Source organism: Edwardsiella tarda ATCC 15947 = NBRC 105688 (genome assembly GCF_003113495.2).
Taxonomy (GTDB): Bacteria; Pseudomonadota; Gammaproteobacteria; order Enterobacterales; family Enterobacteriaceae; genus Edwardsiella; species Edwardsiella tarda.
This window is the reverse complement of sequence record NZ_CP084506.1, coordinates 54876-111534: the sequence shown is the minus strand read 5'-3', so window position 1 is coordinate 111534 and position 56659 is coordinate 54876. Positions and strand designations below refer to the sequence as shown.

Below are 56659 nucleotides of genomic sequence, written 5' to 3'. Positions count from 1 at the left end.
TACTCCGAAGAATTATTTTTTTGGCTCATAGTGATATCAGTGAATTATTGAGGCAGCGAGAAACATCCCAATCTAATCGTATGCCAAAAAGGCTCACTAACCAACACGATAAAGATCGCTAGCCGATCACCCCCTCCCAAGGCGACAGAGGTCGCTATGGACACCAAGTGGCTGCGCCCGTGACACCCACGCAGCCATCGAGAAAACGCCTCAAGTCATCAAGAAATAGCGACGATCTCAGCGAATCACTAACACATTCGTCTTGGCATGACGAACGATAGCCGCCGCGTTAGACCCCAGTAGATAAGTCTTCACACTCGGACGATGGGAGCCAATCACGATCAAATCAGCCCCCATCTCCTCGGCCTGTAGCAAGGCCTCATCACGTGGAGTACCGAAACGGATAGTGTAAGACATCCGCTCTCGCGGCAGATCGATATGATCGATCAACGTCAGCAACTTCTCTTCTGCGTTTGCCACGGCTTTATTTTCAAACTCTTTGATACCAAAGGAGTATGCAGTGACGAATGCCTGTGCATCAGGCAGAACATACAGGAAATGCACCTCGGCATTCGTCAGTTTAGCCATGTAAATCACATGCTCCAGCGCATTTTGCGTCAGGAGATCTTCCTCAATATCGACAGGCACCAAAATATTCTTGTACATCGTAACCCCCTCCTCCTGGCTCACCGTAAAACAGCGCGATTCCTGCGTGGATCAGCACACCAAGCACCAGCCACCCAATGCCCTCCGGTGTTCTGGTTCTGGCATAGCCCAAGCATCGGTCTAGCATACTGCCTGATAAGAATAGACAACATTACGTTGCTGCGCTTTTGTGAGATACCACAGAGTATGACGTACGCCCCCTCTCGATACGGCTCTCCTTCCCGCCTATCGCCCCACGCGCTATGGGGGAAACATCGCCTATCGTACAATACGTAATGTCGCTCCTTTCATTTCATGTCAGATAATAACCAATCACTCATCCTATCGATAAAATAAACAATCAAACGAAAACACTATTATTTTTGTATTCTCCATTATTTCTTCATTTTTTATCGTGCTGCACAACAATGTGCAGAAATTATAAAATAGCCAAAAATACAGAACGCCTTTTTATTTTTGCAGCACCCTTTTTGCATATTATTTCATGCTTAGCGAAAGCACTTTAGGTTAAATGTGAGGCAGACAGCATAAAAATCTCACGCTATAATCGTCGGTAAATAACACAGGGAATTTAAATGCTCACGATGAGTAGGGCATTGCATATACCTAATTCTTAACAGAAGAATCCTTACCCGGAGTCCATTATGAGATACATCGTCTTATTGCTCGCTGCCCTGGTATTAAGTGGCTGTGCCCATACCCCACCAGTCCACAATAATAATTTCGGCAACCTCGCTGACTGCGGTATGTGTACCTATAACGATACCTTCTACACCAGTTTCGACGAGTAATCACCCATAGCGAAGACGCTGTCCCGCTATCCGCGGCTCGCCGCATAAGCACCATGACGCGAGCCGCATGATAGCGTCCTTATCATCGCACAGTCCCACGAGTATTCGCCGGATGCGAAAGTGAATGATGCATCGCTATCCCTATCCATTGGCGGCATGCTCGTCGCATTGTACCCAGCGCACATATCTGCGTTTCATACAGCCCCAAAGCATACTGGTCCTATCGCCTCCCTCACAACGACAAAAAACGAAAGATCTCATCACATTCGTATTAAGGGGCGGAGCCAGGCTCACTGCCTACGCACCACCGAACGTCATCACTCACCCTCACCAACACGGTGAGGTACGATGCTTTTACCTTCGACCACAACCGAACACGTTCAATCGGCCAGATGTGTCGCCGCCAGCGCATTAACAAACTCGCGCTTAATCAGGATATCGGAGATAAAAATCACCGATATCTGCTGCTGACATTGGATATAGGCGGCACGAAAACTACGGGGCTTCAACACTATTTTATACTCAAGAATGGTTTGCCCCTGATGCTTCAAACCCCACGCCGCCTTAATTTTATGAGGACGCTGGCTGATAATCTGCGGTAATTCATGGTAGAGATTAGCCTTGATCGCCGCTTCATCACGTGAAAATTTTTTAAAGAATGCTCGCATCGCCGTATTGTCATCAATCGTCACCACCAATGCCGTGGCAAAGCTCCCCTCACTCATACCATCCTCCTTACGCTGCTAACCCATGGGCACTCCAGTGAATGATAGTAGCGCGCCGCCTCTGCGCATGATATCTCAAGGCCAGCAGACGACCCGCACGGGAGACAGGAACGAAAACCCCCTAACACCAACAACGCGACGCGCCCTTCCCCACTACCGCATCGAGTCCCACACGCCCCACACTCCCATCGGGTATTACAGCAGCCCCTTCTGGCAGAAGGTCAGCCGGGTCGCCTCATTAAGATCCATCCCGGCCAGTGCCTCAGGCATAACCCAGGCCACTTGCTGAAACTCTTCATTAAAGATAATGTCCCGATTGCGGCTAACGCAGTCGAAGATCAGGTAGACCATGTAAATCTCTTCGGTACGGCCATCCGCGTAACGCTTGGTTCGTACGTCATCACGGAATGTCCACGGCGTTATCTCGCTGATCACCAAGGACTCTCCCAACTCCTCGCGGATCTCACGCCGTAGGGCCGCCTCCATGGTTTCCCCGACCTCCATCCCGCCTCCCGGTAGCGCCCATTGTCCAGGGAACACGCCTCGATCATCCGCCATCTTGCACAACAGAAACGCCCCTTCATTCTGAATGATAGGGCATACAATAATCCTCTGACGCATCGCTCCCTTACCTCCGCTGATGTGAATGGGTAGCACTGATATCACATTACTCACGATCTCCAGTCAGGCATCATAACCTGTGATGTCAAGACACGAAGTGAAGCGGTTCATAGAATAGCGGCACCTCTCTTCCCCTCATCACGGATTGGCGTATCAGGCTCACTCGTTAGGTATCATGTGGAAATAAAGGAACCGGATCAGCACCTGCATTTAATGCCGCTAAATGACGTATCGCGATTTCGGCCTCTTTCGGGGGCGTCTTACGTGTTTTCTTCAAAAAGGCGTGCAGCACCACCAGATCGTTAGAACGGCTCAAGGTAAATAGCACCCGCGCAGACTGTGCGCCACAATCCACACGGAGTTTATAGATAGTGCCTTTATATCCCCATATCGTGGGTTTCAGAATTTTTAGACTTGAGGAGGAGTAGATCGTCTCCTGGGTACTGAAAGCGATCAACTTCTTTTTAATCGACTCGGCTAACTTCCCAGACAACTGTCCAAGGAAATGTACCATCGGTGCGGCTCCCCCCTCCGCTGCCGGAAAACAAAGAATTTTCATCATCGACCTACCTAGAATTAATCTTGAAGCGGGGCCCGATTCTCGACAGACCAATCCCGCTCAACGCCCTGGCGTCATAGCGGATAATACCTGGCCACCCAGTACACAGACTATCCCCACCAGGCAGATCCCCACAGCAAATAGAGGAAGATAGGCCATACCCAGAGTGATCGTTAGGTAACTATTGAGCAGGCCGGCTGGTAGGTAGGCAATACAGGAGAAAAATATCACGGAATATGGCACAGATACGCCGCCGCTAGCACCACAAAAGGCCGCGCTCCCCTGCTGTACGCTGGATATCACAAACACAAGCCAGCAACAGTGGACACTTAGCATCACCATGATCGACGAAATCAAACTCACAGCACAAAACGAAAATAGCAGGAAAATGAGCAACGAGATGATTGATACCCCCAGCCAAGCCCATCCCGCCCCCCAGCGGGGCCCCAACACGCGCATCCCAGGATAAAAACCCAATACAATCAAATCGGAAACGGCTATCACCATGCCGGATTGCCATGTAGAAAAGTCAAAGAGCGTCTTCATCAGTGTGGGAAACGACATAAACAACATATGGGAGGCCAAACAGATACTCCCCCAACCAATAACCATGAATAAGCGTCTGGTCACCATGAGCTCCATGACCGACCAGTGCCGCGCAATCGGAATATCCGACACGACACGCGCCCCAGGTACCAGATATCCATAGAAAATAGCGGCGGCAAGCCCTCCCAGCCCCCCCAACGAAATTCCCCGCACAGGATCCGGCATCAACGCGGCAAGGGAAATACCGCTCACCTCTCCGATGATCAATGACAGCGGCCAGCGATCAGGCTGCCAACATCGTGAGAAACTCACTTGATGGGGAAATGCCCCGAGCGACAACAGGAGGCATAAGCAGCTATGGATAATCCCCAAGAGAAAGAGTGTACAGGCCAGTAGGACAACAGAGACATACGCAGGAACCAACAACATCAATATGGCATACAGCAAGAGCAACGAGCCGCCCCAACAGGACAGGCTTCGCATGCTACGGAGAGATCGAAATAGCCATAGGCCGATAAATGCGCCAGCCCCCCAACAAGCCATCATCCCGCCCATCACTTCATAACCATAAAGATAGGCATCAGAAATATATTGAGGGAACAACATCAACGTAAATGAAATATTAAACATGGCGAACCCAACCATTGCTCTCAAGTCAGGTTCGTGGCGATTGTTTACACCACGCAGATTTAGCATGGCTACCGAGGGGAGGTACAGACCTCCCCCGCTCCATCAATTAAGCATGATATCGTCACCACCAATCACCGTCCCAATAATACGAATATCCTTCAGCCGCTCACGAACAGCCTCCGTGGCCTCCTCCTCCAGCACGGTAAAATCTGCCCATTTACCCAGCTCAATGCTACCGCGTACATCATCTTGGTGCGCCAGCCATGCATGGTTATACGTAATCACCCGCATGGCCTCATCCACGGTGAGACACTGATCCTCACCATAAACGACCCCAGTCAGGGAGCGGCGATTGACGGCGCACCAGGCAGAAAAGAGCGGAGCGACCTCCGTCACCATATCGTCAGAGTGCACTCCATGCTTCAATCCATAGCGGGTAGCACTGCGGCAGGCATCCATCCGACGGACGCCGTGGGGACCGACCGTGTACTTGCAGTGTACGTCGCCCCAAAAGTAGAGATGATTGGCAAATAAATTCGGTGTGACACCGAGCCTTGCCATGCGGTAAAACTGATTCTCTGTAGCCAGCTGGCAATGCTCTAAAGAATGGCGGAAACCAGGGTTCGGATTATTGGCGCGAACCAGGGCGATAGCCTCCAGCGCCGCCTCGGTAGCACCATTACCATTGGTGTGGATCGAGCACGACATACCATGACTCTCGGCCAGAGCAATATGCTTAGCCATCGCGTCTGCATCCATCAGCAACAAGCCATTCGGTTTACCTGGCGTCACATATGATTGATCTGGCAATAGGTACGCCGTAAAGGCCTGGATAGAACCATCGGCTAATAACTTATAATTTCCCACGCTCAGGCGCGGATGATATTCATTGCGCAAGGCTTCGACCGCCTCCCATCCCGACCATGTCTTGTATCGCCAACGTTCTATCGTGGAAAACCACGGTTCCATAATAACGCGAGTATGTAACCGCTTCTGCGCCGCCCCCTTAATCCAGGCTTCTGCTGCCATATTCCCCGGTATCACAGGAATATTGGTTCCTTTATCCGTAATCGATGTACAACCATGTATACGGGCAATCCGAGTGGCGATTTCTCCAGCATCAAGTAATCCCTCTAGAGAGAAATCCATACGGGCGGCGCCATTAGCAATGGCGGGTTGCATCATCGCCAATTCTGCAATGGTGCCGTTTAAACGACCATCTTCATAACAAAATAGGTTAGGGTCGGCAGGCATGCGCTCATAACCACACAGGGTTAATGCGCGGGAGTTCACATTGATAACATGCCCGGAAGCATGGCTAAGACAAATAGGGTACTCCGTCGAGACCTGATCCAAGACATCACGGCTGACATCCGCATTATTCAACAAGAGAGGGTCGAATCCCCAACAGTTTAGCCACTGTGTAGCCGATGAGGCCAGACGAGCATGATCGTGGCGGAGCAGCTGCCGAAGTCGCTCAATTAATGCGTCAACGGACTGAATGCCCGGAAGGCGCGTCCCATCCACGCCTTTACGGTCGACATAACCGATATAATGAGCATCACGCAAGAATGCACCCATCATATGGGGATGCATATGGTGTTCGGAGAAACCCGGATAAATATAATATTCACGAAACCTATCATCGACCTCAATGGCGCAATGGTGTAGCGCTAATGCTTTCATGACCGTCTCTGTCGGCCCCACCGCCACAATCGTGCCATGTTGGCTGGCGACACATTCGGCACATGGAGCCGCCGGATCCATAGTAATGACTTTCTTAGCGAGAAATAGCGTTACCGGACTCGTCATATCAATCAAACGAAAAGCAATATTATCCATTTTCATACTATTGATTCCTTCACGCATAGAATTATCAGATAACTTAATCGCTACCCACTTTTTCGCTGCTTGCCCTCACCGTCCAGCCTTGAGTGGGGATACCCATAAAACCGGGAATATGGAGTAATACCAACAGTACTAGTGACCAAAACGCCCAACGAGCTGATTCAATACGGGCGATTTTATAGATAGCCAGCGCCTTCTCCGCCTCCTCGGCCGAGGCTCCGGCATTCTGAATGCGTTCCAACATGGCCTGATTGGCCATAAAACCATGAACCGGCGTGTTGGCGACATAAACCTTTACGATCGTGGAGACCTCGCCATTTTCAATCCGGTTTTTAAAGATAGCGGTCGAGCCGAACAACATCACCGCGCCAATGATCGCCACACCTGCCGCCTGCCAAACATTGCGCGTAGAACATTGAATACCACCAGATTGTGCCGCATCACGGGGATTCAGGGCCGCCGCCACAATCATGGCAGACTGAGAGGAATACCCACCCTGTCCGGCACCAAGCAGGGCGAGGCCGGGATACATCAGTATCGGATCGAAGCCATCAGGCAATAATGCACTCAGTATCAATACAGTTCCGGCTACCACCATCGCCGTGGAGGCCAGCACAACCCCACGAGGAGAGAGGTGACTGGCTTTCTTTGGAATAGTAAGAGACAGCACGATCATAGGGATGGCCATGACCATCATGGCCAGACCGGATTCAATCCCGCTCCATCCGGCGACGACCATAACCCAAGAGACAATCACGAAAAAAGCGCCGCCGAAGACCACAAAAATAAGCCCGGTCACATATAGCCCATTGCGCACCTGGCGGGTACGAAGAAAAGAACGAGGGAGTAATGCGGCACCATGTTTTTCTTCAATACGCTTCTCTACCCATACGGTCACCGCCATGATTATGACGCCAAGGAGTGCCAAAGGCAGGGCCGGAGACACCCCCAAGAAGGTGAAAGGAGCAGACATCGGTTCAATCAATCCCCATAGACTGATCTTTGAACAGCCGATGATAAAGGACAGTAAACCGAGCGAGACCAGCAGGGTACCGAGATAGTCAATGCGTATGCGACTCGGCTTAATCTCCGGAATACTCCTCCACGCAACCAGAAAAACCGCGATAAACCACACCGATAGCGTCAGAAACGCCGCACGGTAGCCGAGTAAATCCATAATAAAACCCGCACCGACAGGCATAATCACCACGGCAAAACCGGTCGCAGCCCCCACGCCGCCAAAAGCAATGGCGCGAGCCTTCCCCTCATACAGCGAGACAATCACGCCCAAAACAGATGGGATCATCAGGGCGGCGCCTAAACCGGTAAGTGTCCGCGCGCCCCAAATCAGTAGCGCCATGGTCGGAGCCATCACGGCCAGCGCCTCGCCGACCGCGCATAAGGCTGCTCCCGCCATAAAAACACGCTTGAATCCCTTGGCGATGCCCAACATGCCACCAAAGACCATCAGGGCACCGGCCAACAAGCTGTAGACAATGTTGGCCAGTTGCACCTGATCCATTGAGGCCGCCAACTTATGGATAAACTCATTGGTCGCTATCGAGAGCACGGCGTTATCGCCGGAAGTCCCTATCTGGGCGATACAGACGACAATAAGCGGTAGCCACATCAGTGTACTTTTTACCGGACTGCGTTCCATAATATTAATCCTGATCGAGTCATTAATATAATCAAGGCAACTCAGTGGATAAGCATGAACGATGAGTGACAACGAGGTTGTCATACTGTATTGAATATCAATCGACTGAGTAAGTAACGCGACAAGAGATGAATAGCCATGGTTCATTATGATCGTGTTCACCACATTACTCTGCGCTCTCTAGTGAACGATTCAATCGATAAGGTGTAACTTCGTGCACCTTGCCCACTTTATGGCTACACTTTATGAAATTCAAATAACGACTCCGCCTTATCAGGGTAAAGTCGATGGCAGTAATGATTTATAAAATAAATAATTAGCCTAAGAGTAATAGATATAACATTAGGATTATCGAAAAGAGAGAATTAAATAAACCAGCACCTACTCATCGGCATTCATTAATAATTAATGATGATTTATTGATAAATAAGCATAGAATAATTTTTGTCAATGAGTAGAGGTAGCGATAACAAAAGGAACCCATGAGCACTTGGCAAATCATTGTAATTAACACCAATGAGCCAAAATAGTTACTCTAATTTTCTCACCGTGATAGCGTCAATAAAGTCCTGTGCGGCCCGCAGGGTCAGCCAGAAGACACGTTGAACCACCAGGGTAGTGGTGATAGCGTGGGCAGAATAGCGCTGAGGTCGTCCCCGTGATGCGGGCGTTGCTGACTCATACCAGGCCTGAATCGCCATCGTCATCCAGCCAGAAAGTGATGGAGCCTCGATTGATAAGGGCTTTGCTGTCAGTGCGCAGTTGTGATCCTGAACGTCGACGTTGCCATGGGACTGTCTGCGATCACAGAAGAGGATATTTGGCGGAAGATCACAGGAGTCGAACCTGCCCGGGACCGCTGGCGGCCCCAACTGGATTTGAAGTCCAGCCGCCTCACCGGAGACGACGATCTTCCCTCGCGGGCGCGAGTATACCCTAAAACCATGCAGTGCGCACAAGAGGAAATCCCTACCCAGCACGCCGGGTAGGGAGAGACCTTATAACAGGCGTGACAGATGATTGAGATCGGACTGAATAGCGCCTGCGGTCACGTCCCGCCCGGCACCCGGGCCTCGGATCACTAACGGATTATCACGATACCAGCGACTCTCGATAGCGAAGACGTTATCGCATGGCAGCAATGCCGCCAGCGGGTGATCGGCGCGTACCGCCTCAACACCGACACGCGCCTTGCCATTAGCATCGAAACGAGCCACATAGCGCAATACCAGCCCCATCTCATTAGCGGCCTCCAGGCGCTGTAACATCTGCTCGTCCAAGGCCTCGCTATTCTCGAAGAAATGGTCGATGGAGCCCTGCTCCCCACCGGCGGGGACCAACGACTCCACTCGCACCTGTGAGGGCTCGATGTCATAACCCGCCTCACGCGCCAGGATCACCAGCTTGCGCATCACATCCTGACCGGAGAGATCAACCCGCGGATCCGGCTCCGTCAGCCCTTGCTGCCAAGCCTGATCCACCAAGGCGCTAAATGGCACCGTACCGTCAAATTGCAGGAACAGCCAGGAGAGCGTACCGGAGAAAATACCGCTGATAGAAAGGATCGTATCACCGCTATCACGGAGATCACGCACGGTATAGTTGACCGGCAGGCCGGCGCCGACAGTGGCATTATACAGCCAGTGACGCCCTGTCTTCTCGAAAGCATCACGGATCTGACGGTACTCTTGGCTGGCCGCGGCACCGGCCAGTTTGTTGGCGCTGACCACATGGAAGCCATAACTGGCGAAATCGCGGTACTGCTGCGCCAACGCAGCACTGGCAGTCACATCCAACACCACCAGATCATCATAAGGGTGGGCACGCATCCACAGGAATAGCGTCTCCTCATCCATCGCTTGAGCTTCCTCGTCGAAGAAAGCTAACGCCCGGCTGGCATCTAACCCCTCGTAATTCAATAGGCTACGATTGCTATCGACGACCCCGGCCAGAATAAACTCGAAGCCGCTGCGCGCAGAGAGGTTACCCTGCTCCCGGGTGAACAGCTCCAGCCAACGCGAACCGATGTTGCCCTTGCCGAACAACACCAGACCGACGCGCTTCTCCGCTCGGAAGAGCGAACTATGCAGTCCCTGCACCAAGGCTTCAGTCGGCCCACAGCGCAACACCGCCACCAGGCTGATGCTCTCCTCCGACTGCCAGATAAACTCAACCGGCTGCTCTTTCAGCTGTTGATAAAAACGATGGGCATGCAGTGGATTACGACTCACGCCGGCACCGACCATCGCCACTAACGCTAAGCCATCACGCAATTGCAACAGTCCGGGGATCGCCGACTCCTCCAACAGCTTGAAGGCACTCCCCACCACCTCGGCGGTATAGCACAACTGGATCAGGCGACGGTCGCGGTGAATACCCCGCGCCAGCGGACGCAGCTGCACACGTGTCAGGATGCGCTCCACTTCCTGCTGTACATGGTTAAACTCATGATCTGCCGGAACATGTAACTCGATAAGGCAGACATCATCATGGCTGGTGACAATCTTGGCACCGTTACCGCTGGCCAGTACCCGCTCAATACGCGTTGACCCTTGCTGTGGTTGATAGCTGCAACGCAGTTGTAAGTCGATATCGCTCGCAGAGACGGGCTGTAGCGTGCGGGCATGTAGAACCGGAGCCGCTAAGCGAGCCAGTTCGCTGGCCTCATCTAAGCGCAGCAACGGAAGTAGACAGGCATCTTTGACCTTGCGCGGATCGGCACTGTAGACCCCGGCGACATCGCTCCAGATGGTCACCTTGCGCACACCCGCCAAGGCGCCGATCTGGGTGGCGGAGTAGTCGGAACCATTGCGTCCCAGCAACACACTCTCCCCCGCACAGTTGCGGCTGATAAAGCCGGTCACAACTAAGCGCTTAGCAGGATGCTCGGCCAGCAATTTCTGCAGCAAGGGGTGAGAGCGGGCTTCATCGACCTGCGGTTGTGCGGCACGTTCGGCACAGAGGAAATCACGCGCGTCTAACCAGGCCGCCTCCATTCCCTGCTGCTGCAACACCGCCGCCATCAAACGGGCGGACCAGATCTCGCCATGCCCGACGACCTCGGCATACACCGCATCATCAACCGTACCGTCGAGCAGGGCAGCCAGGCGCTCAAGATCGCGGATGAAACGCGCCAATAGTGGCTCGGCCATCTCCGCAGGCAATAGCCCCGAGATCAGCTCACTCTGGTAACGGCGCAAGGCCTGCTGTACCTGATGGGCAGAGATCCGATCGCTTTGGCTGAGCTTCAGCCAGCTAATCAGCTGGTTAGTGGTACTACCCGCCGCTGAAACGACCATCATGTCACCGGGTTGGCTATACTCCGCCATGATTCCCGCCACACGCAAATAACACTTCACATCCGCCAGGCTGCTGCCGCCAAACTTATGCAGCTGGCGCTCTGCCGCTTGCTGCCCCGTTACCGCTTGTGCACTCATCACTTACCTCGTTGCTGCTGCCTGAAATGCCTGTTCCAGATCAGCGATTAAATCATCACCGTCCTCAATTCCCACGGAAATTCGCAGCAGGCTGTCGCTGATGCCTGCCGCCCTGCGCGCTTCCGGCGCCATGCCGGCGTGAGTCATGGTGGCGGCATGGGAGATCAGGCTCTCCACCCCCCCCAGGGACTCTGCCAGTGTAAACAGTTGCAGCGCTTTTAGGAAACGCCGTAAATAGGCCCCGTCACCCAGCAATTCAAAACTGAGCATGGCGCCAAAACCGCGCTGTTGACGCCGGGCGATGGCATGGCCGGGGTGATGTGGAAGAGAAGGATGAAACAGACGTGCAACCTGAGGCTGCTGTTGCAACCAATCGACAATACGTAAGGCATTGGCCTGCTGTAATGCGATGCGCGGTGCCAACGTGCGTAGGCCACGCAGCAAGAGATAGCTGTCGAAGGCGGCACCCGTCACGCCAATGTTATTCCCCCACCAAGCCAACTCCTGTGCCAGCTCGGCCGATCGCGCAATCACCGCCCCAGCGACGACATCGGAATGGCCATTCAGGTACTTCGTGCAGGAGTGTAGTACCAGATCCGCCCCCAAAGAAAAGGGTTGCTGTAATATCGGACTGAGGAAGGTGTTATCCACTGCCGCTAATGCGCCTACCTGATGGGCAGCCGTGCAGAGTGCGGCGATATCCACCACACGCAGTAGCGGATTACTCGGCGTCTCGATCAGCACCAGTTTCGGCCGTTGTGCCAGCGCCTGAGCTAACGCCTGAGCATCTCCCTGATCGACGAAGATCACGCGGAAGGCACCGCGCCGCGCGAGACTATCGAATAACCGGTAGCTACCACCGTAACAATCATGCGGCGCAACCAACAGATCTCCCGGTGAGAGTAATGCGGTACACATCAGGTGAATCGCCCCCATACCGCTGGCGGTAATCACCGCGCCCGCACCGCCCTCCAACTCCGCGAGCGCCCGTTCGGCGACGTCGCGAGTCGGATTACCGCGCCGGGCATAATCATGGGCGCGGGGTTGATTGAAGTCGGTAAAGTTATACGTGGTGGAAAGATGGATCGGGGGAACCACGCTGCCATACTGCTCATCGTCGTTCAATCCACAGCGCACTGCCTGAGTTGCCGGTTGATAACTCACCTGGTTACCCTCCCTGAGATGGTCGCGAGAATGGATAGAGCGTAACCGCTGCAAAATTGGACGTCAATACGTCCAGACATCTAAAAGTCTTTGCGTATGGATTGTGATGGCGGAGATTAGCCGCTAAAATTGACTCAATCTTATCATGGGTATCCACCGTCAGCGCCGGCGCATGAAACGCGATCTGCCGCGCGGATCCCCCCGCGTATCCCGGTTTGTATTAGGGATACGGGATACAATCGGGCATAATAGCCCGTTGGTCTCGGAATAATTTTTTGTGAAGGTATCTCCTCATGGCAGCAGAATGGAACGGCGAATACATTAGCCCATACGCTGAACACGGCAAAAAAAGTGAGCAGGTTAAAAAGATTACGGTATCCATTCCACTGAAGGTGTTAAAAATCCTCACGGATGAGCGTACCCGCCGCCAGGTGAATAACCTGCGCCACGCCACCAACAGCGAACTCCTGTGTGAAGCCTTCCTGCATGCCTTTACCGGACAACCACTACCGGATGATGACGATCTACGCAAAGATCGTAGCAACGAGATCCCCGAAGCCGCCAAAGAGCTGATGCGCCAGTTGGGGATCGACCCGGAAAGCTGGGAATACTAAGGTACAGGGCCGGATGGTACTGCGCCGCCCTCGGCGCATCACCGACGACTCCGGCCTTCGTCTCTGCCTCCCATACCACACACCGCTCACTGAATCGATGACCCTCTTCCTGTTGCAGCGCTCTCCGGCACCTTGCTGGATTCACTATTGATGTCTCTTTCTCACCTCCCTTTGCTCAACGGCCTATCCCCTGAAATCGACGAGGAGTGATAGCACCAATAATATTTTCACTACTTTTTATTTCCCATTCATCTTTTTTTATATATTTTATATTTTTTCTTTTTAATGAGTATTTTATTAGAAAAGAATTAAGATATTTCTCCTCATGCATTTAGGTTAAGTCTAAATAACCACGATTCAATAAAATAGATAATTTTATCGATATTTATCACTTTTTATTATTTTTATACTATAAATTAGCAATGAATACAGATTTTATATCTAAATATCGCTTTATTTATAGTGAATAGGACCACCTGTTTGTTAAAAAACTAGCATTTGATTTCATACTTTTATCTTTATATAAGAAAAGAGATAACATATACTGCTCTCAGCAATATAAAACCTGATTGTTTATTCAGAATAAGTATAGGCTATCGATGATGACCAAATGCTAACAGCTAGTATGTTGATAATCCATTAACGATTAAAGAGGCTATGTTGTATCTCGTCTCACTGAACTGTTTTGCCACACCATGAGTATATAAATACCAGTATACCTATAGTGCGATAGATATCGTCGGTTGTACTTATAACAAGCTAAGGATGGATAGACCGTCTGAGCCTTATTCAAGAGGATAATATATCAGGATAAGATACATTATTGTCATCTATCGCTACTCCATAACACACTGATATTTTATTTAATCAGTTAAGGAGTATTTTTACTGTCTCTCTACATTATTTCTTACCCTTGTTTTATCGGGGTATTGCACTATACCCACTCATAGCTCAAAGGAGAGAGTAATAGTTGAGTGATTATACTCACACATAACTTTACGGTGTAATACTATGAAAAAAATAGAGTTCACTCACCCTGGTTATGCATTGCAACCAGGGGAAGTAACTGAAGAGCAATTTCGCCTACTGGTTGACATCTCGCCTGTGCGTAGCGCAAAAGTCATCATGGCACTACGCGACTATTTTGTGCTTGGCCACAGCCGGAAATTAGTTTGCGAGCGCAATCAAGTCAATCCTGGCTATCTTTCCATTAAAATAAGGGAAATACAGGCGCTATGTCGACGTATTTTAGAATTGTACCCACATCTCAGCTAATGATGGAATAAAGAATCCATCCTTGTAGGGTACGGGTATAGTCACCACATTGATGCGAGGGCGACTCGCAATCAACCATGCCCATACCGCGCCGTAATAATATGGCGAGGCAGGCTGATATCAAAGCTACTAGCCTAATGGGGTAGATTTTCCGCCCCGCGAGAACGTCGCTCTCGTGCGGAAATAATTCGACGCTCCGAGGGCATGTGTATACTAGACGACGAGCGTGCAAAAAACTGGAGAGCACGCCCACATTGTCTTGCTAAGGCAAAGACCCCGCGCGATAGATCCCATAAAAAAAGGCACCCTGTGGGTGCCTTTTTCGCCGGATCCAAATTACTTGGAACCAACCATGTTGAAACGCTTGTTGAAGCGGTCAACGCGGCCGCCGGTAGCGACATCACGCTGCTTACCGGTGTAGAACGGGTGGCACTTGTCACACACGTCCAGGTTCAGATCGTGACCAACGGTAGAGTGGGTCTTGATCACGTTGCCGCAAGAGCAGGTTGCAGTGATAGCAACGTAGTTCGGGTGGATACCTTCTTTCATGGGAAAACCTCTATTAAGGCCGCGTCGCTATCCGGCCCTCTTCCGCCAGACACCACGCGTGGTTGATAAAATTGGGTTTGATACAAAACGATATCAAAGGCGGCGAATCATACAGAAAATAGCCGCCTAACGCAATCACCCACATCGATCCCAGCACCATCCGGTGTACACTGTAACGCCGTTCACCTGCAGGAAAACGCGATGTCCGTAGCCCATGTAGCGCTGCCCGTACCTTTGGCCCGCACCTTTGACTACCTATTACCAGCCGACATGCTCGCTCAACCGGGTTGTCGCGTCCGCGTTCCCTTTGGGCATCGCACCATGATTGGCCTCATCGTCGCGACCAGTGAACACAGCGAGCTGGCACCGGAAAACCTGAAAAGTGTCGAGCAATGCCTCGATAGCGAACCGCTGTTCAGTCCCACGCAATGGCGTCTACTGCGCTGGGCCGCCGACTACTACCACCATCCCATCGGGGAGGTACTATTTCATGCGCTGCCGATGCTATTACGCCAGGGTAAAGCAGCCTGTCATCCCCCACGTTGGCGTTGGCATCTGACCCCACAGGGTGAGCGTGTCGACCCCGCCACCTTGACGCGCGCGCCGAAGCAACAACAAGTGTTAGCTATCCTGGCACGTCAGACGCTTTATCGCCACCAGGTCGAAGAGTTCGATCTCAGCGACAGCGCGTTTACGGCATTAAAAAACAAAGGACTCATCGCCTTAGAAAGCGAGTCGGCAGCGCCTAAAGAGTGGCGTTCCACCTTTATCCCTCACACCGATCGCCTGACACTCAATGCTGAACAGGCAACCGCCGTCGGCGCCATCCGCGCCGACGACGAACAATTCAGCCCTTGGTTATTAGCCGGGGTAACGGGCTCCGGCAAGACCGAGGTCTACCTGAGTGTCATAGAGAACCTGTTGGCCCGCGGTAAACAGGCACTGGTACTGGTGCCGGAGATCGGCCTGACCCCTCAGACCATCGCCCGCTTCCGACAGCGTTTTAATGTGCCGGTAGACGTACTGCACTCCGGGCTCAACGACAGCGAACGACTGGCGACCTGGCTACGTGCCCGCGATGGTGAAAGTGCCATCGTCATCGGCACGCGCTCAGCGCTGTTCACCCCCTTCGCCCGCCTGGGTGGCATCATCATTGATGAGGAGCATGACGGCTCCTACAAGCAACAGGAGGGGTGGCGCTATCATGCCCGCGATCTGGCCGTGCTGCGCGCCCATCTGGAGGGGATCCCGATCCTGCTCGGCTCCGCTACCCCGGCACTGGAAACGCTACACAACGTCGAGGTCGGGAAATACCGCCGCCTGTGCCTCACTCAGCGAGCCGGTAACGCCAAGCCCGCCACGCAGCATCTGATCGACCTCAAGGGGTTGCCCCTAAAAGCGGGCCTGGCTCCGCCGCTGATCGAACGCATCCGCCAGCATACCGATGCCGGTAACCAGGTGATCCTGTTTCTCAATCGGCGTGGCTATGCCCCGGCGCTGCTGTGCCATGAATGTGGCTGGATCGCCGAATGCCCACGCTGTGATCACTTCTACACGCTGCATCAGGGTCAACACCTGCTACGCTGCCACCACTGTGACAGTCAGCGACCCGTTCCCCGCCAGTGTCCACAGTGTGGCTCGACCCATCTGGTGCCTGTTGGTCTCGGTACCGAGCAGTTGGAGCACGAGCTGGCCGAGATGTTTCCACAGGTGCCATTGACCCGCATCGATCGCGATACCACCAGCCGCAAGGGCGCCTTAGAACAGCAGCTAGCCGAGGTACATCAGGGTGGGGCGCGTATTCTGATCGGTACACAGATGCTGGCGAAGGGCCACCATTTCCCCAACGTCACGCTCGTGGCACTCCTGGATGTCGACGGCGCACTCTTCTCCGCTGACTTTCATGCCGCGGAACGTTTTGCCCAGCTGTACACCCAGGTGGCCGGACGTGCCGGACGCGCCGGCAAACGCGGCGAAGTCCTACTCCAGACCCATCATCCCGACCACCCCTTGCTGCAAACACTACTGCATCAAGGATACGATGCCTTCGCCTGCCAGGCGCTGCAAGAGCGCCAAAGCGTGTTCTTGCCACCCTTCACTCATCATGTGATGGTGCGAGCCGATGACCACGATAACCAACAGGCCAACGCCTTCTTGCAACAACTACGCACCCTACTGGAGACACATCCGCTGCGTGACGAAGGACTCTGGTTACTCGGGCCGGTTCCGGCGCTCCAGGCCAAACGCGGTGGACGCTATCGCTGGCAGCTGTTGTTGCAGCACCCCTCACGCGCCCGCTTACAGCAATTACTCCAGGCGACGTTACCCCTGCTCCCAACCTTGCCGGCCTACAAGCGGGTAAAATGGTCGCTCGATGTCGACCCGATCGACAGTTAAGCGCTTCCTCGGCGCGAATGAAGTGCGATCAGGATCGAAAAAATCTATTTACATCACACTTTTCCTGCAAATTAAGTAACGGTCCTTCCCGCTGTTCCGTTTAATATGTGATCGTATACCCATCGGCTGCCCGCTCAGGGCAGCCATTCCCGGTAATGGAGCAACATGCCGCCGGGTATGGCAGTGCTATCGCTGGCGCAATCGTTACCTTCGCCGCGGGATAATGATCGGGAAGTCATATCATCGCGCCAGTATGGACTGACGCAAGGAGAAACGCGTTGGAAGAGAAAGCAATGAACGCCACCATGAAAGATGTGGCGGAATATGCCGGCGTATCGACCGCAACGGTATCGCGGGCCTTAATGAATCCAGAGAAAGTCTCCGCCGCGACACGGCAAAAAGTGGAGCAGGCCGTCTTAGCCGTCGGCTACGCCCCACACACCCTAGCCCGCAGCAACAAGCGAGGGGAGTCACGCACCATCCTGGTGATCGTCCCGGACATCTGCGATCCCTTCTTCGCCGAGGTGATCCAAGGGATCGAGCGCACCGCCGCCGAGCATGGCTACCTGGTGTTGCTCGGCGACTGTGCCCAGCAGATGCAACAAGAGAAAACCTTCGTTAACTTGATTATCACCAAGCAGATCGACGGCATGCTGTTGCTCGGCTCCAACATCCCTTTCGATGCCAGCAAGGAGGAGCAGCGCAATCTACCACCGATGGTGATGGCAAACGAATTCGCCCCCGAACTGGAGCTGCCAACCGTACACATCGACAATCTGACCGCGGCCTTCAAAGCGGTGCTCTACCTACACGATCTGGGCCACCAGCGTATCGGCAGCCTTGCCGGTCCAGAGCACATGCCGCTGAGTCAATATCGTCTACAGGGCTACATCCAGGCGTTGCGCCGCTGTGGACTCAACGAGGCGGGTTATGTGGTACACGGCGACTTCACCTTCGAGGCCGGAGCCAAGGCGTTAGCTAAGCTGATGGCATTGCCGCAACCACCCACCGCCCTCTTCTGTCATAGCGATGTGATGGCGATCGGGGCACTCTCCCAAGCGAGGAAGATGGGGATCCGCGTGCCCGATGATCTCTCGATCATCGGCTTCGATGATATTCGCCTCGCGCAGTATGTCGATCCACCGCTGACTACCGTGGCCCAACCCCGCTACCAGATTGGACGCGAGGCCATGCTCTTACTGCTGGAGCAGCTGCATCATCACCGGACTGTCAGCGGTTCACGCTTGTTGGAAAGCGAGCTAATTATCCGTGGCAGCACAGCGGTGGCGAAACGCTAGTGAATTACACCTGAGTTCAGTAACATGGCGTCTTGATATTGACTATTGAGTTGTAGCGAAACGACAGTGGCACAAAGAGACTATGTGAGTCGTGGGCGCGCTTCGGGCGCCAAACGCAAAAGCAATGGCCGGGGAAAGAAACGGCGCTCGGGTTCTGGGGTATCTCGGGCCATGATGGTGCTCGCCCTGGCCGTGCTGGCAACCTTTGCCGGTGGCCTCTATTTTCTGACCCAGCATAAACCGGGCGGCGATACGCTGCTACCGGAGGCGTCGCCGCATCCGAAGAATGGCTTACCACCGAAGCCAGAAGAGCGCTGGCGCTATATCAAGGAGCTGGAAAACCGCCAAGTCGGCGTCACGATGCCGACCGAACCGAGCGGGGGGATGCCCCCGCAGGGACAGCCGCAGTTGACCGAAGAACAACGCCAACTGTTGGAACAAATGCAGGCCGACATGCGCCAGGCACCGACACAGCTATCCGAGGTACCCTATAACGATCAGTCTCCTGTGGCCGTCACCCCGCATAATAGCCGGATGCCGGAGCAGCGTTATAGCCAGCCCACCCCGCCTCCCCAGCCAGCGTATCAGGAGCCGGTGCGCCAGACTCAACCGGCACCGGTGGCGCGTAATCCATTCTCTCAAGCGCCCAGCAATGCCGCCCCGTCGCGCCCAAGCCAGGCGCAGACGCCCGCTCCCGTGAATCGAGAGCGGGAGAAAGAGCGCGTCGTAACGCCGCCCCCGGCGCCGCAACCGGCCCGAGAGAAACCGGCCGAGAAAGCGGAAGAGAAGGCGAGCAGCCAGAAGTGGCTGATCCAATGTGGCTCGTTCCGTAATACCGATCAAGCCGAGTCCGTTCGCGCCCAGCTAGCCTTCGGCGGTATCGAAAGCCGCATCACCAGCGGTGGTGGCTGGCATCGCGTACTGCTCGGTCCCTATGCCAATCGGGCGGCGGCAGACAAGATGATCAGCCGCCTAAAAGGAAATGGCATGGCCGGCTGTATCACGCTGGCAAGCGGGGGTTGAAATTCCCAAAATCTCCCCCATCTGATCAGGTAATGCCTCCCGTCCTATGCGACGGGAGGATCACTTTTCAGCCACGGGGGTCTGTTCATGACAACAATAGTTAGCGTTCGCCGTAACGGCAAAGTAGTGATCGGTGGGGATGGTCAGGCCACGCTGGGCAATACCGTAATGAAGGGTAACGTCCGCAAGGTACGCCGCCTGTACAACGATCGCGTCATCGCCGGGTTCGCCGGTGGTACCGCCGACGCCTTTACCCTGTTTGAACTGTTCGAACGCAAACTGGAGCTGCACCAAGGTCATCTGGTGAAGGCAGCGGTCGAGTTAGCCAAAGATTGGCGTACCGATCGTATGCTACGCAAGCTGGAAGCCTTGCTGGCCGTCGCCGATGAAAACGCCTCGCTGATCATCACCGGTAATGGCGATGTGGTCCAACCGGAAAACGATCTGATCGCCATCGGCTCCGGCGGCCCCTATGCTCAAGCCGCCGCTCGCGCACTGCTGGAAAACACCGAGCTGGGCGCCCGCGACATCGTAGAAAAGGCGCTGGGGATCGCAGGTGATATCTGCATCTACACCAACCAGTTCCACACCATTGAAGAATTAGATTCTAAAGCGTAAGGACTGCACATCATGTCTGAGATGACCCCACGCGAAATTGTCAGTGAACTCGACAGTTACATCATCGGCCAACACTCCGCCAAACGCGCCGTCGCCATCGCGCTGCGTAACCGCTGGCGTCGCATGCAACTCGGCGAGGCGCTGCGTCACGAAGTCACACCGAAAAACATCCTGATGATCGGTCCAACCGGTGTCGGGAAAACCGAAATCGCACGCCGTCTGGCCAAGTTGGCCAATGCTCCGTTCATCAAGGTTGAAGCCACCAAATTTACCGAAGTCGGCTACGTTGGTAAGGAAGTCGATTCCATCATCCGCGATCTGACCGATTCAGCGATGAAGATGATCCGAGCGCAATCCATCGAAAAGAACCGCTACCGCGCCGAAGAGATGGCGGAAGAGCGCATCCTGGATGTATTGATCCCGCCGGCCAAGAACAACTGGGGACAGGCCGAACAAAGCAACGAGAACTCACCGGCACGCCAGAGTTTCCGCAAGAAGCTGCGCGAGGGCGAGCTGGACGACAAAGAGATCGAGATCGAACTGGCGGCCGCACCGATGGGTGTCGAAATCATGGCGCCTCCAGGCATGGAAGAGATGACCAGCCAACTGCAATCCATGTTCCAGAACTTGGGCGGGCAAAAGACCAAGCCGCGCAAGATTAAGATCAAGGATGCCTTCAAGCAGCTGATCGAAGAAGAAGCGGCCAAGCTGGTCAATCCTGAAGAGCTGAAACATCAGGCCATCGAGGCCGTCGAGCAGAATGGCATCGTCTTTATCGACGAGATCGACAAGATCTGTAAGCGGGGCGAAAGCTCAGGGCCGGATGTCTCGCGCGAAGGGGTACAACGTGACCTGTTGCCACTGATCGAAGGCTGTACCGTCAATACCAAGCACGGCATGGTCAAAACCGATCACATCCTGTTTATCGCCTCCGGTGCCTTCCAGGTTTCTAGCCCTGCCGATCTGATCCCTGAACTGCAGGGCCGCCTACCGATCCGTGTCGAGCTCCAGGCGCTGACCACCGAAGACTTCGAGCGCATCCTGACTGAGCCTAGCGCTTCACTGACCGAACAGTACCAGGCACTGATGGCAACCGAAGGGGTTAACATCACCTTTACCGCCGACGGTATCCGCCGTATCGCCGAAGCCGCCTGGCAGGTCAACGAGAGTGCCGAAAACATCGGTGCCCGCCGTTTGCATACCGTGATGGAGCGTCTGATGGAGGAGATCTCCTTCGATGCCAGCGAAATGAACGGTACCGCCATCACCATCGATGCCGATTATGTCCGTAATCACCTCGATGAGTTGGTAGCAGATGAAGATCTGAGCCGGTTTATTCTATAATCGATCCAGAAACCGTCCTTTTCGATCGTTGTCAGGGGAAGGCGTCCGCCTTCCCCTTTCTTATTTCGATAACGCTGGATCCACGGATGGGTGGCGGTTTGTTAATATAGATAAATGCGATAACCCGGCGATCCCCTCAGCGTAGCTGAGGGTCATTTGCCCCAGTAACTGAAACCATAACATGACCTCATTGACCCCGATCAGCCGGCCACGTGCCTGGCTGGAAAGTCTGCGCCTGCGCACGCTGCCGTTGGCTCTGGCCTCGATTGTCACCGGCTCGGCCATCGCCGCCTGGCAACATACCTTTAGCCTCGCTATCGCCCTGCTGGCGCTGCTGACCGCCGCGTTGTTGCAGATCCTCTCCAATCTGGCCAACGACTATGGCGACGCCATCAAAGGCAGCGACACCCCAGAGCGTATCGGGCCATTGCGTGGCATGCAGAAAGGCGTGATCACCCAGGCACAGATGAAACGCGCCCTGATCATTACCGTTCTGTTGACCATTGTCTCCGGCGTCGCGTTAATCGCTGTCGCCTGCCAGAAGCCGCAGGATATTCTCGGCTTCTTACTCCTTGGGCTGATGGCGATCATCGCCGCTATCACCTACACCGTTGGCACTCGCCCTTACGGTTACATGGGATTGGGCGACATTTCGGTATTGATCTTCTTCGGTTGGTTAAGCGTCGCGGGGACCTACTATCTCCAGGCCGGAACCTTCGATCAGGTGGTCATGCTGCCAGCAACAGCCTGTGGGTTGTTGGCCGCGGCTGTACTGAACATCAATAACCTACGCGATATTGAGAACGATGCTCGTAATGGCAAGAACACCCTGGCGGTACGCCTCGGGCCGCGTAACGCTCGTTATTACCATGTGGCGCTACTCGGTGGTGCGGTGCTCTGCCTGGCGCTGTTCGCACTGTTGGATCTACGCAGCCTGGTTGGCTGGCTGTTCGTCTTGGCGATCCCGATGCTCTATCGCCACGCCAGCTATGTGTTTCATCAGCGTTCCCCAGAGGCGATGCGCCCGATGCTAGAAAATATGGTCAAAGGCGCGTTGCTGACCAATCTGTTGTTTGCCGTCGGTACCGTATTGAGCTGATGGCCAGGCGCCGCTGAGCGTAGGCGGCGCCATATAATCGCCGCTTTTGCCAACAACCGCATTAAGGAGATATACTGATCATTCCTGCGGCAACCGGACGTGGACCCATGAAATACGATACTTCCGAACTATGTGACATTTACCATGAAGAGGTGAATGTTGTAGAACCGTTGTTCTCCAACTTCGGTGGGCGTTCTTCCTTTGGCGGCCAGATCATTACGGTCAAATGCTTTGAAGATAACGGACTGCTCTACGATCTATTGGAAGAGAACGGTCGGGGCCGGGTTCTCGTCGTCGATGGCGGTGGCTCGGTGCGGCGTGCGTTGATTAACGCCGAACTGGCACGGCTGGCAGTACAAAATGAGTGGGAAGGCATCGTGGTATACGGTGCGGTGCGTCAAGTCGATGACCTAGAGGAGCTCGACATCGGCATCCAGGCGATGGCGGCTATTCCCGCCGGCGCTGACAGCGCGGGGATCGGCGAGAGCGACATTCGCGTCAACTTTGGCGGCGTCACCTTCTTCTCCGGCGACCATCTGTATGCCGACAATACCGGCATCATCCTGGCGGAAGAGCCACTGGATCTCGAATAATCGCCGCATGATGGCAGCAAAAAGGCGCTCACCGAGCGCCTTTTTCATTACCAGAGTAAACGATCAGTTCACTTCGTCCATCTTACCCAGTAGTGCACGCAGGCGCTCCTGCCAATCACCCTGTTCATGCTTCAGCTGTTCATTCTCACGCAGCAATGCTTCACGATTGCTCGCTGCCTGCTGAACCTCCTGATTAAGCTGATTATTCTTATCCTTCAGCTCTTCGATTTCCATCTGTAGCAGGGTAATGGTGTCGATCGCCTGCTGAACTTTCGCTTCCAGTTTCTCAAATACTTCAAATGACATGATCTGTCCCCTCAATAGTAGCCAGGCGTACGTCTTACCGTTACGCACGCCGCCGCAACGACGGCGAACGTATCCTTAATGGGCGCCCACACCGCGCAGGCCGTCAGGCCAACGCACAAACCTCATTGACCCGATTGTATGTAGCCCACTGCTTACTGTCTAGGCCGGGTCCCAGTCTGTAACAAATTCAGCTATGGCGCCCGCACTTTTACACCGTCATAAACGATTTAAAAAAAGTTACCAACAAACATAAAAGAAACAAATGCCCCTCGCCGTGATCTCCGTCAGTGGTCAGATCACAAAACGTTGCGCGGCTAAGTCACACAATATAAGCGAAAACGACCATTTTTTTGACAAAACACACACATTTAAATTTCGCTATTTCTCGTTTTCGCGCGTTAACGATAAATTCACATCGCAACGTAACGTGTTCCATTTTCACACCGGGTAATTATCTTCCACCTCTTCGTCGCAGGATTCCTTGTTATGAGCCAGACAGCGAGTACGACATTAAAAGGACAGTGTATCGCCGAATTTCTGGGCACCGCCCTGCTGATCTTCTTTGGCTGTGGCTGTGTCGCCGCCATGAAGCTGGCTGGTGCCAGCCTGAGCCTCTGGGAGATCAGCGTTATCTGGGGTCTGGGCGTGGCGCTAGCCATCTATCTGACGGCTGCCATCTCCGGTGCTCACCTCAACCCGGCGGTCACCATCGCCCTTTGGCTGTTCGCCTGTTTCGAACGCCGCAAAGTGATCCCCTATATCATCGCTCAGGTCGCCGGCGCATTCTGTGCCGCCGCGTTAGTCTATGCTCTGTATCACAACCTGTTTATCGACTATGAACAGACCCATAATATGGTACGCGGCAGCGAGGAAAGCCTGACGCTGGCTGGGATCTTCTCGACCTATCCGAACCCACACATCACCGTCTGGCAAGCCCTGTTAGTAGAAACCGTCATCACCGCCATTCTGATGTGCCTGATCTTGGCCCTGACCGACGATGGCAACGGTATCCCGCGCGGCCCACTGGCACCGCTGCTGATCGGTGTGCTGATCGCCGTCATCGGTGCCGCGATGGGGCCCCTGACGGGCTTCGCCCTGAACCCTGCGCGTGACTTCGACCGAAAGCCTTCGCGTGGATGGCGGGCTGGGGTGAGATCGCCTTCACCGGCGGGCGCACCATCCCCTACTTCCTGGTCCCCATCGTTGGCCCGATCGTTGGTGCCTGCCTGGGTGCCTTCGGCTACCGTGCCTTGATCGGCCGCCATCTGCCGTGTGATGTCTGCACCGCCGATGAAGAGAAAAAGCAGAGTGAGCAGTCCAAAGCCTGATAAGGTTTCCGGGGAGGAGACTCCCCGGTTTTTGAGCGCAAACCGTACCCCAAACATCAACCCAGGATAACGACCATGACAACCCAACAAAAATACATTGTCGCGCTTGACCAGGGCACCACCAGTTCTCGTGCCGTGATCCTCGATCATGACGCCAACATCGTCAGCGTATCTCAGCGCGAATTTGAGCAAATTTACCCCAAGGCAGGCTGGGTCGAACACGATCCCATGGAGATTTGGGCGACCCAAAGCTCCACCCTGACCGAGGCGATGGCAAAAGCCGATATCGAATCCGATCAGATCGCCGCCATCGGCATCACTAACCAGCGTGAAACCACCATCGTCTGGGAAAAAGAGACCGGTAAACCGGTCTACAACGCCATCGTCTGGCAATGCCGCCGCACCGCCGACATCTGCGAGCAACTGAAGCGCGACGGACTGGAGGAGTACATCCGCCATCATACCGGCCTGGTGGTCGACCCCTACTTCTCTGGTACCAAGGTAAAGTGGATCCTGACCACGTCGAAGGAGCCCGTGAACGTGCCAAGCGCGGCGAGCTCCTATTCGGTACCGTCGACACCTGGCTGGTTTGGAAGATGACTCAGGGTCGGGTACACGTCACCGACTACACCAACGCCTCCCGTACCATGCTCTTCAACATCCATACCCTGGACTGGGATGAGCGTATGTTAGAGGTCTTGGATATCCCACGCGCCATGCTGCCGCAAGTGCGCGCCTCTTCCGAGATCTACGGCAAGACCAACATCGGCGGCAAAGGAGGCACTCGTATTCCTATCGCCGGTATCGCCGGCGACCAGCAGGCGGCGCTATTCGGCCAGTTGTGTGTTCAGCCGGGGATGGCGAAGAACACCTATGGAACCGGCTGCTTCTTGCTGATGAACACCGGTAAGGAAGCGGTACCGTCACAGCATGGCCTGCTGACCACCATCGCCTGTGGTCCGCGCGGCGAGGTCAACTATGCCCTGGAAGGGGCGGTGTTCATCGGAGGGGCCTCGATCCAATGGCTGCGCGATGAGCTGAAACTGATCAACGATGCCGCCGACTCCGAGTACTTTGCGACCAAAGTCAAAGATAGCAACGGCGTCTATGTGGTACCGGCCTTCACCGGCCTAGGCGCCCCCTACTGGGGCCCCTACGCCCGTGGCGCCATCTTCGGCCTGACGCGTGGTGTGAATAATAATCACATCATCCGGGCGACCCTGGAGTCCATCGCCTATCAGACACGTGATGTGCTGGATGCGATGCAGGCTGACGCCAACACCCGCCTGCAATCGCTGCGCGTCGATGGCGGGGCGGTCGCCAACAACTTCCTGATGCAGTTCCAGTCTGACATCCTCGGTACCCGAGTCGAGCGCCCGGAGGTACTGGAAGTCACCGCCCTTGGCGCCGCCTACTTGGCGGGTCTGGCTGTCGGCTACTGGAACGATCTGGATGAGTTGAGCAGCAAGGCCTGTATCGAGCGCGAATTCCGCCCTGGTATTGAAACCGTAGAGCGTAATTACCGCTACAGCGGTTGGAAGAAGGCGGTCGCTCGTGCCCAAGCCTGGGAAGATCACGACTGATCTCCCCATTCTCATGTCACCCAGGGGCGAGCAATCGCCCCTTTTTTATTTTTGGTCAAGGTTAGCGCGGTTTTCCGACGCAAACGTTTCACCCGCTCTGTGTTAGAATCGCCCCCCGTCATCTTATTGCTTATTTTATTCTCATCATTGCAGGACCCATCATGAAACGTGAATTAGCCATCGAGTTCTCTCGCGTCACCGAAGCGGCGGCACTGGCCGGATATAAGTGGTTGGGGCGCGGCGATAAAAATGCAGCCGACGGCGCCGCTGTCAACGCCATGCGCATCATGCTTAACCAGGTCGATATCGACGGGGAGATCGTCATCGGTGAAGGGGAAATCGACGAGGCGCCGATGCTGTACATCGGTGAGCGCGTCGGCAGCGGCCAAGGCGATCAGGTCGACATCGCCGTCGATCCTATCGAAGGGGCCCGCATGACCGCTATGGGGCAGGCTAATGCGCTGGCCGTGATGGCTGTCGGCGACAAGGGGACATTCCTGCATGCCCCAGATATGTATATGGAAAAACTGGTGGTTGGCCCGCAGGCTAAAGGCTGCGTCGATCTCACTCTGCCGCTTGAGACTAACCTGCGCAACATCGCCGATCGCCTGGGCAAACCACTATCCCAGCTGACGGTGATCACCCTGGCGAAACCACGCCACGACGCGAACATCGCAACAATGCAGGCGTTAGGTGTACGTGTCTTTGCCATCCCCGACGGCGATGTGGCGGCGTCGATCCTCACCTGTATGCCGGAGAGCGAAGTCGATGTGATGTATGGTATCGGCGGCGCCCCGGAAGGCGTCGTTTCCGCCGCCGTGATCCGCGCCCTAGATGGTGATATGCAGGGGCGTCTGCTGGCTCGTCATCAGGTGAAGGGGGATACGCCTGAGAATCGTCGCCTAGGCGAGCAAGAGCTGGCGCGCTGCGCCCAGATGGGTATCTGTGCCGGCGAGGTACTCGCGCTGGGAGACATGGCGCGTAACGATAACGTGATCTTCTCGGCGACCGGTATCACCAAAGGTGATCTGCTGGACGGCATCTACCGTAAGGGTAACGTCGCTACCACCGAGACCCTGTTGATCCGCGGCAAGTCACGCACCATCCGTCGTATCCGCTCTACTCACTATCTGGAGCGGAAAGACGCCCAGATCCGTGACATCATCCTGTAACATCATCGGGATACAAAACGGCGCGCCCATGGCGCGCCGTCTGCTTAGCACGAAGCTCAATGCCATCCCCGCGAGTTACAGGATCTGCCCCTGCTGACGCACCTTATGCGCGATGGGCAACCAACACAGCAGGATCATCACCGCCATGGCACTCATCAACATTCCCAGGCTGAACTGACTATTCTGCGGTAATAACGCGGAAAACCAAGCCATCGCGCCTGAGCCGACGTTTTGTAATCCACCGACGAGCGCACCCGCCGCACCGGCTAACAGTGGGAAAGGCTCCATCGCCCCAGTGGTCGCCAGCGGAAACAGCATACCGGCACCAAAGAAGAACAGGGCTGCCGGCACGATCAACGTCCAAATATTAATGATCCCAAACCAGCTCGGCATCCACATCAGCAACCCAGCTAGCAGGCAGCTAAAGACCGCATGCCACATCAACGTCGCGAAGGATTTTCCCGGACGCCCCGCATACCAGGCACCGAAAAAAGCCGCCGGAATCGGTAAAATAAACAGGATGCTGACCACAATACCACTGAGATGCAGTACCCCGCCTAGCAATACCCCGGAGCAGGCCTCAAACACCGCCACGCCCGCTAATCCCCCCACCAGCATAATCAGGTAGCAGACAAACTGACCGCTCCCCAACAGTTGACGATAGCTGGTAACCAGATTGCTGTTACCCGCCGCCGCCGGGCGTGTCTCCGGCAGCCAGCGGAACATGCTGTAAGCGACACCGGCACACAGCAACAGCAGAAAGGCAAAGCAAGCCCGCCAGCTGATAAAGGCATCCAACAGGCCACCGATCACCGGTGCCAGTAAGGGGCTGACCAAGATCCCCATATTCAACAAGCTATTGGCGTAACGTAATGCCGTACCACTATACAAATCGCGCGGCATGGTACGCGCCATCACGCCCGCGACCCCGGTCCCTAACCCTTGCAGAGCCGCTGCCAATACCAAGATATGCAGACTGGGTGCGAGCAACGCCGCTAACGCCCCCAGCATGAAGATCCCCATCCCGGCCAAAATCACGGGACGACGACCGACACGATCGGACAACGGGCCATAGATCAGTTGCGAGGCACCATAAGTCAGCAAATACGCCGCCATCACGCTTTGCAGTGCGCCGCTACGCACACCCAGATCATGCCCCATATCAGGGATCGAAGGCACATAGATGGTCTGCGCCATCTGACCGACGGCGACCAGCAGGATCAACATGACCAGCAGATGAAAATTTTCTAGCTTTCTCATTATGTTACGCTTACCAACGCATTATTAACCAGAGTGATAAACCACAGAGATAATGTATTTGTGGAATCTATGACCATATTCGGGCGCATAATCTAACAGATAAAGCTAAAATTTGTTCTCTACGTCGCGCTTTGTCCTGATTTTTATTGGCAGCGCGGATCGCCGTCAGCGTAAAGTAAATGTGACAGCCGGGAAGGGATTCTGCGACAGGTTTAAAAATAAAGAATATTTATCATTTAATGGAGTTTTATAAATTATTAAACTCAGTCGATTATCAATGTCTCGCTTACCACAAGGATCTGTGCCATGAAGACACCCGAATTAATCTTGTTGCAGCTAAAGAGTCTGGGTCCGCAGTCGGCCAAAATGTTGGCGGAGCGCATCGCCATCACCACCATGGGGGTACGTCAGCATTTGCAGCAACTCGAACAACGGGAATTGGTTTGTTATGAGGAGTCGCGCACCAAGGTCGGTCGCCCTACCCGCTTCTGGTCGCTGACCAGCAAGGGACATGCCCAATTTCCCGACCGTCACCGCGATCTCTCCCGCACCCTATTGGAGGGGACACAGAAACTGTTCGGCAACCAAGGCGTCGAACAGCTGCTCGAAATCCGTGAAGATGCCCTCTATACCCGTTACGCCAATGAGTTAGCACAGCATCCCGAGGGCGAAGAACGCTTCCGCGCGCTGGCTCGCCTACGTCAAAGCGATGGCTATATGGCCGAGGTTGAGTTCGAAAATAATGCGGTGGTATTGGTCGAGAACCACTGTCCCATTGGCATCGCCGCCAATACCTGCGGTAAGCTGTGCCACTCCGAGCTACGCCTGCTTAACCGCCTGCTAGGCTCCGAGTATCACATTGAACGCGTAGAGCACATCATCAGCGACTCACGTCGCTGCGCCTACCGCATAACCTCCCGGGAGTGATTAACATATGGCCGAATGGGTAACGGGTACCATTACGCAGGTTCAGCACTGGACCGATAAACTGTTTAGCATTCAGCTGCAAGCTCCGATCAAGCCGTTTCAAGCGGGGCAGTTCGGCAAGCTGGGCATGGATATTGGCGATGAGCGTATCCAACGTGCCTATTCGTTCGTTAACCCACCGAGTAGCGATACGCTGGAGTTTTATCTGGTCACCGTCCCGGATGGACTACTCAGCCCACGCTTAGCGGCGCTGCAACCGGGTGACACCCTACTGATCAGCGATGAGGCCAACGGCTTCTTCGTCTTGGATGAGGTGCCGGACAGTAAGATCCTCTGGATGCTGGCCACCGGTACCGCGCTCGGCCCGTACCTCTCGATGCTGGAGGAAGAGCGGGATCTGGATCGTTTCGAGCATCTGGTACTGGTGCATGCGGTGCGCCATGCGGCCGATCTCAGCTACCTTCCTCGCATGCAGCAGCTGGTGCAACGTTATCATGGCAAGCTACGTATCCAGCCCGTCATTAGCCGTGAAGCCGCTGCTGGCACCCTCCAAGGCCGGGTTCCCGCCTTGATCGCCAACGGGGCCTTAGAGGCCGCCGTCGGCCTACCGATTAACGCCGAAGAGAGCCATGTGATGTTGTGCGGTAACCCGCAAATGGTTCGCGACACACAACAGGTACTGAAAGAAACGCGCGCCATGCGTAAGCATCTGCGTCGTAAGCCAGGTCACGTCACCAGCGAGCATTATTGGTAAGCGTACTCAGCGGCGGGCGATCCCTGAATCCCCGCCGTTAGCCGCCAAAACGGCGCCAGTTCACCGCCACTGCCGGTGGGCCATAACGGTTATCCCCCGCCGTACCGGCGAAGACGCCGCAGTCTAATATCAGCATGATATAGATCAGCAACGGCAAGAAGCGTCCCAAGGCCCAAACCCACACCGGCCCCAACATCGTCCAGTTACCGGCGGCCAACATCCAGGCTAACACCGCCAGCAAGGCCCACCAGCCGGACTTGTTGCGATCGTGTAGGCGTTTCACCCATACCGCCGCCGTCGGCCATAATGACAAGACCAATAAAAAGGCGGCCGCCTGGAGTGGAAGCATCCCTGCACCCGCTAGCGAAAATAACACCAGCAAGAGCAGCAACCAGATCCCCATCCAAGCCCAAAACGCTTGTCGCCCCAAGCGGCCACGTAGCGAGAAGCACCACTGTTGTAAGCCCATGCACCATCCTTTTATCATTTGGTTCAGCCAACAGAGCGCCGCAGTGTACCCGATCCCCCGCTCTTCAGCGGAATTTTTACGCGGCTTTTTGACAAACATGGTCATAAAACGCTTTAATCATCCCTCGGATCGTTACCTGCCGTTTACTGGATTATGAGCATGCTGCGAATCGCCCTACTCTCCATCCTCTTGCTGGCCAGCCTGCCCGCCGCCAGCGACGCCGCCTCGTCCGATCCGGCCCCCGAGTCATCGACCGCCGCCTATCTCTTACCCGGTGCACCGACCTTCGATCTTACCCTGGTTAGCTTCCGCACACGCTATAATCAAGACTTTCCGATGCTCCCCTTGGCAGAGTATCGCGCCATCAGCGTACAGGATGAGGATCTGCCGCTAACCCGGGCCGCAACGCGTATTAATCAGGCGATTTACTCCTCCGTGGTGTTAGAGAAGGGGACAGGGAAGATCAAGAGCCTACAGATCACCTATCTGCCTGAGAGCGACGCCGAGGTAAACAACACGCGAGAGAAGGGGAAACGGGAGGCCAAGAATGGGGCGGACAGTACCGATCGGCAACTGGCTATCCGTTATATTGCAGCCATTATGCAAAGCTTCTCACCCACGCTCTCGGCACAGCAAAGCCTGGAAAAAGCCACACAGCTATTGAGCCGTGGTAAAAACCACGCCTACTACAGTCAACAGGATGGTTCCTTACGCTATGTGGTAGCAGATAGCGGAGAAAAAGGCATTACATTCGCTGTTGAACCGATTAAGCTAGCACTATCAGAGGATGCTGATCCCCAAAATCCATAGGCATTTAATGATGGAAAACAAAGCGTCTGACGCGCAATTTTTTATACTGTCAGACAGAATATGCCGATGAGGCAAATTGATTTCGATTATGTGTTTCCCAATTGGAGGAAAGAAAATGCGTCAACCACTCGTTATGGGTAACTGGAAACTGAACGGTAGCCGCCACATGGTTCACGAACTGGTCGCCGCGCTGCGCGCCGAGCTGAGCGATGTCGCGGGCTGTGACGTCGCTATCGCACCGCCGACCGTGTATCTGGATATGGCCGCTCATGAGCTGGCCGGTAGCCGTATCGCTCTCGGTGCCCAGGACGTCGGCATCAATGCCTCCGGCGCATTCACCGGTGAAACCGCTGCCGCCATGCTGAAAGATGTCGGTGCGAAATACATCATCATCGGCCACTCCGAGCGTCGTACCTATCACAAAGAGAGCGATACCTTCATCGCTGAAAAATTCGCTGCACTGAAAGAAGCTGGTCTGATCCCGGTTCTGTGCATCGGTGAAACCGAAGCAGAAAACGAAGCCGGTAAGACCGAAGAGGTCTGTGCGCGTCAGTTGGATGCCGTACTGAAGAGCATGGGCGCCCAAGTCTTCAAAGGTGCGGTCATTGCCTATGAGCCCATCTGGGCTATCGGTACTGGCAAATCGGCTACGCCGGCGCAGGCTCAGGCCGTGCATAAGTTCATCCGTGACCACATCGCAAAACACGATGCGGAAGCCGCCCAGGAAGTCATCATCCAGTACGGTGGATCCGTCAACGCGGCCAATGCAGCCGATCTGTTCAAACAGCCGGATATCGATGGTGCATTGGTTGGCGGCGCTTCGCTGAAAGCCGATGCCTTCGCGACCATCGTACGTGCTGCCGCCGAAGCCGCACAGGCCTAAGTCGCCCGTACGTCATCTACGCGATAATAAACGGCGCCCCTCACGGGCGCCGTTTTTTATTCCGTCCCCACGCCGTAATCAGCGTATCGGCACGGCCCAGCGTCAACATAAAAAAGCCCCGCCGAGGCGAGGCTGATAAAACGGTCAGCGGTAAGACTGAAGTTAGAACAACATCTTAGCCGTATCCAGCCAATCGCCCTTAAACGGACGCTTCATGTTTTCCACTGCATCGATGATATCGTGATGTACCAGTTTTTCGTTCTGGATACCGACGCAACGGCCACCATATCCTTGTAACAGCAACTCAATGGAGTAAGCGCCCATTCGCGAGGCTAAGATGCGGTCATAGGCGACCGGCGCACCGCCGCGCTGAATATGGCCCAAAACCGTCGAGCGCGTCTCACGGCCGGTTTCCTGCTCAATAAACTTAGCCAACTCATCAACATCACAGATATGCTCAGTGATCGCGACGATGGCGTGTTTCTTACCCTTGGTGATACCCGCCTTGATCTCTTCGACCAAGTCCTCACGCTTAAACTCCACCTCCGGCAACACGATGTATTCGCAACCACCCGCAATCGCCGCAGCCAGGGTCAAGTCGCCGCAGTAGCGGCCCATCACTTCCACGATGGAAATACGCTGGTGAGAGGATGACGTATCACGCAGGCGGTCGATCGCCTCCACAACGGTCTCCAGCGCGGTGAAATAACCAATGGTGTAGTCTGTCCCAGCCACGTCATTATCGATAGTGCCCGGCAGGCCGATACAAGGGAAGCCCATCTCAGTCAGACGCTTGGCTCCCATATAAGAGCCATCGCCACCGATGACGACCAGGGCATCCAGGCCAAACTTACGCATATTCTCCACCGCTTGCGCCCGCACTTTCTCATCGCGAAACTCCGGGAAACGTGCAGAGCCGAGGAAAGTACCGCCACGGTTGATCACATCGGAGACGCTATAGCGATCCAGTTGCTCAATACGTCCTTCATACAGACCGAGGTAGCCATCATGGATGCCATACACATCTAACCCTTTGGACAAGGCTGCACGCACGACACCGCGGATGGCCGCGTTCATGCCCGGCGCATCACCGCCACTGGTCAAAACACCGATTTTTTTGATCATGACTACCTCTGAGCTTGTGGATACTATTTCTTAGAAATGGAGTGGCTTGGCGCGTATAACGCTGGCTCGACCACCGCATACGACGGTAGCCAACGCCCTCACGCTGCCCGGTACCCGCAACACCGGCCCAGGCCCCGCCTTCTGGTACAGAAAATGAACACATTAGTCGATTACTGTGTAATATTATAGCAAAGTAATCAAGCTGAATTGATTCAGGTCAGTCCACACATGGTAAATATTTTACTGTGTAAAAAAAATAGCAGTGCTGTAATCCGGCTCACAAACTGATATTTTTTAACACTCCCATCGCCCTTTTTGTTCAAGGGGCACCACCGAGGTCGGATCTTGGTGAATGATCACATCTGCACCGGGAAAGTGTTGCAATAGATCATGCTCAACCCGATCGGCAATAGCATGAGCTTCTACCAGCGGCAGCGCATCGTCCATCTCAATATGTAACTGAATAAAACGGGTCGGCCCAGACTGACGGGTACGCAGATCATGCAACCCCAATACGTCACGATGACGATGGATCAACGAGACAATCAGTCTACGCTCCTCTTCACTCAATGCTCGGTCAAGCAACGACTGCACCGCCTCATAGCCCATACGCAAGGCGCTATAGAGAATATAGACCCCAATTCCCAACGCAAATATGGCATCGGCCCAGGTCACACCATACCAACTCAGCCCCAACGAAATCAGGATCGCCCCATTCATCAGCACATCAGACTGGTAATGCAGCATATCCGCCCGCACCGCCTGACTCTGAGTCTTACGCACCACCCAGCGCTGAAAGGTCACCAGCAACATGGTGCTGATCAAGGCGAAAGCCGTTACCCAGATCCCGACACCGGGATCGTGCAACGGCGCCGGCTTAATCAAGTGTTGGAAGCCCGTTAGGAACAGGAACAGTGCAGAACCGCTGATAAACATGCTCTGTGCCAACGCCGCCAACGACTCCGCCTTACCGTGACCAAAGGTATGGTCTTCGTCGGCTGGCTGCAGGGAGTAACGGATCACCAATAGGTTAGTCAACGAGGCCGCGATATCCACCAGTGAGTCCACCAACGAGGCCAGCAGACTGACCGATCCGGTGTACCACCAGGCCAATATTTTAAAAATCAGCAGGATTGTGGCTGTCACTGTCGCGGCTAATGCCGCAACCTTGACCAGTCGTGCATATTGCTGATGCATAGATCCACCCAAAAATAGTATTTGCGATTAGCCGACCAGTATAGCGAATTGCACAGCAAAAAAGGCAGCTCATCGAAAACCCAAGATTTGGCCCACACTGCGCCAGCCCCGTCACGCGACCGACCCGACAACACGGGTGTTCAGCGCTATGAAATGGGTCACCCCAATTGAATGGAGAGGCTCAGCCATGTCGATGTAAAAATAACAAGCGAAAAGCCGGTGAGAAAGTCGTGGACGGAACTATACCGATCAACAGGCAAGCGGGTATGGCTATCCAGAGGAAAAATCATGGAGACGCCACACCAGCCGCTTCATAGCAATATTTTTGTCTTAAAAGATGACTCGGGATAGGAGACGAGGAACGCACCAGCGTTTCTTGTACTCACCCGACATAAAACCATAGGAGTATTTCACATCGGCACCTAATTCGGCGACGCGCTCAATATTACGCCACATCAACATGGTGCCGAGGGGGTGCTCGCAGGTAACATCGTAACCAATGTTGATAAAATCGACAAAGATACCTCTGACGGACTCTGTTTTAAGCAATAGTTGGATGCCGATGATTTGCCCATTTAACGTAGCGATATCGCCATAAAAACAGTGCTGAAATCGCCGAAAGAACGCCTGATTCATCGCCAAGTTTGTAACACCTTGTCCCCAACGCTTTTTAAGTAGCGCATCATAACTATCTAGCAGTACATCAGCAGAGATAGTGCTAATATCGATAAAAGCACCACCAGATTGCTGAAATTTTTTTATTTCACGACGTCGAGTCTGCTGTGTTTTTTTAGAGAAATCGGGGATCTTTTTTGCTATCGCTTCCAGACGCTTAGAAAATTTTTTTAGTAATATTCAATGAGTAGGGGTAATCACCACTCAAGCAACGCGCCTTAAAGGGTGCACAACAAAATACATCACGTCGCATCGGTAACACAATTCCCGATACCGGCAGCGGTAAGCCGACAATAGATTTATTATTATTTTTGAAATCATTAACCAACCATCCATTATCAATACAAGCTGCCGCAACTATCTCGCCATGATGATAATAGGCAATAAAATTAAATTTCGCCCCATAGTTAATCATGAATTCAATATAGTCTGGCGCAGATTCCGCACTATACCCATAGCGTTGCGCTACCATCTTATAGCTAGCAAAATCACATTGCTGCCAACCGAGTAGTTTTTTAATAAGCATTGACTAAACTTAGACATGTAACACATCAATGCCATCTCGGTAGAGATAATAGCCACCCCACATACCGGCCAACAAATAGCCACGTCTGCTAGATACTCTCAAAACCGACAAACACGTGTTACTCGTCTACTTTCCCATAAAGTAAGATTAAAGATAAATTCATCATACGATTAATATTACAATATATCATAAAATGTAACTTTGTATAATAAACAATTAATATACAAGAAAGTGATTATATTGATGCTGACGAGGGGCGTTCACGATCTCGTGACGCTCGCATGAACACCATGGTGACGAACGATGATCAATACCTCAGCGATCGATGAGGGAAGAAGGATAAACAAGAGATAAAAAAAACCCCCACATCATGTGGGGGAAGACAGGGATGGTGAAGAAATCCTGAAGGTAATATTATGGAATAAAAGGATTTATTCTAATACTCGTCTACATTTTGACTACGCTTCGATAAAAATAAAAAAGCTCACGGGGAACCGTGAGCTTTCTTTCCTCAGGCTTTATCCAGCTCTAAGGGGAGTTGATCCCGACCTCGATGTGATGCTGGGAAATCTTCCCAAGGGATCTCTTTTGCTGCTTTCTTGTTGCGACCAACCAGACCAATCACGTTTTCGATCGAGTAAAAGCATGCACCACAGGTCAGGTTGTTGCACTGGTAGTAGGTCTTTTTGATAGTGCGCTCTTCATTCATGTAGCGACTGGTGCGTTTGCGAGAGGATGCTCCGCATTGAGGACAATGGAACATGGGCGGCTCCTGATGGTATGGCAATACCCATAGTTTACGGTGTCGTTATTCTGGCGTCGCAATCCATTCTGGTATCCTGGCCTCCAGATCCAGGTGCGTAGTAAAACCATTGCCATCAATTACGTGTTCAGCTTTAGCAATAATCCAATCCTGATTATCTATCGTTGGCTTAAACCCTGCTACCTGACCGTGCATTTCGGGGTAGAGATCGGCGCGCCCACGCGCCAGGGTGATGCTGAACTCGGCGGCGCCGCGTTGGAGTTGCTGCCACTTTGCTGCAGCAGCGCGCCTGGCAGCCTCTTCGTTCCGATAGGTTTTACGCAGCACATACACATTACCCTCTGCCCCGGTCATGTAGTCGCCGTCTCGGCTACTGCTTTTCTCTCGCTTCTTGGTGGTGCGCCGCTTGACACTGACTTTCCGTTTCTTACCAAAGTTCAGATCCAGCCAGTAGGCGCGCACCCCTGTGTAAGCCTGTCTATCGGCAATACGAAATCGATGGCCGTCACCATCACTGCGTTGCAGGTGGAAGGATGGCAGGGCCTTACCATCAGCGGTTACACCTCCGCCGGGTAGGATGAACAGCAGCCTAGCGTTCTTGACGGTAGCAATGGCGCCCAGCATATCGGCCATGCGAGTAAGGAACGACATATCACTTTCTTCTGTCTGGTCAGCGTGATCGATCTCGATATTCATCAACATTTCGCTGATGCAGGGTTGCAGCTGGTAGCGGTGGGCGATGGCGGATACGACGCGTTCGACGGTGACATCATGCCAGGAGACTTCTCGCTTCACATTGAACTCCTCTCGGAAATCTGCGCTACGGGCGGTAATGCTCAAAGTATCGGGCGGGCCTTCATGCGAAATCTCATCGATGATAAACCGCCCTTTGTTAACGAGCGGCTCTCCCATCCATCCGAGCATTAGGGTTAGAACTGCCCCACGTGGCGGTAGAGTCAACATGCCGTCAGCATCGTCCAGTGTTAGGGTGAGCTGATCGGCTTCAAAGCCCCGATTATCGGTCATTGACAGATTCATACAGCGTCGGTTGAGCAGCTCAATTGGCTTGCCCTCCATGATGATACGAAAGTCTGGCGACTTGATGGGGTCACATAACGTGTCTCGGTTGCTGTTGATATCTAGGGCTGATGGTTTTGTGGTGTTCGGCATGGTTATGATCTCCTGCGGCTATGCTCCCATGCGCGCGCGAGGGCTAACATCTTGTTTTTGTTGTGGGATGAAGGGGAGAGCCTAAAGCGCGTGAATTGCCGTGGCGGGTTGGTGAAGATGGGACTCCGACATGATATTAACCCATTAACCCAATGGTGGATCATATGAGTGAAAGCCGTTTTCACGGTGCCCGCGTCCATGAAAAAACCGATCTTGCCAACCCGTACAATGATATTGATAGCAGTGTTGTCGGATTGGTCGCGGTGGCAGATGATGCCGACGCGGAAACCTTCCCCCTGAACAAGCCTGTTTTGCTGACACGTATTGAGCCGCTGCTGGGTAAAGCTGGCAAGACTGGTTCGCTGTATAAGTCACTGAAGGCCATTGCCGATCAGGCCAGCACCAAGGTTATCGTGGTGCGCGTCCCAGCTGCAAAAAGCGAGGATGGGAGTAAAACCCAGGATCAACTAGTCGTGGGTGGTACTGAGTCCGATGGCAGCTATACCGGAATGTACGCGTTTCTCGTTGCCGAGCAGGATGAGCATATCGGTTATCGACCTCGCATCCTGGCGGCGCCGGATCTGGACTCAGAGGCGGTTACCTCATCGCTATGTGTGATCGCCGGCAAGCTGCGGGCATTTGTGTATGCCAGCTGCCATGGCTGTAACACGATGGCGGAGGCGATTGCCTACCGCGCAAAATTCGCCTACCGCGAGCTCATGCTCATCTGGCCGGACTTCATTGCCTATAACCCCGCATCCGGTCAAAACGAAGTGTTCCCGGCGCCAGCCTATGCCTGCGGTCTGCGCGCGCTGATTGACCATGAGCAAGGGTGGCACAAATCACTGTCCAATGTGCCCGTGAAAAATGTACTGGGGATCTCCAAGCAGGTTTTTGGGCGCTTCAGGCTGACGATAGTGATGCCAATAACCTGAACAACAAAGAGATCACCACGCTCATCAAGCGTAACGGCTTCCGCTTTTGGGGTAACCGCAGCACGGATACTAACGCCTATATTTTTGAGGTTTATACCCGTACCAGTCAGGTTCTGGCGGATACCGTGGCAGAGGCTCAGTTTGAAGCGATTGATGAACCGCTAACCCCCACCAACGTCAAAGATGTCTTGAGTGGGTTACGTGCCAAACTAAACCAGCTTGTCACCGCCGGGCGCCTGCTGGGTGCCAGCTGCTGGTTCGATATTGTGGAGAACCCGACGACCGAGATCCGCCAGGGGCGAGTACGCATCCAGTACAAGTACACGCCGGTGCCGCCGTTGGAAGATCTGGAGTTCACCCAGACCTTCACGGACGAGTTTATTGGGCCGGCGTTCGCATCACTGGGAGGGGCATAAATGGCTATTCCACATGTAGTCCGACTGTTCACCTGCTTTGTGAACGGTAAAAACGAAATCGGCAAGGTTACGTCGGTCACGTTACCCAAGCTGAGCCGCAAAACAGAGAACTTCCGGGGAGGTGGCATGATGGGAGCGGTAGCCATTGATCTTGGCCTAGACGATGGGGCATTGGATGCCACCATGGTCTTGGGTGGCGTGGTGAGAGAGGCGCTGCTGGAGTATGGCGGCGATATGAGTCACACCGCATTACGTTTCGTCGGCTGGCTGTATGACGATGAAGGTGGGAGCCAGGCATGTGAGGTTGAAATGCGCGGCCGCATCACCGAGATCGATATGGGGGAGACAAAGCAGGGCGAGACAACCTCGCACTCCTTCAGTCTTAAGAATACGTATTACAAGCTTTCCATCGATGATAAGCCGCTGTTTGAGTTTGACTTGCTGAACTTCATCTATCGGAAAGATGGCAAGGACATTGTGCCGGATCGCATCCGTTCCGCGCTGGGTCTGGGCTAACCATTATCAATAGGGGCGGCCTACTATGCCGCCCGGAGTATTATCGCCATGAAAGAGCAAACCATGAATGCAGAGAACGCCACCGTAGAGAGCAGATTGTCTACTGCCGATATGCCGATGGAGAAGGTGCGGGATAGCCTGCCTGATGCCTCACCTGTCCGTTTGGTGCGAGAGTTGACACTATCAAAACCGATTGAACGGAAAGAGGGGTGTATCACACATGTTGAAATTAGCGCAGTGGCTGGCCAGTCAGGATCCCTGCGTGGCCTGTCTGTTGCCGACCTGGCTAGCATGAAAGCGGATGCCATGAAAATCTGGCTATCCCGTGTACTGTCACCAAGCCTGAATAAACAGGAGTTGGATGAACTAGCTACCGGGGACTTTATGGCGCTATGTGTGATGGCTGCTGATTTTTTAGCGCCAACGCCCTTTGGCGATGCGAAAAAGGCGGCGATGGAAGCCTGATTGCCATAGCGCAGTTTGACCATGTCGAGGACATGGTTGCTGATATTGCCACGGTATTTAACTGGTCGCCTGCTGATATCTTCACGATGACGCTGGATGACATGATTGCCTGGCGTGAGCGGGCGGCGCAACGAAGCGGTGCCCGCGATGACAACCCTTGATATTCGTGTCGCCTTTAGCGCGATCGACAAACTTACCCGACCTGCTATGACAGCCCGCCGTTCGGCGGGCGCCCTGGCCGAGTCCCTGAAGCGGACTCAGGCTAATATCAAAAACCTGGTACCCCAGGCGAAATCCTTTTCCCGATTGCGGGATGCATTTGCAAAAACCAATACGCAGATCCAGAAAGCGCAACGTGAGCTGAGTGGCCTTCAGGCTGTGCAGCGTAGTGGCGCCATCCTGACCGAAAATCAGCAGACCCTGATGGCATCTCTTGCCACCCGTCTTGAGCGGTTGAATGAAGTCAGGGCGCGAGAGAAAGAGCGGTTACGAGAGGCGACACGAGCCATGACCCGGCACGGGATATCCCTGGCTGGCGGTGATCGCACAATCGAGAGCGCCATCAGGCGTACCGAACAATACAACCGGCAACTGGCGCGTGAGCAACAGATACTGACTGCAGTGACTCGTGCTCGGCAGCGTTATGAGCGGGCGCAGCAGTTGGCTGGGCGATTACGTGGTCGTGGAGCCATGGCGATAGGCGCTGCCACAGCGGCGGGATATGGGACAGGGCGTTTTCTGGCTCCAGCGGTGGGCTTTGACCAGAAGATGGCGCGCGTTCAGTCGCTGACGCGCATCGACAAGGACAACCCACAGTTTGCTGCGCTGCGGGAGCAGGCCAAGAAACTAGGCGCGGAGACCGCCTTTTCTGCCAGCGATGCCGCCAACGGTCAGGCGTTTCTGGCTATGGCGGGTTTTACTCCTCAGGCTATTAGAGCTGCATTGCCTGGCGTATTAAACATGGCGCTAGCCGGTGGTATGGAGTTGGGCGAGAGTGCGGATATCGGCTCTAACGTCTTATCGCAATTTAATCTCAATCCAACGGAAATGAATCGCGTCAGCGATGTGCTAACGGCAACATTCACGCGTACCAATACCGATTTGCGTGGTATTGGTGAGGCGATGACGTATGCCGGTGTTGGTGCAGAGAAACTTGGGATTAGTGTTGAAGAGACGGCCGCCCTGGTGGGCATCTTGGCCCAACAGGGGATCCGTGGAAGCATGGCCGGGACAGGGTTGCGGGCGACACTGGGGCGCCTGGCAGCGCCCACCGACAAGGCCAGGACCGCACTTAAAGAATTGGGCGTATCAGCCGCTGATGCTCAGGGGAAAATGCGGCCGATTACTGATGTACTGCTCGATCTGTATAACGCAACCAGGAAATACAGTAACACCGCGCAGGCTTCTTTCTTCAAGGATATTGCGGGGGAAGAGGCCTTCACTTCATTGCAAACTCTTGTCGATGCTGCCGGCAAAGGGAACTTGCAGGCTTTACTGAAAGAGCTTGAGGCGGCACGAGGTGAGGCTGGAAAGGTCGCCCGGGTGATGGCCGATAACCTTGGAGGGGATCTGGATAACCTCAGCAGTGCCTGGGAGGGGCTGCGTATACAGATTGAAGAGGTGATTGACGGTGGGTTGCGCAAGCTGACACAACAACTCAGCGATGTGATTACGCGGGTATCCGATTGGACGAAGGCCAACCCCACTCTTGCACGAACGGTACTGGTACTGGGTGGCAGTCTGTTGGCGTTGACGGCAGCCATGGGGGCGTTATCACTGGCAGTGGGTGTATTGATTGGGCCTGTTGCCAAACTTCAATTGGGTTTCTCGCTCCTGATGGGGACCAAAGGTCTGGGGAGGGCACTCCCAATCTTCTCCCGGCTGGCGAAGGTTGTCCGTGGCCCATTAGGTGGACTTCGTGGCTGGTCGGCTGTTCTGCGCCAGGTGACCGGTGGTCTGGGGCGTTTGGGGAGCGTATTACCTGCATTGCGAAGCCTGCTGGTTGGTGCGTTTCTCTCACCGGGCGGTGCATTACTGTCACTGGGGCGAGGAATTGGCTCGCTATTGCTGCGGTTAACCGGGTTGCCAACCTTGTGGAGCATGATTACAACAGGTGTTTCTCTGCTGAGCGGCGCCATTTCCCTCCTGTTGAGCCCCATAGGCCTGCTGGCAGCGGCGTTCGTGGCTGCAGGTGTACTGGTTTGGAAATACTGGGAACCCATCAAGGTATTTTTCGATGGGTTTATCACTGGGATGATGGCGGGGATCGCCCCCATTCGTGCAGCATTTGAACCGTTTACCCCTCTGTTTTCTGGCATCGGGGATGCGATCAAGTTTGTATGGGAGTGGTTCACTCATCTCTTTGAACCTGTGAATGCCAGTAGGGATACTCTGGAGAAATGTACTTCGGCGGGCGAGACCTTTGGTCGCGTAGTGGGTGCAGCGCTTCAGGCACTATTAACTCCCGCAACGGCACTTATGGATGCTTTGGGTTGGATCCTGGAAAAACTGGATATGATCCCCGATGGTATTGAGCGAGCACGGCAAAAGGCAGAGGAACTGCAGGCGCAGTCCTTGCTGAAAGGGAAGGCTAATGCGCTCCTGGCAACGGTTGATGCCATTGCGCCAAAAGAGTCTCCCCAGACGCCCAAGCCCATCCCTGTCGTGCCTGGCGCTGGTTTTGAAGCGCTGAGCAGTCATGGCGTGCTGAACCGGATAGCCAACAATACCGGCGACATGCTGAAGGAAACCCGCAAGCGGATTGGGCCGGGGGATATCGTGTTCAGAAACCTACCACGGGCGTTAGCGGTGCGTGGCGAGTGGAGGGAGCCAACAAGCGGAATGCTGTCTGGCGGACGCGCAGCGCTGCCCGGTATTCCTGCGGTTGCGGAGGTTCGCACGGCGCCCTCTTTGGCCCCTGTTGGCACGCTAACGAAAACTGCGGCCCCGGCCATGTCATCGGTTCAAAATGACAGCGTTTCAATTGGTGATATTCATGTGCATTTGCATGGTGTGACTACTCAGAATCCGCAAACATTGGCGAAAATGGTAGGTGAGGCGGTCAGGGTTGAACTTGAGAAGCAGGCGCGAGCCAGACGTGGGAGCTATCGAGATGCAGACTAATGAGGTATCACCATGATGATGATTTTTGGAATGTTTGTTTTTGAGCTCAGGACGTTACCCCATCAGCAGTTGCAGCAGAGTAAATCCTGGCGGCATGTGAAAAATGAGCGTATCAACCATTCTGCCAGTTGGCAGTATATCGGTAGTGGTGAAGATCAGATTTCGTTGTCTGGTGTGCTGTACCCGGAGATCACCGGGGGTGAACCGTCGCTGACGATACTGACCACGCAGGCCTACACGGGGCGGGCCTGGCCGCTGATTGATGGCGTGGGGCAGGTGTATGGTATGTATGTGCTCACAGGGGTGAGGTTGACCCGTTCTGAACTGGATCAGTACGGGAAAGCCCGGAAGATTGAGTTTAACCTTGATCTCCAGCGCTGTGACGAGGATGTTCGGGAGCGCCTACAGGTATCATCTATTGGTGATTTGTTGCCGGATCTAAGAAGCAAGGCTAACACTATATACAACGATGTTAATCGTTCACTTCATGCGCTTTTTAAGTAGGGGAGCAAAAAAGCCGCTGCAATGCAGCGGCAAGTTTGACAAGTTTACAGGAAGCATTTCCCCTTTCGTACATACGAAGCATATATTAAATATTAAATTGCCAATACTCATAATTGATGCTTTTTTTATTTTCAACAAAACATATAGCCATCGATAAATTAATACTCTTAAAAACTCATTTGCGCCCCACCTTATTCTGCTTGCGTATTAATCAGATAGGGTGCATTATTTATCTAATTATTTGTTAGGATGCTAACTAAGATGATATTGGTATTTTGGAATGTGATTATCTTTGAGTGTTGATTTAGCAAGTGAAGTGCCGTGCAATAAATAGTATTACTGCGGCACTTCAATATTGGAAAAAGAATTACAATCCTACCGTGTCATCCTTTCTCTGACTATTAACCGGAAAATACCGGTAGAGCGTCGATACCCCCACCCCGTAGATAATGGCCAGCTGCTGGCGAGTATGTCCCTTAGCCAATAGCCGCCCAATCTGTTCCCGCTCATGCGGCGTTAATGCGTTAGGCCTTCCACCTATGCGTCCCTGTGCTCTGGCTGCTGCCAACCCGGCCAGTGTTCGTTCGATGATCAGCTCACGTTCCATCTCCGCCAGTGCCGACATAACATGAAAAAAGAAACGCCCCATGGCAGTGCTAGTATCAATACTGTCTGTTAAAGAGCGGAAGTGGGCACCGCGTTCATGTAACTCCGATATCAGTGCGATCAGGTTCTTAACGCTGCGCCCTAGCCTGTCCAGTTTCCACACGACTAGAGTGTCTCCGCTATTAACGCACTTTAAAGCGCGTTTCAAACCGGGGCGGCTGGCAACTCTCCCACTCATACGGTCTTCAAAAATGCGGTCACAGTTTGCGCTTGTGAGGGCATTACGCTGTAAATCGCTGTTCTGGTCGATTGTTGATACGCGGATATAACCAATGACGGCCATCAATTCTCCTCCTCTATTTCGCAGAGGGAGGATTCTTGCAGGTTTCGCTATGTGTTGCCGCTTTTCCAAAAACCTTGGTTTGCGAGAAACTATCAATCAGGCCGCAGGTGCGCTACAGAAAGAACAGAATGGTGCAGACATCCCCAATAAAGATAAATTTACACAAGCCATTGGGGCGGGACGCGCATTCGGTGAATCGATAAGCACTGGAGCAGGTAATTGGACTACAGCGCAATTTATTGAATGGTTGACCTCTAAGTTTGCATTTGATCACCCATACTGGATGTGCAAGTGCTCCTGGTCATATGGCAACAATAAAGTAATTACTGATACTGGGTGTGGTGACATTCAGTTGGCTGGTTGTGTAATTGAGGTTATGGGAAATCGGTCAGCAATGACGGTTAGAATTACCACACCGACGACAACGATTTCTAATAATGCCCAATTCACCTATATCAATCACGGTAGCGATTATTCGCCAGGCTGGCGTCGTGACTATAACACACGCAATCCACAACCTGCTTTTGCATTAGGAAAAACCGGTGATACTGCTGTATCTGATACAGGCGTTGCATGGAATGCTCCTAGTGGGGTGTACCAGGCGAATGTTCCAGGAGCATCATGCCTAATCCTTCATTTCAATATGGGGGTAGGAAGTTGCCCAGCAGTACAATTTAAGGTGAATTATCGCAATGGTGGCATTGCTTACCGTTCTGCGCGTGATCGTGCCGGATTTGAAAACGGTTGGATAGAGCTAATGCCTGCTACGAAAACAGTGCAAGATATTCGTTTCTCAACTAAAGAGAGCGTCTGGATGTGGAATGGCCCAGGATACAATGATCAGCCACCATATGTGATAACCGGGGTGGCAAATGACAACCGCGATGAATTCCCAGACCAAATTTACCGCCGGGCACTCCAAAAATTTATTAACGGCACATGGTATAACGTAGGTGGTCTATAATGTTACATTTGAAAAATCTAACCCGATATGAGCCAGAGAGTGGCGAGGAAAAAGAAATTGCCGAGCTGTTTGAGGCTTTTTTTTGGCATGATGAATTAGGGCGAGACTGGTATCAAGCAATAGCACAATTTCAGCCAAATACTTTCAAAGTGAAATATCTCCCCGATGGGGAGATTTGCGCCATTAATAAAGATGCCAGTGCAATTTGTCCCGATGGTGGAAGTGTTGTCGAAATGGCCTCATTACCCAATGGAGCGGATGGTGATGGTGGATGGCAGTTTGTTGATGGGAGCATCATCCCTCGGACGTACACCACCGGCGAACTGACGGTCCAGGCGGAACAGAAGAAACAGCGCTTGCTGGCCGATGCTGCGAAGGCCATTGCCCCATTGCAGGACGCCGTCGATATTGGCGTAGCGACACCAGAAGAGGAGGCAAGGCTAAAGGCTTGGAAAAAATTCCGCGTTGGCATCAATCGGGTAGATACAACGCAATTGCCTGCAATATTCCCATCCATGCCTGAATAACAGAGCGCCCGCATTATTGCGGGCGTAGGTTTTATACTGATGGTTTTACCGGCCATGACTCAGGCAGGCTATCTGGGTCAACCGCTGCCACAGATTGTGCGTAGCGCATCCATTCTTTGAGCTTTTCTTTATCTGAGTCAAGAATAATGTTTAGGGCTAATTGAGTTTGCCATAACTTTGTGACTGTATCGATTTCAGCTAGTAGAGATGTTTTTTTAAGCGCCGCCTCTCTTATTAAATCCTCTTTTGTTGGTGGTGGATTAACGATGGACATCGCTTCATCCTCTGAAATATGAATCAGGCCATCTTTGATGTATTCATCCTGTGAGCCATCAGCATCATAAGCGTATATAACATTATTGCTGTCTTTAAAATATTTCATCGTAACTCCACCCACTCTATTAGCTCTCCCCAGCCTTTGGCAATTGAAGCAATATATGAAGAGCCTGGTGGCACTATGGCACTGGGATAAACCCATTGAATAGCGCCAGTCACGTTTGCCGCGTCACCACCCGCAGCCTGGACACCATCTACATTTATGGATATTTCAGCATTGGCATCAATGCGAGCCTTTACTTTTACAAATATCGGTCTAGTCTGAGTATTTATATACGTGATGCCTATTTTTCGTGAAGATGTCATGACCTGATATGATTGGGAAATCCCGATTGCGTGATTAAACCTGATATCATCCCCTGCCGCTACAGTTCCCGTAGCCGAGCCAATGTTTTTTGAAGCTGAATCACCCAATCCTAACTCAGGATGCGTCGGTTTATTGACGCTGCTATATTGGACCACCCACATCTCATAACGGTCTGCCCCATACCAGGTCTGTCTTGTCGCAACATGACCCTTATGACTAATAAATAACTGTTCAATGGTGTTATCATTTTTGATAACTATCATCACTCCATAGCTATAAATTGGAGTTCCGTGAACATTGGGGAAATCATCAACAGTGCTCGCATCATCAATAGAAATACTGTAAAACCCTGGAGTCGTGTAGCTCGCTAACAATTCACCATTACGAATCGTTTTAACAACTCTCTTTGAACATGCATCCTTTGCCAGATTGATAGTTTCTCGCAAACCAAGGTATTCAAGAAGCTGGGCGACATTTTTTCCGCTGAGCGCTGTCAGGGTAGCGTTCAGTGGCTGTTTCCCTGATAGTTGCCGGATAATCTCATTGGCAAAATTCGGGTTGTTGTTCAGAGCGGCGGCGATCTCTTGTAGCGTATCCATTACGCCTGGGGCTGAGCCAATAAGTGCAGCAATTTTCCCTGCAACAAATTCCGCATTAACAAGCTCACGCCCTCGAGCTGATGCCGGTGGTGTGGGGGTGGTTGGGCTCCCCGTGAGCACCGGGCTGTTTAATGGCGCATAGTCGGCAAGAGCGGCTTTAACGTGAGCTGTTGTTGAAAGCCTCTTGCTGTTATCCGTCTTGGGCGGTGTGGGCGCAGTCGGTTCACCCGTAAGCGCCGGGCTATTAATCGGAGCTTTGGCCTCCGCCAAATCTCTGACTTTTTTTACAGCTGCGGGCGTTGCAGCTTTGCGCTCATCGGCACTGTTGTCATCACTACTTAGTTGCACAAAGCCTTTGGCTGTTGTTGTCGCGTCGGGATGGTTGCGCGAACGTTCGTGTACCTGGAGCTGGCTATCAACATATCCTCGTACCTCGATGGCTTTCTCATCGGCATACTGGCGTGTCGCCAGCACGATAGCGGGATCAATCTTCAACGTGATGGCGTCGCTACTGGATACGATCAGCACAATACGAATGACCTGCACCCGACCGCTGCCCTCCTGAAGTCGTGGCTTATAGGTTTCGGGGCAATTGGCGATAGCAATCATATTGCCGTCTTTGTCCAGCAGCGCTGCTTCACGGATCCACCACCCCCCGACATCTTCCGGGAGCACCTGCTCTGCAATAATCTGGCTGGGGTTTTTCGGGTCAATGGTCAGTGAATTAACTGGCGCGCGCCGAACTTCACGTACCAATACCGTTTGCGCCGGATCGGGGGTGGGGAGCATGCCATTGCCATCTCCGATGGCCATCTGGGTGATCTCCAACTTGTTACCGAGTGCAGCAGCATTAGCCAGCTTAGCTGCGCCAATATTGGTTAGAATCGCAAGATATTTACTCGCCATGATAAAGCTCCATGGTGTCAATTAAGTGAACGATAGCGCCCGTATTGCTGTTCCCACCCGCTGTAATAACTTCTGGCAGGTAAGGGTAAACGGTCAGCGTGTCTCCGTAGAAATGGCCAGCACCGATCGTGATGGTGCCCGTAGACTGAAGAGAGAGCGCGATCCCGGTTAGGTGGCGGCTGCGTGGTTTGGCATCGTCAATCAGGCGCTCTAGCTCGCGACGGGTCTCGTCGGTGATCCCCTGCTCCTGTATCCCAATCTCTAGGCTGAACGTGCCTCGCGGCCCGCCTGTTTGCCACCACTCGTTAACCTTCAGTAAATAGCCAAACGGCTCTACAGCCTGACGTAGCGCGTAGATGGTTCCCTTGTGCCGATGTATTTTCCAGGAGGCGCGGATCACGGCACGCTTGGTCTGCTCTGGCCAGTTTTTATCCCAGCGGTTGACTGAACGCGCCCAGGCCAGGTAGGGCAGAAGCGGGGCGGGACAATGGTCAGGATCCCATAATGTGTTGAGTGGCACAGGGATCTGCTCAATGCCGGTTTCGGCGCGCTCAATACAGCGCATAAATTCACCGGCGGAAGGAGGCAGCAAGCTGTCACTCATCGGTGCCCCCTTTGCTCAATACGACGTTATCGCACCAGGCGACCTGGGTGTCGGTTATTTCGAGATCGGTTGCAGGTGACACCAGCTCAATACGCTGCACGCCCTGTACATGGAGCGCAGCCATGATGGCGGAGCGTGCCACATTGCGGCCGATTCTCCGTTGCTCGAGTAGCCAACGTTGCAGGGCCTGCTCTGCTGCATTCTGAATGGGTTCCGACTCGGGGCCGGGATAGAAAAACAGGCGTGCCTGAATCTGGTAGCGCACCAGCTCAGCACTTTTAACGGTTAACCGATCCCCCACGGGGCGGATGTGCTCAGCCGACAAGGCGGTGCGTACGATCTCCAGCAACTCAGGTGACGCGGTTCCCTGCTCACCAAAGGGCAAAATGGCCACAACCACCTCGGCGGGGTGTGGACTGGTCGCCCGGGCATCGGCAACCTGACCGCTCGCGCTGCGGGCAAAGAACTCATAAGCACCTGTCGGGCCCGCCACGCTTAATCCTTCAAAGGCCGCCTGTGCGCGCAGGCGTAATGCTGTATCACTTTCGTAGATTGCGTCTGCCGTCTCGGTTGCCGCCTGAATGAGCAAGCGACGAGTATCATTATTGGCTGCCAAATTATCCAGATCGGTGCCCGCTGAGTGACTTAACATGCAAGCAGCGGCAGCCTCATTGATACGTTGGCGTAGTAGCATTTCACGGTAAGCGATGGTCTGCGCGATGGCATTCAGCGGCTCGGACTCCAGACGCATGGCTGCCGCAATCGCTGGGCGTTGCTCTTCAGGGAAGGCGCTCAGCATCACCTGCTTTACCTCCGTCAGGATGGTCTCAAAATCCAGCACCTCAATGATTTGGGGTTGTGGGAGTTGGGATAAATCGACAGTAGGCATGAGTGCTCCTTACAGTTCGGCCGTGAAACGGGCGGGCTGCATGTTTTCGATAATGATGCAATCCAGTGTTAGTTCGGCCCGCGCTCCGCCGGTATAGCGAAGATCAATATTCCTGATGGCAATGCGTGGTTCCCAGCGTGTGAGGGCAATCACTGCGGCACTCATGCATTGAAGGCGTGTTGTCGCATTCTGTGGACTATCCAGTAGGTCTGGCACAAGACTGCCATAGTCGCGGCGCATGACGCGGGAGCCCAGTGGGGTAATGACGATGTCCTGGATGGCTGCCTGTAGCTGGTTGGCATCACTGAGTGTGCCAGGGCCGCGCGGATCCATACCGGTGTAACGTGCTGTCATTGGGTGCCCTCCGTCCAGCTACCACCACTTTGCACACCGCCATGGCTATGGGTGTCAACCTGCACGCCATTGGATGTGAATTTTCCGCCACTGTGCGTGAAATCACCCCGCATCTCGCCGCCTTTAGTCACAGAGAGAGTGGCGGTTTCCAGATGCTGGGTGCAGGTTACCTTGGGGGTATGCAGTGTGATCCCGATAGAGGCGTAGATATCGGCGGTTTTAATCCCGGTAGCTTCCAGTGCGCCCGCGGCGGCGTCATAGCGGAATGTGGCACCGTCGGGGGCGGTCAATACCGCTTCCTGTCCCGTTTGTCCTGGTGCGGGATTACCCGCGCTGTAGAGACTGCCGATGATCATCGCCGTTTCCGGGTTACCCCCCATACAGCCGATAGCGACCTGCTCACCCACTGCTGGCGGTAGCCATAGTTTGAAGGCGCCGGCGCGGGCGGTATTCCAGCGTAACCAGCCGGTTAACAAGTCGCCACTGCGTACCCGCACCATCCAGTTTTTGGTATCGACCTCAGCGACCACCCCGACGCGGAGGATATTCTCCAGCAGGCGATACAGCTCGGCACTCATGGGCGATGCTCTCCCAGGTGCTGCATGATGATGTCGGTGAGCTGACGCTCATCCCGTGGTGTCAGCCCCAGCAGCTCGCGTGCGGGGTACTGTGCCATCACGCCAGCCCCCACCTGATCACGCAGACCAAACTGGTGAACGCGGGCAATGCGCGCCGCGCGCCCCTGATAGCCTACGGTGACGCCTTGCGGCGTGGCCTGCATTTTCAGAAAACGGGCGGCACGGAGTTTCTGGAACATGGTATTGGCCTTGCTTTTGGCTGTGTTGCCCCGAGTCGTTCGCGTCTTGATTTCCAGATAACGCTCAATATCGCTGCGAAAGAAGGTGCGAATGTCATTGCGCTCGATATCAAAGCCGGTAATGGTGGCACCGTGGCGGCCAATGCCGTGATGCCAGTTTCTCAGGGTGCGAACCTGATCATTCCACAGGAATTTAATCCCCTGCTGAGTACGGCGAATGCGGCGCCCACGCGGTGTATACGTGGATCCATCCGGATTTTTCTGCGCGGCAATATGGCGCTGCTGGCCGCGTCGGATTTGCTGTCCGGCGGCGCGGGCGAGCCTAGCCCGTTCGGCGGTTGTCATGGCGCCCACAATCTCGGCGATAATACCGTCCAGAGTCTGAAACTGTCGGTCATTCATTGGTGGCGCTCCAGGTTACATCGTCAATCAGGGTCTGCCAGTGTTCCGCTGTGTCATCCACAGGGAAGGGCGGCTCAGGCAGATGCTCGGTAATGAGTTGGCCTGCAGGATCGAGGGAGACCTTTACCCGTTCGTAAAGTGGGAACTCAAACAGCAGATCGACACTGTCGTCGTCATTTGGGTTTGTCTTAAATTTAAACGCCTTGCTCTTCTCCGGGTTCAGCAGGAGATCGGGCTGACTGGCAAACAGCCAGCTTATGAGCGGTACGACCAGACGATCGATATCGGCGGTGTAATCCATGACGAAAATCACCGCCTTGTAGTGATAGGCAAAGGAGAGGGTTTTTCCCCTGATTTCGATACCGCCCTCTTCGGCAAAGACGGTGAACCTCTCCGGGTTGGCACGACACCACTGGCTGGTATGAGTCAGGGTGCGCCGCAGGCTATCCAGTTTGAACATTGTGGCCTCCCATCTTATGGCCTGGTGGGCGTGTTTAATCGTTGCTGACGACGTTGTTCCAGAGTGGCGATCCCTGCCTTGTCGGCGTTACAGGCCTCAAGGGCGTCCAGCAGACTATCCCCCCAGGTGGCGAGGCGTCCCCATGTCACGCGTACCGGGAGCGGTGGCGTTGGCGTTGGGGTGGTCAGGCTGGGCGGCGTGGGCTCGCACAGGATCTTCGCCGGTGGCGCGGGCGGCGTGCTGACGCAGGCGGTCAACCACCCGATCAGGCACAGCAGTGCTGGCGCACGTATCATTTTTAAGATCAGCGCGTATCGCTTCACGGCGTTCTTCCCCCCTGAGTATTGCGTTGCTGCGCAGTGGCCTGGATTTGTGCCAGGACATTGCGGGCATCAGCGGCGGTATTGCGCACCTCCTGCAGCAGGGCGGCACTATCGGCAACCACCTTGCGTTGCTCCTCGCTCTGGCCCTGCTGTTTTCCGCGCTGGTAGGTTTGCCAGGTGAAGGCGGCGGTGGCCAGCACCAGTAGACAGACCAGGATCAGGCTGTTTCTCATGGCACCTCCGCCAAGTCACGCAGACACCAGGCTTTAAAATCAGCGCGCCGATTAATCAATCCCTGAACAGGCTGGCCGCCGCTGTTAACAAAATCGGTCAGCCGGTTACACATGGCCGGCCATTGCTGCGCCTGTGCATGACGCCAGATAGTGGTGCGGTGGCGCCGACTCTGTTTGTCCCGATACCACATCAGGTTGATACACCCCAGATTGAAAGCAGCATCAGTCATTGCCTCAAAGGCTGACTGCGGCATCACATCCCCTCTGAAGTTTTGCCGGATGCAGTTTTCTGCATGCTGCATGTCGGTAACAAAACGGGCCGCCACTTCGCTGGTACCATAAGTGCGATTCTGCACCTTGCTGGTTGATCCGCATCCTACGGTCATGACACCTGCGCCATCCCGGTAAGGTGTTGCACGGCAGTCCTCCCAGACCGCGATCTTCTGCTGCGCTTCGGGAGTGGTACGTAGCGCCCCCGGTGTAATAGAAATCCCCATGGCGACAACAGCGGCAGCGGCATAACGTTTAACGGGTGTGCGCATCGTCCCCGGCCTCCTGTTGTAGTATTTTCTGTGCCTCATCCGTCATGTTGTGCTGTTGAGATTGCTGCAATAACTGAGCGATCAGCTCATTGCGTCGATTCTGGGCGCGCTCCATCCGACCGCGGTGCAACCAGGCACGCCAGCCGGAAATGACACCCAGCAACAGGCCAGCGAGGGCAATTTTTTCACTGATGGTCATGACGCCAATCCCTGTCACGATGGCGGCGGCAAAAAATGTGATGCTGTCATGCAGTCGACTGAACATACCTAATCCCACAACTGGATCATTTCCCGCGTTTTGATTGAGGGTTGATCGGGCATTTCGACTTCCTGCCCAGCGGTCAGGAAAAGCGCGCGGCTCAAGCCCGGATTGGCTGCCAGAACCTGCTCGGTCACACCCTGGGTACTGCCGTAGTGCCGGAAGCACAACAGATCCACGGTGTCCCCTTGAAGTGCCTTTACTCGCATTACCACAGCTCCGCATAGATACGCTGGGTACCCTGAATGTCGGCGATGGCCCAGCGTGCATCGCGCCACAGGGTATCTGCCTGCGGCTCCAAGGCATCCGCCTTGCGGTCACCGTGCTCAGTCGTGTCAACATCGCGCATACTCTCCAGAATTAGGGCTCGCGTGATGGCGTAAACTGCTCGCCGATAACGATAAACCGTGATGCTTTCACCATTAACCGTGCGAGCAGGAACTTCTCCTAACTGTGTAAACCCAGCCTCCTGTTGCCGCTGCGCCCAGGGCGACAGTTCGTCGCTGACATGGATCACGGCCTCGGTTGCTGCATGCAACAGGCGCGCTGTTGTGGTGCGACCAGATATCCGGCAGGCCAGGCGCAGATCACGCAATGAGATGGCTGGCCAGAATGGATCTGTGGTTACCTGGATTGCACCATCGTCGATGTCTGGGACATCACGCTGAGTGGGCACTGCGTCGGGCTTGGCAATAACGCTCATCTTTGCCTCACAAAAAAATCAGGCGGTGGGCGGGCGACCAAAAGGCCAAAGATACCGGCCAGATAGTCACCCGCGCCGCCTGCGACGGGGGTCGAGACGGTTAGGTGTTCTTTTTGCCAGCGTTTTTGGTTTTACCTATAGTTTTGCGGGCAACGCTGGTACGCGTTGTTTTACGTGAAGGAGCCATTGGCGGCACCTCCTCTACAATCGGCTGGCCAGGCACCTTTTTCAGTGCGCGCGTTAGTGCGGCAATCTCACGCTTTACGCCAGCATGAGGATTAAGCTGCATTGCAGTGCGTAACAGTTCCAGCGATAGCGCCATGCTGTCAGAATCGGTGTTGGCACGGCGTGCGAAGGCGCGAGCCTTGCACAATTTGGCGCGAACTTCGTCAGGCATATCCTGTCCCTCAACGAGGTTCGCCAGGGTATCCAGCGGCGCAATAGCGTCATGCAAATCAGCGTCCGACTGGGTGGTGGCCAGCGTCAGAACAGGATTACAAATTTCCTCAGTCAGGGTTGTCGCCGCATTGCGGCCGAAGTTATCTGCCAGACTCAAGCCATGACGGATCACATAGTCCCCCAGACGTAGAGCCAGGGCTAAATCGCCGCAATCCACCGCCCATACCATTAATGTGGTGATGACTTCATCAGGACGCCCCCGGTCACCCTCCAGGGTTCCCTCGATCCAGCCTGCGAACTGCGGCAGGATCTCCTTTTTCAACTCTGCTTTCGTCTGGCGTGACTGAATACCGCCCAGGCGTGACTGCGCCAGACGAAGCATATGTAAAACCTGTTCATGCGCCGTGCGCTCGACCGGACTGTCCTGCTCGGGAGACAGCCCTGCACGCTGTGCCATTACGCGCTGAAAATGCGCCTGTGCTGGAGTCAGCATGTTTATCCCCTCGTTATGACAATGGCCGGGTGCCAATACCCGGCTCAGGTCTTATTCCGTGGCAAACTTCAACCCTTCGATCAGGGCGCATTTACCAAAGTCTTCCACCACATACGCATCATTGGTGGATTGGTAGGTAGCGATGCGGTTGTACTCCGGCTCTTCACGAATGAGACGGCGTAGGGAGCCACGCTGGTAGTAGATAGACAGGTTGTTGAAGCTGGTGATCAGCAGTGCATCCTTGGGGAAGAACGGAGCCAGGTAGACAGGTAGGCCGCCAATCATGCGTGACGAAATAATCAGTTGGCCAGCCATCAACTCCGTGTTGGGATTGGTGCCACTCAGTGCGTTAATCATCGGCAGGCGCAGGCTGTTAAACAGATCGCGCCCCAGAATGACCACCAAATCAGGTGCGTCCTTGTGCCATTCATCCAGCAGGGATGAATGTGCATCTTGTACCAGGGCGTCTGCATTATCGTACTTACCCTTGTGAATGGCCTTGTTATCCATATCACGTGCGGTCAGGGTCACGCCTGACATAACGCGTACGGCAGCCTTCGTTCGGATATGTTGCAACCAGCCGATATTGACATCCTGAAGTAACTGATTACTGGCGAAGTTGGAAGCCAAAGCATGAGAGGTACCGTTAAAGCCAATCATGATGCGATCAAGGGCAATCTGCCGTGCAATCTGCTGGTTAACCAGCGTGCGGAAATTGGGCTGGGCGCTCCAGGCATCCAACTGCGGATAGCTGATATAGGTGTCGTAGTTAACCTGTTCGCAACGGTAGCGCGTAGCGGCCAGATCGTGAGCTGTTAGCGGGTTACGGCGCTGGGTGCCGTCACTGCTGGTATTGGTGCGGGCGATCGGGCCAGTGGTATTGACCATGATCTTCTCGCCTTCCTGGTCGTTCACACCGATGATATTGATTTTTTGGGTGAACTCGGTGCTCTCTTTCGAGGCGGCCTCCATGCGCTGCTGAATTTCTGGGGTGACGCTATAGCGCTTGCCCAGTGTCTCAACGCTGACGCTATTCAGCTGCGCCTGATGGCGCATGTACTGATTGAGCTGGGTGCGGGTGTGCGCGGTTAATACCATTGCCATTTGCTGTCTCTCTCTTGGCTAGAATCAGAAGTCCCACTGCTGGTTGTCACTGCCACCCGTGGCGGTAAAGCGCATGGACGGATTAGCATCCTCGTGCAGCTGCTTGTGCAGGGTGGCGAGATCTG

General features: G+C 54.0%; 59 protein-coding genes, 1 tRNA gene and 4 pseudogenes (1 of these 64 running past the window's edge). 25 read left to right on the top strand and 39 right to left on the bottom strand.

The genetic code is table 11. From position 1 onward, the window contains the following. Positions 1-237: 237 nt before the first annotated feature. Positions 238-666: a universal stress protein gene (locus DCL27_RS00630; RefSeq protein ID WP_005295594.1), complete on the bottom strand. Its 429-nt coding sequence runs from the start codon at positions 664-666 to the stop codon at positions 238-240. 644 nt (positions 667-1310) lie between these two features. Here DCL27_RS00630 and DCL27_RS00625 point away from each other — a divergent pair. Beyond that, positions 1311-1457 carry a hypothetical protein gene (locus tag DCL27_RS00625; RefSeq protein ID WP_005290879.1) on the top strand — a complete coding sequence of 49 codons (147 nt, stop codon included), beginning with the start codon at positions 1311-1313 and terminating at the stop codon, positions 1455-1457. A 380-nt stretch (positions 1458-1837) separates the two neighbouring features. Here DCL27_RS00625 and DCL27_RS00620 read toward each other — a convergent pair whose 3' ends face one another. From DCL27_RS00620 to metB, 10 genes and pseudogenes are all read right to left on the bottom strand, one after another. Beyond that, on the bottom strand, positions 1838-2182 hold the full coding sequence (locus DCL27_RS00620; RefSeq protein WP_035596831.1) for a hypothetical protein: 345 nt from the start codon (positions 2180-2182) through the stop codon (positions 1838-1840). A 195-nt stretch (positions 2183-2377) separates the two neighbouring features. Beyond that, positions 2378-2803 carry a nucleoside triphosphatase NudI gene (nudI, locus tag DCL27_RS00615; RefSeq protein ID WP_005295599.1) on the bottom strand — a complete coding sequence of 142 codons (426 nt, stop codon included), beginning with the start codon at positions 2801-2803 and terminating at the stop codon, positions 2378-2380. 166 nt (positions 2804-2969) lie between these two features. Next, positions 2970-3365, bottom strand: a complete 396-nt coding sequence (locus DCL27_RS00610) for a type II toxin-antitoxin system RelE/ParE family toxin (RefSeq protein WP_005290887.1) — start codon at positions 3363-3365, stop codon at positions 2970-2972. 57 nt (positions 3366-3422) lie between these two features. Next, positions 3423-4604 (bottom strand): hypothetical protein, encoded by a 1182-nt coding sequence (locus DCL27_RS00605; RefSeq protein WP_133175566.1) that lies wholly within the window; start codon positions 4602-4604, stop codon positions 3423-3425. A 36-nt stretch (positions 4605-4640) separates the two neighbouring features. Then, positions 4641-6386: an amidohydrolase gene (locus DCL27_RS00600; RefSeq protein WP_035596837.1), complete on the bottom strand. Its 1746-nt coding sequence runs from the start codon at positions 6384-6386 to the stop codon at positions 4641-4643. 37 nt (positions 6387-6423) lie between these two features. Further along, positions 6424-8046, bottom strand: a complete 1623-nt coding sequence (locus DCL27_RS00595; protein WP_035596839.1) for an MFS transporter — start codon at positions 8044-8046, stop codon at positions 6424-6426. A gap of 551 nt (positions 8047-8597) precedes the next feature. Continuing rightward, a pseudogene (locus tag DCL27_RS00590) lies at positions 8598-8836 on the bottom strand (transposase); the annotation flags it as partial. Between the two features lie 31 nt (positions 8837-8867). Next, a tRNA-Sec gene (locus DCL27_RS00585) sits at positions 8868-8962 on the bottom strand. 82 nt (positions 8963-9044) lie between these two features. Then, complete coding sequence (locus tag DCL27_RS00580) at positions 9045-11483, bottom strand: bifunctional aspartate kinase/homoserine dehydrogenase II (RefSeq protein WP_035600801.1); 2439 nt, start codon at positions 11481-11483, stop codon at positions 9045-9047. Between the two features lie 3 nt (positions 11484-11486). Then, a complete protein-coding gene (metB, locus tag DCL27_RS00575) occupies positions 11487-12647 on the bottom strand; it encodes a cystathionine gamma-synthase (protein WP_035600798.1) in 1161 nt (386 codons plus the stop codon). 293 nt (positions 12648-12940) lie between these two features. Between metB and metJ the strand changes: the two genes are divergently transcribed. Both metJ and DCL27_RS00565 read left to right on the top strand, forming a co-directional pair. Then, positions 12941-13261 (top strand): met regulon transcriptional regulator MetJ, encoded by a 321-nt coding sequence (metJ, locus tag DCL27_RS00570; protein ID WP_005290910.1) that lies wholly within the window; start codon positions 12941-12943, stop codon positions 13259-13261. A gap of 1011 nt (positions 13262-14272) precedes the next feature. Then, the gene (locus tag DCL27_RS00565) at positions 14273-14536 is read left to right on the top strand and encodes a PapB/FocB family fimbrial expression transcriptional regulator (RefSeq protein WP_005295615.1); all 264 of its coding nucleotides are present in this window, start codon (positions 14273-14275) and stop codon (positions 14534-14536) included. Positions 14537-14872: 336 nt separating this feature from the next. Here the strand turns inward: DCL27_RS00565 and rpmE are convergent, their stop codons facing one another. Continuing rightward, complete coding sequence (gene rpmE / locus DCL27_RS00560; RefSeq protein ID WP_005290918.1) at positions 14873-15085, bottom strand: 50S ribosomal protein L31; 213 nt, start codon at positions 15083-15085, stop codon at positions 14873-14875. A 201-nt stretch (positions 15086-15286) separates the two neighbouring features. Here rpmE and priA point away from each other — a divergent pair, with 201 nt between their 5' ends. From priA to rraA, 7 genes are all read left to right on the top strand, one after another. Continuing rightward, complete coding sequence (gene priA / locus DCL27_RS00555) at positions 15287-17482, top strand: primosomal protein N' (RefSeq protein ID WP_005290923.1); 2196 nt, start codon at positions 15287-15289, stop codon at positions 17480-17482. 293 nt (positions 17483-17775) lie between these two features. Continuing rightward, positions 17776-18780: a DNA-binding transcriptional regulator CytR gene (cytR, locus tag DCL27_RS00550; protein ID WP_071526330.1), complete on the top strand. Its 1005-nt coding sequence runs from the start codon at positions 17776-17778 to the stop codon at positions 18778-18780. 66 nt (positions 18781-18846) lie between these two features. Continuing rightward, complete coding sequence (gene ftsN, locus DCL27_RS00545) at positions 18847-19803, top strand: cell division protein FtsN (protein WP_228594460.1); 957 nt, start codon at positions 18847-18849, stop codon at positions 19801-19803. Positions 19804-19890: 87 nt separating this feature from the next. Beyond that, on the top strand, positions 19891-20421 hold the full coding sequence (gene hslV / locus DCL27_RS00540) for an ATP-dependent protease subunit HslV (RefSeq protein ID WP_005290933.1): 531 nt from the start codon (positions 19891-19893) through the stop codon (positions 20419-20421). Between the two features lie 12 nt (positions 20422-20433). Further along, positions 20434-21765 carry an HslU--HslV peptidase ATPase subunit gene (hslU, locus tag DCL27_RS00535; protein ID WP_005290936.1) on the top strand — a complete coding sequence of 444 codons (1332 nt, stop codon included), beginning with the start codon at positions 20434-20436 and terminating at the stop codon, positions 21763-21765. A gap of 181 nt (positions 21766-21946) precedes the next feature. Then, positions 21947-22864 carry a 1,4-dihydroxy-2-naphthoate polyprenyltransferase gene (locus DCL27_RS00530; protein WP_005290939.1) on the top strand — a complete coding sequence of 306 codons (918 nt, stop codon included), beginning with the start codon at positions 21947-21949 and terminating at the stop codon, positions 22862-22864. 107 nt (positions 22865-22971) lie between these two features. After that, positions 22972-23457: a ribonuclease E activity regulator RraA gene (gene rraA / locus DCL27_RS00525; RefSeq protein ID WP_035597186.1), complete on the top strand. Its 486-nt coding sequence runs from the start codon at positions 22972-22974 to the stop codon at positions 23455-23457. A gap of 63 nt (positions 23458-23520) precedes the next feature. Here the strand turns inward: rraA and zapB are convergent, their stop codons facing one another. Next, entirely contained in the window at positions 23521-23763 is a 243-nt protein-coding gene (gene zapB, locus DCL27_RS00520) for a cell division protein ZapB (RefSeq protein WP_005295631.1), read from the bottom strand. Between the two features lie 486 nt (positions 23764-24249). Here zapB and DCL27_RS00515 point away from each other — a divergent pair. From DCL27_RS00515 to glpX, 3 genes and pseudogenes are all read left to right on the top strand, one after another. Beyond that, positions 24250-25091 (top strand): annotated as a pseudogene (locus tag DCL27_RS00515) (MIP/aquaporin family protein). 75 nt (positions 25092-25166) lie between these two features. Continuing rightward, positions 25167-26674: pseudogene (glpK, locus tag DCL27_RS00510) on the top strand (glycerol kinase GlpK). 161 nt (positions 26675-26835) lie between these two features. Further along, positions 26836-27846, top strand: a complete 1011-nt coding sequence (gene glpX, locus DCL27_RS00505; RefSeq protein WP_228594459.1) for a class II fructose-bisphosphatase — start codon at positions 26836-26838, stop codon at positions 27844-27846. 75 nt (positions 27847-27921) lie between these two features. Here the strand turns inward: glpX and emrD are convergent, their stop codons facing one another. After that, on the bottom strand, positions 27922-29106 hold the full coding sequence (emrD, locus tag DCL27_RS00500; RefSeq protein WP_005290961.1) for a multidrug efflux MFS transporter EmrD: 1185 nt from the start codon (positions 29104-29106) through the stop codon (positions 27922-27924). A gap of 306 nt (positions 29107-29412) precedes the next feature. Here emrD and DCL27_RS00495 point away from each other — a divergent pair, with 306 nt between their 5' ends. Both DCL27_RS00495 and fpr read left to right on the top strand, forming a co-directional pair. Continuing rightward, complete coding sequence (locus DCL27_RS00495) at positions 29413-30033, top strand: helix-turn-helix transcriptional regulator (RefSeq protein ID WP_005290967.1); 621 nt, start codon at positions 29413-29415, stop codon at positions 30031-30033. 7 nt (positions 30034-30040) lie between these two features. Further along, entirely contained in the window at positions 30041-30787 is a 747-nt protein-coding gene (gene fpr / locus DCL27_RS00490; protein ID WP_035597180.1) for a ferredoxin--NADP(+) reductase, read from the top strand. A 37-nt stretch (positions 30788-30824) separates the two neighbouring features. Here fpr and DCL27_RS00485 read toward each other — a convergent pair whose 3' ends face one another. Then, the gene (locus DCL27_RS00485; RefSeq protein ID WP_005290970.1) at positions 30825-31256 is read right to left on the bottom strand and encodes a DUF805 domain-containing protein; all 432 of its coding nucleotides are present in this window, start codon (positions 31254-31256) and stop codon (positions 30825-30827) included. Positions 31257-31415: 159 nt separating this feature from the next. Between DCL27_RS00485 and DCL27_RS00480 the strand changes: the two genes are divergently transcribed. Together DCL27_RS00480 and tpiA are read left to right on the top strand one after the other, a co-directional pair. Continuing rightward, positions 31416-32066, top strand: a complete 651-nt coding sequence (locus tag DCL27_RS00480) for a DUF1454 family protein (protein WP_005295639.1) — start codon at positions 31416-31418, stop codon at positions 32064-32066. A gap of 115 nt (positions 32067-32181) precedes the next feature. Then, entirely contained in the window at positions 32182-32949 is a 768-nt protein-coding gene (gene tpiA / locus DCL27_RS00475; protein WP_005295642.1) for a triose-phosphate isomerase, read from the top strand. A gap of 162 nt (positions 32950-33111) precedes the next feature. On the opposite strand, the gene pfkA is transcribed toward tpiA, so the two are convergent. From pfkA to DCL27_RS00445, 6 genes are all read right to left on the bottom strand, one after another. Then, positions 33112-34074, bottom strand: coding sequence for a 6-phosphofructokinase (gene pfkA, locus DCL27_RS00470; RefSeq protein WP_005290977.1), 963 nt, complete (start codon positions 34072-34074; stop codon positions 33112-33114). 294 nt (positions 34075-34368) lie between these two features. Continuing rightward, complete coding sequence (gene fieF, locus DCL27_RS00465) at positions 34369-35271, bottom strand: CDF family cation-efflux transporter FieF (RefSeq protein ID WP_005290980.1); 903 nt, start codon at positions 35269-35271, stop codon at positions 34369-34371. Between the two features lie 330 nt (positions 35272-35601). Then, a complete protein-coding gene (locus tag DCL27_RS00460) occupies positions 35602-36078 on the bottom strand; it encodes a GNAT family protein (RefSeq protein ID WP_267255171.1) in 477 nt (158 codons plus the stop codon). 25 nt (positions 36079-36103) lie between these two features. Next, positions 36104-36472: a GNAT family protein gene (locus tag DCL27_RS00455; protein ID WP_228594458.1), complete on the bottom strand. Its 369-nt coding sequence runs from the start codon at positions 36470-36472 to the stop codon at positions 36104-36106. A gap of 511 nt (positions 36473-36983) precedes the next feature. Then, on the bottom strand, positions 36984-37235 hold the full coding sequence (locus DCL27_RS00450) for an ogr/Delta-like zinc finger family protein (RefSeq protein WP_071526353.1): 252 nt from the start codon (positions 37233-37235) through the stop codon (positions 36984-36986). 45 nt (positions 37236-37280) lie between these two features. Continuing rightward, entirely contained in the window at positions 37281-38405 is a 1125-nt protein-coding gene (locus DCL27_RS00445; protein WP_035599251.1) for a phage late control D family protein, read from the bottom strand. A gap of 164 nt (positions 38406-38569) precedes the next feature. Between DCL27_RS00445 and DCL27_RS00440 the strand changes: the two are divergent. The 6 genes and pseudogenes from DCL27_RS00440 to DCL27_RS00415 all read left to right on the top strand — a co-directional run bounded on the left by DCL27_RS00440 (position 38570) and on the right by DCL27_RS00415 (position 44364). Beyond that, positions 38570-39756, top strand: a pseudogene (locus tag DCL27_RS00440) (phage tail sheath subtilisin-like domain-containing protein). Continuing rightward, positions 39757-40272, top strand: coding sequence for a phage major tail tube protein (locus DCL27_RS00435; protein ID WP_035599248.1), 516 nt, complete (start codon positions 39757-39759; stop codon positions 40270-40272). 48 nt (positions 40273-40320) lie between these two features. Further along, on the top strand, positions 40321-40737 hold the full coding sequence (locus tag DCL27_RS00430) for a hypothetical protein (protein WP_050979613.1): 417 nt from the start codon (positions 40321-40323) through the stop codon (positions 40735-40737). 32 nt (positions 40738-40769) lie between these two features. Beyond that, complete coding sequence (locus tag DCL27_RS00425; RefSeq protein WP_071526352.1) at positions 40770-40898, top strand: GpE family phage tail protein; 129 nt, start codon at positions 40770-40772, stop codon at positions 40896-40898. After that, complete coding sequence (locus DCL27_RS00420; protein ID WP_050979617.1) at positions 40885-43860, top strand: phage tail tape measure protein; 2976 nt, start codon at positions 40885-40887, stop codon at positions 43858-43860. Before DCL27_RS00425 ends, DCL27_RS00420 begins: the two co-directional genes overlap by 14 nt. A 12-nt stretch (positions 43861-43872) precedes the next feature. Further along, positions 43873-44364: a phage tail protein gene (locus DCL27_RS00415; protein WP_035599245.1), complete on the top strand. Its 492-nt coding sequence runs from the start codon at positions 43873-43875 to the stop codon at positions 44362-44364. A 367-nt stretch (positions 44365-44731) separates the two neighbouring features. Here the strand turns inward: DCL27_RS00415 and DCL27_RS00410 are convergent, their stop codons facing one another. After that, a complete protein-coding gene (locus tag DCL27_RS00410; RefSeq protein ID WP_035599242.1) occupies positions 44732-45313 on the bottom strand; it encodes a recombinase family protein in 582 nt (193 codons plus the stop codon). Between DCL27_RS00410 and DCL27_RS00405 the strand changes: the two genes are divergently transcribed. Both DCL27_RS00405 and DCL27_RS00400 read left to right on the top strand, forming a co-directional pair. Beyond that, positions 45303-46277: a phage tail protein gene (locus DCL27_RS00405; protein ID WP_223931161.1), complete on the top strand. Its 975-nt coding sequence runs from the start codon at positions 45303-45305 to the stop codon at positions 46275-46277. The genes DCL27_RS00410 and DCL27_RS00405 overlap by 11 nt on opposite strands. Next, the gene (locus DCL27_RS00400) at positions 46277-46804 is read left to right on the top strand and encodes a tail fiber assembly protein (protein ID WP_035601137.1); all 528 of its coding nucleotides are present in this window, start codon (positions 46277-46279) and stop codon (positions 46802-46804) included. Before DCL27_RS00405 ends, DCL27_RS00400 begins: the two co-directional genes overlap by 1 nt. A gap of 31 nt (positions 46805-46835) precedes the next feature. On the opposite strand, the gene DCL27_RS00395 is transcribed toward DCL27_RS00400, so the two are convergent. The 17 genes from DCL27_RS00395 to DCL27_RS00315 form a co-directional block, all read right to left on the bottom strand. Next, positions 46836-47186: a tail fiber assembly protein gene (locus DCL27_RS00395; protein WP_035601134.1), complete on the bottom strand. Its 351-nt coding sequence runs from the start codon at positions 47184-47186 to the stop codon at positions 46836-46838. After that, entirely contained in the window at positions 47183-48952 is a 1770-nt protein-coding gene (locus tag DCL27_RS00390) for a phage tail protein (protein WP_115377669.1), read from the bottom strand. Before DCL27_RS00390 ends, DCL27_RS00395 begins: the two co-directional genes overlap by 4 nt. Further along, positions 48942-49556 (bottom strand): phage tail protein I, encoded by a 615-nt coding sequence (locus DCL27_RS00385; protein ID WP_035597276.1) that lies wholly within the window; start codon positions 49554-49556, stop codon positions 48942-48944. The genes DCL27_RS00390 and DCL27_RS00385 overlap by 11 nt, the downstream gene beginning before the upstream one ends. Then, positions 49549-50445, bottom strand: coding sequence for a baseplate assembly protein (locus DCL27_RS00380; RefSeq protein WP_035597279.1), 897 nt, complete (start codon positions 50443-50445; stop codon positions 49549-49551). Before DCL27_RS00380 ends, DCL27_RS00385 begins: the two co-directional genes overlap by 8 nt. 9 nt (positions 50446-50454) lie before the next feature. Continuing rightward, positions 50455-50799, bottom strand: coding sequence for a GPW/gp25 family protein (locus DCL27_RS00375; RefSeq protein ID WP_035597282.1), 345 nt, complete (start codon positions 50797-50799; stop codon positions 50455-50457). Continuing rightward, positions 50796-51377 carry a phage baseplate assembly protein V gene (locus tag DCL27_RS00370; RefSeq protein ID WP_035597284.1) on the bottom strand — a complete coding sequence of 194 codons (582 nt, stop codon included), beginning with the start codon at positions 51375-51377 and terminating at the stop codon, positions 50796-50798. Before DCL27_RS00370 ends, DCL27_RS00375 begins: the two co-directional genes overlap by 4 nt. After that, positions 51374-52018: a phage virion morphogenesis protein gene (locus DCL27_RS00365; RefSeq protein ID WP_035597287.1), complete on the bottom strand. Its 645-nt coding sequence runs from the start codon at positions 52016-52018 to the stop codon at positions 51374-51376. The genes DCL27_RS00370 and DCL27_RS00365 overlap by 4 nt, the downstream gene beginning before the upstream one ends. Further along, positions 52011-52478 carry a phage tail protein gene (locus DCL27_RS00360; protein WP_035597291.1) on the bottom strand — a complete coding sequence of 156 codons (468 nt, stop codon included), beginning with the start codon at positions 52476-52478 and terminating at the stop codon, positions 52011-52013. The genes DCL27_RS00365 and DCL27_RS00360 overlap by 8 nt, the downstream gene beginning before the upstream one ends. A gap of 14 nt (positions 52479-52492) precedes the next feature. After that, positions 52493-52774 carry an Rz1-like lysis system protein LysC gene (gene lysC, locus DCL27_RS00355; RefSeq protein ID WP_228594457.1) on the bottom strand — a complete coding sequence of 94 codons (282 nt, stop codon included), beginning with the start codon at positions 52772-52774 and terminating at the stop codon, positions 52493-52495. A gap of 23 nt (positions 52775-52797) precedes the next feature. Continuing rightward, a complete protein-coding gene (locus tag DCL27_RS00350) occupies positions 52798-53034 on the bottom strand; it encodes a hypothetical protein (protein ID WP_228594456.1) in 237 nt (78 codons plus the stop codon). Further along, the gene (locus tag DCL27_RS00345) at positions 53031-53576 is read right to left on the bottom strand and encodes a lysozyme (protein ID WP_035597297.1); all 546 of its coding nucleotides are present in this window, start codon (positions 53574-53576) and stop codon (positions 53031-53033) included. The genes DCL27_RS00350 and DCL27_RS00345 overlap by 4 nt, the downstream gene beginning before the upstream one ends. Beyond that, entirely contained in the window at positions 53560-53841 is a 282-nt protein-coding gene (locus DCL27_RS00340) for a hypothetical protein (RefSeq protein WP_050979564.1), read from the bottom strand. The genes DCL27_RS00345 and DCL27_RS00340 overlap by 17 nt, the downstream gene beginning before the upstream one ends. Positions 53842-53843: 2 nt before the next feature. Further along, positions 53844-54044, bottom strand: a complete 201-nt coding sequence (locus DCL27_RS00335; protein WP_035597303.1) for a tail protein X — start codon at positions 54042-54044, stop codon at positions 53844-53846. Further along, positions 54044-54538 carry a head completion/stabilization protein gene (locus DCL27_RS00330; protein WP_035597306.1) on the bottom strand — a complete coding sequence of 165 codons (495 nt, stop codon included), beginning with the start codon at positions 54536-54538 and terminating at the stop codon, positions 54044-54046. Before DCL27_RS00330 ends, DCL27_RS00335 begins: the two co-directional genes overlap by 1 nt. Positions 54539-54638: 100 nt before the next feature. Continuing rightward, positions 54639-55430: a phage terminase small subunit gene (gene gpM / locus DCL27_RS00325; protein WP_035597309.1), complete on the bottom strand. Its 792-nt coding sequence runs from the start codon at positions 55428-55430 to the stop codon at positions 54639-54641. A 51-nt stretch (positions 55431-55481) separates the two neighbouring features. After that, entirely contained in the window at positions 55482-56534 is a 1053-nt protein-coding gene (locus DCL27_RS00320; RefSeq protein WP_035597312.1) for a phage major capsid protein, P2 family, read from the bottom strand. A gap of 24 nt (positions 56535-56558) precedes the next feature. Next, a protein-coding gene (locus DCL27_RS00315; RefSeq protein ID WP_035597315.1) for a GPO family capsid scaffolding protein crosses the window boundary here: on the bottom strand, positions 56559-56659 show its end. The gene runs 733 nt beyond the window's last position; the window shows 101 of its 834 coding nt (coding positions 734-834); its start codon lies off the right edge, out of view — the gene reads right to left on this strand; the stop codon is at positions 56559-56561.

Coding starts and splice junctions, on each gene's coding strand:
- DCL27_RS00630 (WP_005295594.1), bottom strand. CDS start 666: ATGTACAAGAATATTTTGGTGCCTGTCGATATTGAGGAAGATCTCCTG.
- DCL27_RS00625 (WP_005290879.1), top strand. CDS start 1,311: ATGAGATACATCGTCTTATTGCTCGCTGCCCTGGTATTAAGTGGCTGT.
- DCL27_RS00620 (WP_035596831.1), bottom strand. CDS start 2,182: ATGAGTGAGGGGAGCTTTGCCACGGCATTGGTGGTGACGATTGATGAC.
- nudI (WP_005295599.1), bottom strand. CDS start 2,803: ATGCGTCAGAGGATTATTGTATGCCCTATCATTCAGAATGAAGGGGCG.
- DCL27_RS00610 (WP_005290887.1), bottom strand. CDS start 3,365: ATGATGAAAATTCTTTGTTTTCCGGCAGCGGAGGGGGGAGCCGCACCG.
- DCL27_RS00605 (WP_133175566.1), bottom strand. CDS start 4,604: ATGCTAAATCTGCGTGGTGTAAACAATCGCCACGAACCTGACTTGAGA.
- DCL27_RS00600 (WP_035596837.1), bottom strand. CDS start 6,386: ATGAAAATGGATAATATTGCTTTTCGTTTGATTGATATGACGAGTCCG.
- DCL27_RS00595 (WP_035596839.1), bottom strand. CDS start 8,046: ATGGAACGCAGTCCGGTAAAAAGTACACTGATGTGGCTACCGCTTATT.
- DCL27_RS00580 (WP_035600801.1), bottom strand. CDS start 11,483: ATGAGTGCACAAGCGGTAACGGGGCAGCAAGCGGCAGAGCGCCAGCTG.
- metJ (WP_005290910.1), top strand. CDS start 12,941: ATGGCAGCAGAATGGAACGGCGAATACATTAGCCCATACGCTGAACAC.
- DCL27_RS00565 (WP_005295615.1), top strand. CDS start 14,273: ATGAAAAAAATAGAGTTCACTCACCCTGGTTATGCATTGCAACCAGGG.
- rpmE (WP_005290918.1), bottom strand. CDS start 15,085: ATGAAAGAAGGTATCCACCCGAACTACGTTGCTATCACTGCAACCTGC.
- priA (WP_005290923.1), top strand. CDS start 15,287: ATGTCCGTAGCCCATGTAGCGCTGCCCGTACCTTTGGCCCGCACCTTT.
- cytR (WP_071526330.1), top strand. CDS start 17,776: ATGAACGCCACCATGAAAGATGTGGCGGAATATGCCGGCGTATCGACC.
- hslV (WP_005290933.1), top strand. CDS start 19,891: ATGACAACAATAGTTAGCGTTCGCCGTAACGGCAAAGTAGTGATCGGT.
- hslU (WP_005290936.1), top strand. CDS start 20,434: ATGTCTGAGATGACCCCACGCGAAATTGTCAGTGAACTCGACAGTTAC.
- DCL27_RS00530 (WP_005290939.1), top strand. CDS start 21,947: ATGACCTCATTGACCCCGATCAGCCGGCCACGTGCCTGGCTGGAAAGT.
- rraA (WP_035597186.1), top strand. CDS start 22,972: ATGAAATACGATACTTCCGAACTATGTGACATTTACCATGAAGAGGTG.
- zapB (WP_005295631.1), bottom strand. CDS start 23,763: ATGTCATTTGAAGTATTTGAGAAACTGGAAGCGAAAGTTCAGCAGGCG.
- glpX (WP_228594459.1), top strand. CDS start 26,836: ATGAAACGTGAATTAGCCATCGAGTTCTCTCGCGTCACCGAAGCGGCG.
- emrD (WP_005290961.1), bottom strand. CDS start 29,106: ATGAGAAAGCTAGAAAATTTTCATCTGCTGGTCATGTTGATCCTGCTG.
- DCL27_RS00495 (WP_005290967.1), top strand. CDS start 29,413: ATGAAGACACCCGAATTAATCTTGTTGCAGCTAAAGAGTCTGGGTCCG.
- fpr (WP_035597180.1), top strand. CDS start 30,041: ATGGCCGAATGGGTAACGGGTACCATTACGCAGGTTCAGCACTGGACC.
- DCL27_RS00485 (WP_005290970.1), bottom strand. CDS start 31,256: ATGGGCTTACAACAGTGGTGCTTCTCGCTACGTGGCCGCTTGGGGCGA.
- DCL27_RS00480 (WP_005295639.1), top strand. CDS start 31,416: ATGCTGCGAATCGCCCTACTCTCCATCCTCTTGCTGGCCAGCCTGCCC.
- tpiA (WP_005295642.1), top strand. CDS start 32,182: ATGCGTCAACCACTCGTTATGGGTAACTGGAAACTGAACGGTAGCCGC.
- pfkA (WP_005290977.1), bottom strand. CDS start 34,074: ATGATCAAAAAAATCGGTGTTTTGACCAGTGGCGGTGATGCGCCGGGC.
- fieF (WP_005290980.1), bottom strand. CDS start 35,271: ATGCATCAGCAATATGCACGACTGGTCAAGGTTGCGGCATTAGCCGCG.
- DCL27_RS00455 (WP_228594458.1), bottom strand. CDS start 36,472: ATGCTTATTAAAAAACTACTCGGTTGGCAGCAATGTGATTTTGCTAGC.
- DCL27_RS00450 (WP_071526353.1), bottom strand. CDS start 37,235: ATGTTCCATTGTCCTCAATGCGGAGCATCCTCTCGCAAACGCACCAGT.
- DCL27_RS00445 (WP_035599251.1), bottom strand. CDS start 38,405: ATGCCGAACACCACAAAACCATCAGCCCTAGATATCAACAGCAACCGA.
- DCL27_RS00435 (WP_035599248.1), top strand. CDS start 39,757: ATGGCTATTCCACATGTAGTCCGACTGTTCACCTGCTTTGTGAACGGT.
- DCL27_RS00430 (WP_050979613.1), top strand. CDS start 40,321: ATGAAAGAGCAAACCATGAATGCAGAGAACGCCACCGTAGAGAGCAGA.
- DCL27_RS00425 (WP_071526352.1), top strand. CDS start 40,770: ATGGTTGCTGATATTGCCACGGTATTTAACTGGTCGCCTGCTGATATC.
- DCL27_RS00420 (WP_050979617.1), top strand. CDS start 40,885: ATGACAACCCTTGATATTCGTGTCGCCTTTAGCGCGATCGACAAACTT.
- DCL27_RS00415 (WP_035599245.1), top strand. CDS start 43,873: ATGATGATGATTTTTGGAATGTTTGTTTTTGAGCTCAGGACGTTACCC.
- DCL27_RS00405 (WP_223931161.1), top strand. CDS start 45,303: ATGACGGCCATCAATTCTCCTCCTCTATTTCGCAGAGGGAGGATTCTT.
- DCL27_RS00410 (WP_035599242.1), bottom strand. CDS start 45,313: ATGGCCGTCATTGGTTATATCCGCGTATCAACAATCGACCAGAACAGC.
- DCL27_RS00400 (WP_035601137.1), top strand. CDS start 46,277: ATGTTACATTTGAAAAATCTAACCCGATATGAGCCAGAGAGTGGCGAG.
- DCL27_RS00395 (WP_035601134.1), bottom strand. CDS start 47,186: ATGAAATATTTTAAAGACAGCAATAATGTTATATACGCTTATGATGCT.
- DCL27_RS00390 (WP_115377669.1), bottom strand. CDS start 48,952: ATGGCGAGTAAATATCTTGCGATTCTAACCAATATTGGCGCAGCTAAG.
- DCL27_RS00385 (WP_035597276.1), bottom strand. CDS start 49,556: ATGAGTGACAGCTTGCTGCCTCCTTCCGCCGGTGAATTTATGCGCTGT.
- DCL27_RS00380 (WP_035597279.1), bottom strand. CDS start 50,445: ATGCCTACTGTCGATTTATCCCAACTCCCACAACCCCAAATCATTGAG.
- DCL27_RS00375 (WP_035597282.1), bottom strand. CDS start 50,799: ATGACAGCACGTTACACCGGTATGGATCCGCGCGGCCCTGGCACACTC.
- DCL27_RS00370 (WP_035597284.1), bottom strand. CDS start 51,377: ATGAGTGCCGAGCTGTATCGCCTGCTGGAGAATATCCTCCGCGTCGGG.
- DCL27_RS00365 (WP_035597287.1), bottom strand. CDS start 52,018: ATGAATGACCGACAGTTTCAGACTCTGGACGGTATTATCGCCGAGATT.
- DCL27_RS00360 (WP_035597291.1), bottom strand. CDS start 52,478: ATGTTCAAACTGGATAGCCTGCGGCGCACCCTGACTCATACCAGCCAG.
- lysC (WP_228594457.1), bottom strand. CDS start 52,774: ATGATACGTGCGCCAGCACTGCTGTGCCTGATCGGGTGGTTGACCGCC.
- DCL27_RS00350 (WP_228594456.1), bottom strand. CDS start 53,034: ATGAGAAACAGCCTGATCCTGGTCTGTCTACTGGTGCTGGCCACCGCC.
- DCL27_RS00345 (WP_035597297.1), bottom strand. CDS start 53,576: ATGCGCACACCCGTTAAACGTTATGCCGCTGCCGCTGTTGTCGCCATG.
- DCL27_RS00340 (WP_050979564.1), bottom strand. CDS start 53,841: ATGTTCAGTCGACTGCATGACAGCATCACATTTTTTGCCGCCGCCATC.
- DCL27_RS00335 (WP_035597303.1), bottom strand. CDS start 54,044: ATGCGAGTAAAGGCACTTCAAGGGGACACCGTGGATCTGTTGTGCTTC.
- DCL27_RS00330 (WP_035597306.1), bottom strand. CDS start 54,538: ATGAGCGTTATTGCCAAGCCCGACGCAGTGCCCACTCAGCGTGATGTC.
- gpM (WP_035597309.1), bottom strand. CDS start 55,430: ATGCTGACTCCAGCACAGGCGCATTTTCAGCGCGTAATGGCACAGCGT.
- DCL27_RS00320 (WP_035597312.1), bottom strand. CDS start 56,534: ATGGCAATGGTATTAACCGCGCACACCCGCACCCAGCTCAATCAGTAC.